The 57,671-nt window shown below is 34.8% G+C and carries 52 protein-coding genes, 1 tRNA gene and 1 riboswitch (1 of these 54 only partly in view); of the genes, 39 read left to right on the top strand and 14 right to left on the bottom strand.

Features of this window, described 5'->3' with window-relative positions; translation table 11 throughout:
- Positions 1-1,079, bottom strand: partial view of a TonB-dependent receptor gene (locus QY331_12465; GenBank protein ID WKZ68764.1) — the 5' portion only. The gene continues 838 nt to the left of window position 1, outside the view; the window shows 1,079 of its 1,917 coding nt (coding positions 1-1,079); the start codon lies at positions 1,077-1,079; its stop codon lies off the left edge, out of view.
- A 92-nt stretch (positions 1,080-1,171) separates the two neighbouring features.
- A riboswitch (cobalamin riboswitch) is annotated at positions 1,172-1,345 on the bottom strand.
- A gap of 295 nt (positions 1,346-1,640) precedes the next feature.
- Here QY331_12465 and QY331_12460 point away from each other — a divergent pair.
- The 9 genes from QY331_12460 to secG all read left to right on the top strand — a co-directional run bounded on the left by QY331_12460 (position 1,641) and on the right by secG (position 10,341).
- Entirely contained in the window at positions 1,641-2,309 is a 669-nt protein-coding gene (locus tag QY331_12460) for a succinate dehydrogenase cytochrome b subunit (protein WKZ68763.1), read from the top strand.
- Complete coding sequence (locus QY331_12455; GenBank protein ID WKZ68762.1) at positions 2,309-4,219, top strand: fumarate reductase/succinate dehydrogenase flavoprotein subunit; 1,911 nt, start codon at positions 2,309-2,311, stop codon at positions 4,217-4,219. The genes QY331_12460 and QY331_12455 overlap by 1 nt, the downstream gene beginning before the upstream one ends.
- Positions 4,219-4,989, top strand: coding sequence for a succinate dehydrogenase/fumarate reductase iron-sulfur subunit (locus QY331_12450; GenBank protein ID WKZ68761.1), 771 nt, complete (start codon positions 4,219-4,221; stop codon positions 4,987-4,989). The genes QY331_12455 and QY331_12450 overlap by 1 nt, the downstream gene beginning before the upstream one ends.
- A 109-nt stretch (positions 4,990-5,098) precedes the next feature.
- A complete protein-coding gene (locus tag QY331_12445) occupies positions 5,099-6,991 on the top strand; it encodes a hypothetical protein (GenBank protein WKZ68760.1) in 1,893 nt (630 codons plus the stop codon).
- Between the two features lie 2 nt (positions 6,992-6,993).
- A complete protein-coding gene (gene obgE, locus QY331_12440; GenBank protein WKZ68759.1) occupies positions 6,994-7,980 on the top strand; it encodes a GTPase ObgE in 987 nt (328 codons plus the stop codon).
- Positions 7,959-8,969: an iron ABC transporter permease gene (locus QY331_12435; protein ID WKZ68758.1), complete on the top strand. Its 1,011-nt coding sequence runs from the start codon at positions 7,959-7,961 to the stop codon at positions 8,967-8,969. Before obgE ends, QY331_12435 begins: the two co-directional genes overlap by 22 nt.
- 12 nt (positions 8,970-8,981) lie before the next feature.
- Positions 8,982-9,818 carry a M48 family metalloprotease gene (locus QY331_12430; protein WKZ68757.1) on the top strand — a complete coding sequence of 279 codons (837 nt, stop codon included), beginning with the start codon at positions 8,982-8,984 and terminating at the stop codon, positions 9,816-9,818.
- Between the two features lie 62 nt (positions 9,819-9,880).
- A tRNA-Met gene (locus tag QY331_12425) sits at positions 9,881-9,954 on the top strand.
- Between the two features lie 21 nt (positions 9,955-9,975).
- On the top strand, positions 9,976-10,341 hold the full coding sequence (secG, locus tag QY331_12420) for a preprotein translocase subunit SecG (protein WKZ68756.1): 366 nt from the start codon (positions 9,976-9,978) through the stop codon (positions 10,339-10,341).
- A gap of 27 nt (positions 10,342-10,368) precedes the next feature.
- Here secG and dacB read toward each other — a convergent pair whose 3' ends face one another.
- Positions 10,369-11,775 carry a D-alanyl-D-alanine carboxypeptidase/D-alanyl-D-alanine-endopeptidase gene (dacB, locus tag QY331_12415; GenBank protein WKZ68755.1) on the bottom strand — a complete coding sequence of 469 codons (1,407 nt, stop codon included), beginning with the start codon at positions 11,773-11,775 and terminating at the stop codon, positions 10,369-10,371.
- A 90-nt stretch (positions 11,776-11,865) separates the two neighbouring features.
- Here dacB and QY331_12410 point away from each other — a divergent pair, with 90 nt between their 5' ends.
- The gene (locus QY331_12410) at positions 11,866-12,699 is read left to right on the top strand and encodes an LOG family protein (GenBank protein ID WKZ68754.1); all 834 of its coding nucleotides are present in this window, start codon (positions 11,866-11,868) and stop codon (positions 12,697-12,699) included.
- A 36-nt stretch (positions 12,700-12,735) separates the two neighbouring features.
- Here the strand turns inward: QY331_12410 and rpsU are convergent, their stop codons facing one another.
- The 4 genes from rpsU to QY331_12390 all read right to left on the bottom strand — a co-directional run bounded on the left by rpsU (position 12,736) and on the right by QY331_12390 (position 15,316).
- Positions 12,736-12,930: a 30S ribosomal protein S21 gene (gene rpsU / locus QY331_12405; GenBank protein WKZ68753.1), complete on the bottom strand. Its 195-nt coding sequence runs from the start codon at positions 12,928-12,930 to the stop codon at positions 12,736-12,738.
- 88 nt (positions 12,931-13,018) lie between these two features.
- Positions 13,019-13,273, bottom strand: coding sequence for a hypothetical protein (locus QY331_12400; protein ID WKZ68752.1), 255 nt, complete (start codon positions 13,271-13,273; stop codon positions 13,019-13,021).
- Positions 13,274-13,281: 8 nt separating this feature from the next.
- Complete coding sequence (locus QY331_12395; GenBank protein WKZ68751.1) at positions 13,282-13,884, bottom strand: sigma-70 family RNA polymerase sigma factor; 603 nt, start codon at positions 13,882-13,884, stop codon at positions 13,282-13,284.
- Between the two features lie 49 nt (positions 13,885-13,933).
- Complete coding sequence (locus QY331_12390; GenBank protein WKZ68750.1) at positions 13,934-15,316, bottom strand: M14 family zinc carboxypeptidase; 1,383 nt, start codon at positions 15,314-15,316, stop codon at positions 13,934-13,936.
- A gap of 69 nt (positions 15,317-15,385) precedes the next feature.
- Here QY331_12390 and QY331_12385 point away from each other — a divergent pair, with 69 nt between their 5' ends.
- Positions 15,386-15,880 carry a DUF456 domain-containing protein gene (locus QY331_12385; protein ID WKZ68749.1) on the top strand — a complete coding sequence of 165 codons (495 nt, stop codon included), beginning with the start codon at positions 15,386-15,388 and terminating at the stop codon, positions 15,878-15,880.
- A 51-nt stretch (positions 15,881-15,931) separates the two neighbouring features.
- Here the strand turns inward: QY331_12385 and QY331_12380 are convergent, their stop codons facing one another.
- Positions 15,932-17,326 (bottom strand): aminopeptidase P family protein, encoded by a 1,395-nt coding sequence (locus QY331_12380; GenBank protein WKZ68748.1) that lies wholly within the window; start codon positions 17,324-17,326, stop codon positions 15,932-15,934.
- A 178-nt stretch (positions 17,327-17,504) separates the two neighbouring features.
- Here QY331_12380 and QY331_12375 point away from each other — a divergent pair, with 178 nt between their 5' ends.
- The 6 genes from QY331_12375 (at position 17,505) to QY331_12350 (ending at position 26,508) form a co-directional block, all read left to right on the top strand.
- Positions 17,505-19,082, top strand: a complete 1,578-nt coding sequence (locus QY331_12375) for a T9SS type A sorting domain-containing protein (GenBank protein ID WKZ68747.1) — start codon at positions 17,505-17,507, stop codon at positions 19,080-19,082.
- 55 nt (positions 19,083-19,137) lie between these two features.
- The gene (locus tag QY331_12370; GenBank protein WKZ68746.1) at positions 19,138-19,626 is read left to right on the top strand and encodes a hypothetical protein; all 489 of its coding nucleotides are present in this window, start codon (positions 19,138-19,140) and stop codon (positions 19,624-19,626) included.
- 43 nt (positions 19,627-19,669) lie between these two features.
- Complete coding sequence (locus tag QY331_12365) at positions 19,670-22,342, top strand: S8 family serine peptidase (protein WKZ68745.1); 2,673 nt, start codon at positions 19,670-19,672, stop codon at positions 22,340-22,342.
- Between the two features lie 77 nt (positions 22,343-22,419).
- Entirely contained in the window at positions 22,420-23,205 is a 786-nt protein-coding gene (locus QY331_12360) for a LuxR C-terminal-related transcriptional regulator (GenBank protein WKZ68744.1), read from the top strand.
- A gap of 128 nt (positions 23,206-23,333) precedes the next feature.
- Positions 23,334-23,807 carry a UPF0158 family protein gene (locus QY331_12355; protein WKZ68743.1) on the top strand — a complete coding sequence of 158 codons (474 nt, stop codon included), beginning with the start codon at positions 23,334-23,336 and terminating at the stop codon, positions 23,805-23,807.
- Positions 23,808-23,853: 46 nt separating this feature from the next.
- A complete protein-coding gene (locus QY331_12350) occupies positions 23,854-26,508 on the top strand; it encodes a YCF48-related protein (protein WKZ68742.1) in 2,655 nt (884 codons plus the stop codon).
- 39 nt (positions 26,509-26,547) lie between these two features.
- Here QY331_12350 and QY331_12345 read toward each other — a convergent pair whose 3' ends face one another.
- Both QY331_12345 and sulP read right to left on the bottom strand, forming a co-directional pair.
- Complete coding sequence (locus QY331_12345; protein ID WKZ68741.1) at positions 26,548-27,591, bottom strand: deoxyhypusine synthase; 1,044 nt, start codon at positions 27,589-27,591, stop codon at positions 26,548-26,550.
- Positions 27,592-27,689: 98 nt separating this feature from the next.
- Positions 27,690-29,399 (bottom strand): sulfate permease, encoded by a 1,710-nt coding sequence (sulP, locus tag QY331_12340; protein WKZ68740.1) that lies wholly within the window; start codon positions 29,397-29,399, stop codon positions 27,690-27,692.
- Between the two features lie 217 nt (positions 29,400-29,616).
- Between sulP and QY331_12335 the strand changes: the two genes are divergently transcribed.
- Entirely contained in the window at positions 29,617-30,906 is a 1,290-nt protein-coding gene (locus tag QY331_12335; protein WKZ68739.1) for a hypothetical protein, read from the top strand.
- Positions 30,907-30,921: 15 nt separating this feature from the next.
- On the opposite strand, the gene QY331_12330 is transcribed toward QY331_12335, so the two are convergent.
- Complete coding sequence (locus QY331_12330; GenBank protein WKZ68738.1) at positions 30,922-31,638, bottom strand: GNAT family protein; 717 nt, start codon at positions 31,636-31,638, stop codon at positions 30,922-30,924.
- Positions 31,639-31,859: 221 nt separating this feature from the next.
- Between QY331_12330 and QY331_12325 the strand changes: the two genes are divergently transcribed.
- On the top strand, positions 31,860-33,464 hold the full coding sequence (locus QY331_12325; protein WKZ68737.1) for an ABC-F family ATP-binding cassette domain-containing protein: 1,605 nt from the start codon (positions 31,860-31,862) through the stop codon (positions 33,462-33,464).
- 238 nt (positions 33,465-33,702) lie between these two features.
- On the top strand, positions 33,703-34,782 hold the full coding sequence (locus QY331_12320; protein WKZ68736.1) for a Fic/DOC family N-terminal domain-containing protein: 1,080 nt from the start codon (positions 33,703-33,705) through the stop codon (positions 34,780-34,782).
- A 65-nt stretch (positions 34,783-34,847) separates the two neighbouring features.
- Here QY331_12320 and QY331_12315 read toward each other — a convergent pair whose 3' ends face one another.
- Positions 34,848-35,885, bottom strand: a complete 1,038-nt coding sequence (locus QY331_12315; GenBank protein ID WKZ68735.1) for an NAD-dependent epimerase/dehydratase family protein — start codon at positions 35,883-35,885, stop codon at positions 34,848-34,850.
- Between the two features lie 105 nt (positions 35,886-35,990).
- Between QY331_12315 and QY331_12310 the strand changes: the two genes are divergently transcribed.
- The 17 genes from QY331_12310 to QY331_12230 all read left to right on the top strand — a co-directional run bounded on the left by QY331_12310 (position 35,991) and on the right by QY331_12230 (position 52,180).
- Positions 35,991-36,620 carry a DUF4412 domain-containing protein gene (locus QY331_12310; protein WKZ68734.1) on the top strand — a complete coding sequence of 210 codons (630 nt, stop codon included), beginning with the start codon at positions 35,991-35,993 and terminating at the stop codon, positions 36,618-36,620.
- On the top strand, positions 36,617-37,648 hold the full coding sequence (locus QY331_12305; GenBank protein WKZ68733.1) for a hypothetical protein: 1,032 nt from the start codon (positions 36,617-36,619) through the stop codon (positions 37,646-37,648). The genes QY331_12310 and QY331_12305 overlap by 4 nt, the downstream gene beginning before the upstream one ends.
- Before the next feature lie 142 nt (positions 37,649-37,790).
- Positions 37,791-38,231, top strand: a complete 441-nt coding sequence (gene rplM, locus QY331_12300; protein ID WKZ68732.1) for a 50S ribosomal protein L13 — start codon at positions 37,791-37,793, stop codon at positions 38,229-38,231.
- 12 nt (positions 38,232-38,243) lie between these two features.
- Positions 38,244-38,630, top strand: coding sequence for a 30S ribosomal protein S9 (gene rpsI / locus QY331_12295; protein WKZ68731.1), 387 nt, complete (start codon positions 38,244-38,246; stop codon positions 38,628-38,630).
- Positions 38,631-38,746: 116 nt separating this feature from the next.
- Positions 38,747-39,697: a 30S ribosomal protein S2 gene (rpsB, locus tag QY331_12290; protein WKZ68730.1), complete on the top strand. Its 951-nt coding sequence runs from the start codon at positions 38,747-38,749 to the stop codon at positions 39,695-39,697.
- A gap of 13 nt (positions 39,698-39,710) precedes the next feature.
- Positions 39,711-40,580: a translation elongation factor Ts gene (gene tsf, locus QY331_12285; protein WKZ68729.1), complete on the top strand. Its 870-nt coding sequence runs from the start codon at positions 39,711-39,713 to the stop codon at positions 40,578-40,580.
- Positions 40,581-40,639: 59 nt separating this feature from the next.
- Positions 40,640-41,389, top strand: coding sequence for a UMP kinase (pyrH, locus tag QY331_12280; protein ID WKZ68728.1), 750 nt, complete (start codon positions 40,640-40,642; stop codon positions 41,387-41,389).
- Between the two features lie 12 nt (positions 41,390-41,401).
- Positions 41,402-41,956 (top strand): ribosome recycling factor, encoded by a 555-nt coding sequence (frr, locus tag QY331_12275; GenBank protein ID WKZ68727.1) that lies wholly within the window; start codon positions 41,402-41,404, stop codon positions 41,954-41,956.
- 124 nt (positions 41,957-42,080) lie between these two features.
- Positions 42,081-44,339: an NADP-dependent malic enzyme gene (locus tag QY331_12270; GenBank protein ID WKZ68726.1), complete on the top strand. Its 2,259-nt coding sequence runs from the start codon at positions 42,081-42,083 to the stop codon at positions 44,337-44,339.
- A 181-nt stretch (positions 44,340-44,520) separates the two neighbouring features.
- Positions 44,521-45,069 (top strand): L,D-transpeptidase, encoded by a 549-nt coding sequence (locus tag QY331_12265; protein ID WKZ68725.1) that lies wholly within the window; start codon positions 44,521-44,523, stop codon positions 45,067-45,069.
- Positions 45,070-45,073: 4 nt separating this feature from the next.
- Entirely contained in the window at positions 45,074-47,194 is a 2,121-nt protein-coding gene (locus QY331_12260; protein WKZ68724.1) for a BamA/TamA family outer membrane protein, read from the top strand.
- 67 nt (positions 47,195-47,261) lie between these two features.
- Positions 47,262-48,137 carry a YicC/YloC family endoribonuclease gene (locus QY331_12255; protein ID WKZ68723.1) on the top strand — a complete coding sequence of 292 codons (876 nt, stop codon included), beginning with the start codon at positions 47,262-47,264 and terminating at the stop codon, positions 48,135-48,137.
- A gap of 2 nt (positions 48,138-48,139) precedes the next feature.
- Complete coding sequence (gene gmk, locus QY331_12250; protein ID WKZ68722.1) at positions 48,140-48,712, top strand: guanylate kinase; 573 nt, start codon at positions 48,140-48,142, stop codon at positions 48,710-48,712.
- Between the two features lie 6 nt (positions 48,713-48,718).
- Complete coding sequence (locus tag QY331_12245) at positions 48,719-49,015, top strand: DNA-directed RNA polymerase subunit omega (protein ID WKZ68721.1); 297 nt, start codon at positions 48,719-48,721, stop codon at positions 49,013-49,015.
- Positions 49,016-49,140: 125 nt separating this feature from the next.
- Entirely contained in the window at positions 49,141-49,893 is a 753-nt protein-coding gene (locus QY331_12240) for a uracil-DNA glycosylase (GenBank protein ID WKZ68720.1), read from the top strand.
- Entirely contained in the window at positions 49,893-51,329 is a 1,437-nt protein-coding gene (gene dnaB / locus QY331_12235; GenBank protein WKZ68719.1) for a replicative DNA helicase, read from the top strand. The genes QY331_12240 and dnaB overlap by 1 nt, the downstream gene beginning before the upstream one ends.
- The gene (locus QY331_12230) at positions 51,326-52,180 is read left to right on the top strand and encodes a DUF1460 domain-containing protein (GenBank protein ID WKZ68718.1); all 855 of its coding nucleotides are present in this window, start codon (positions 51,326-51,328) and stop codon (positions 52,178-52,180) included. Before dnaB ends, QY331_12230 begins: the two co-directional genes overlap by 4 nt.
- 1 nt (position 52,181) lies before the next feature.
- On the opposite strand, the gene gatB is transcribed toward QY331_12230, so the two are convergent.
- Both gatB and QY331_12220 read right to left on the bottom strand, forming a co-directional pair.
- Entirely contained in the window at positions 52,182-53,618 is a 1,437-nt protein-coding gene (gene gatB / locus QY331_12225; GenBank protein WKZ68717.1) for an Asp-tRNA(Asn)/Glu-tRNA(Gln) amidotransferase subunit GatB, read from the bottom strand.
- Between the two features lie 87 nt (positions 53,619-53,705).
- The gene (locus QY331_12220) at positions 53,706-54,329 is read right to left on the bottom strand and encodes an outer membrane beta-barrel protein (protein WKZ68716.1); all 624 of its coding nucleotides are present in this window, start codon (positions 54,327-54,329) and stop codon (positions 53,706-53,708) included.
- 174 nt (positions 54,330-54,503) lie between these two features.
- On the opposite strand from QY331_12220, the gene bshB1 reads away from it, so the two are divergent.
- Together bshB1 and QY331_12210 are read left to right on the top strand one after the other, a co-directional pair.
- Positions 54,504-55,226: a bacillithiol biosynthesis deacetylase BshB1 gene (bshB1, locus tag QY331_12215; GenBank protein WKZ68715.1), complete on the top strand. Its 723-nt coding sequence runs from the start codon at positions 54,504-54,506 to the stop codon at positions 55,224-55,226.
- Between the two features lie 10 nt (positions 55,227-55,236).
- Positions 55,237-56,094 carry an NAD(P)-dependent oxidoreductase gene (locus tag QY331_12210; GenBank protein WKZ68714.1) on the top strand — a complete coding sequence of 286 codons (858 nt, stop codon included), beginning with the start codon at positions 55,237-55,239 and terminating at the stop codon, positions 56,092-56,094.
- On the opposite strand, the gene QY331_12205 is transcribed toward QY331_12210, so the two are convergent.
- The gene (locus QY331_12205) at positions 56,095-57,633 is read right to left on the bottom strand and encodes an SLC13 family permease (protein ID WKZ68713.1); all 1,539 of its coding nucleotides are present in this window, start codon (positions 57,631-57,633) and stop codon (positions 56,095-56,097) included.
- Positions 57,634-57,671 lie beyond the last annotated feature (38 nt).

Below are 57,671 nucleotides of genomic sequence, written 5' to 3'. Positions count from 1 at the left end.
AAAGGTCCCCATTCACTCATAGAAAAATATTCTGTGTTGGCTTTTTCTGACTCGGTTTCTAATCCTATTGTTACGATGTTGTAAGGGATGAATGTAAGATTATTAAGCCATTCAAATTTGGTTCTAGTTGCATTTGTAAAATTTGTAGCCGAACCGGGATTATTATTATCCGGTTCGTCGATTGATTTGCTTATTCTTCTAAGAACCGAACCGCTAAATTTTTGTTTCCATTTGTTATCGAATAAACCATAATTAACCGCAGCATTAAAAATATTTTCTTCAATATCATAAGTGTAGTTTGGGTCATCTCCGAATTGTGTTCCGTGATCCAAATCAGTTGAAGAATTTGTATGTCGATAATTCAAGCTAAATTTCAAATTATCAAAAACTTGTGCCGAAAGAAAAGATGAGAATGAATTGTTCGAATATCCGTCCTTCTCTTTATTGCCGTATTTTTCATTAGCTGCGGATATCCCTTCAGTTGCGAGACGTGAAAAATTTATCGAGTAATTAAATAAACTGTAACTTCCGGTTAATTGTCCGCCGCCTCTGTAATAACTGTCAGAACCGCCTTCGGTCTGAAGAGATATTTTATTAATATCCCTCCCTTGTTCGGTAAAAATATTAATTATGCCCGCAAGAGCATCGGAACCGTAAAGAGTACTTTGGGGACCGCGTACAATTTCAATTCTTTCAATATTACCGGTTTGTAAATTTGATAAATCGAATGCATTACTTGGTGAACTCGGATCGTTTACTTCGACCCCATCTATTAATACTAATGTATGATTTGCGTTTGCACCTCTCATAAACAAACTATTCAGTTTTCCAAGTCCGCCTTGTTGTGCAATCGAAATTCCGGGAACTTGTCTCAACAAATGCAGTACAGTTGAATAATGTGTTTTTTGAATGTAAGAGTTGCCAATGACCGAATAAGAACTCGAAATATTTTGTATCTCTGTTGGAAATTTTGTGGCAGTTACCAAAATGTCATCGAGTTGTGTTTTTAGTGTATCGGTTTGTGCAAATAGTGAAAACGAAAAAAGTAATACGAACAAAAAAGAATGTAAATATTTCATTGAAGTTACCTCCTTATGAGATGTAACTTCGTGGGCGTGATGTAACGATTGAATTGAAAATTACGTTCATAACCTCACCCGCGAAGGTTAATTAGTGATTGAATGCTTACGGCAGGTCTCCTGGCTTAGGACATCATTCAGCGCCTTCCCATCCCTATTTTTCGGGACAGTGGCATTTTGCTGAAGACTTTTATAAGTCCTTTACAGTTGCGGGGCAGCACCGGAATTTAACCGGTTTCCCTAACACCGTAAGAATTAATTAAGAACTGCTCGTAACTTAAGGAAGAAATTTCTTGCGAGCAAGTTGTTTTTCATGTTAGAAATGCTATCGAATCATTTTTTATCTCCCAATTATATTTTATGCTGGATATTGTATCCGGAATTAACTTTTCTTTGAAATTAATTTCGATTAGCATTATTTTGCAATTAGATATTTGACTCCAACAATCGGAATTTTGTGACTCACCTAAGCAAGAAATATTTAGTAAATGCAGTTTCCCAAAGTATGTTATACCTTTTTTTAATAAATCCATTAACAGCAGATTCATAAGGAGGAGATTAATGGGCTGGCTCTCGGAAGCACTCAGTTCTTCTATTGGTAAAAAATTTATTATGGCCGTCACAGGAATTTGTTTAATCTTGTTTTTGATTATTCATCTTCTCAATAATTTATCAATGTATCTTGGCCCTGAATTTTACACCAATGTTGTAGCAGGTTTAGACGGTATCAAACCGCTTATTAGAGTTATTGAAGTTATTTTAGCCCTAATTTTTATTCTGCATATTTTTAACGGAATAAAACTGTGGTATGAAAACAAAAAAGCAAAACCAATTAATTATGCTGTAAATGCTTCTTCAAAAAATAGTAGTTTGTATTCCAGAACTATGGTCCAGACCGGATCAATTATTTTTATTTTCTTAGTAATACATCTGAACACCATGTGGTACTCATTTAATTTTGGTGAGGCACATGCAAATCAAAGTTACTATTATTTTGTTGCGGATACTTTTGCCAACAGCATCTTCTATTCGGTATTCTATATTTTGGTTATGATTTTGCTTGGATTTCATCTTAATCATGGTTTTCAAAGTGCATTCCAAACTTTTGGATGGAATCATAAAAAATATTTTCCACTGATAGAAAAAATCGGATTAATTTATGCAGCTGTTATGACAATAGGATTCGCTTCGATCCCAATTTATTTTTTATTTTTTTACGGAGGTAACTAATGGTTAAACTTGATTCGAAAATACCGGAAGGACATATCTCGGAAAAGTGGACTAACCATAAGTTCAATATGAAGTTGGTCAATCCCGCTAATAAAAGAAAGTTTGATGTGATTGTTGTGGGTACTGGTCTAGCCGGTGCAGCGGCAGCAGCAACTTTGGGAGAATTGGGATATAAAGTAAAAGCATTTACTTATCATGATTCCAGTAGACGTGCTCACTCCATCGCAGCCCAAGGTGGAATCAATGCTGCAAAAAATTATCAAAATGACGGCGACTCGGTTTATAGATTATTTTATGATACGGTAAAAGGCGGCGATTTTCGATCTCGCGAAGCAAACGTTCATAGATTAGCCGAAGTAAGTAATAATATTATTGATCAATGCGTTGCACAAGGAGTTCCATTCGCAAGAGAATACGGCGGTACTTTAGCAAACCGTTCATTTGGTGGAGCTCAAGTTTCCAGAACATTTTATGCTCGCGGTGAAACCGGACAGCAATTACTTCTCGGTGCCTACAGTTCACTAAATAAAGAAATCAAACGAGGTAACGTTCAAGTTTATCACAGAAAAGAAATGCTCGATGTTGTAATTGCGGATGGAAGAGCAGTAGGTATAACGGTACGTGATTTGGTTACCGGTAAAGTCGAAAGTTTTTCTGCGCAAGCAGTTATTCTTGCAACAGGCGGTTACTCAAATGTTTTCTTTCTTTCAACAAGTGCAATGAACTGCAACGCAACGGCAATTTGGCGTGTACACAAAAAAGGTGCAGTGTTTGCAAATCCATGTTTTACTCAAATTCATCCAACCGCATTGCCGGTTCACGGTGAAGGTCAATCCAAATTAGTTTTGATGAGCGAAAGTCTCAGAAACGATGGACGAATTTGGGTCCCGGCTAAACCCGGAGATCACAGACCGCCTGATCAAATTCCCGAAGAGGAAAGAGATTATTATCTCGAAAGAAGATATCCTTCATTCGGTAATTTAGCACCGAGAGATATTTCATCTCGAAGTGCAAAATATGTCTGCGATGAAGGAAAAGGAGTGAATGGAGGAAGAGCTGTTTATCTAGATTTTGCAGATGCAATTAAGAGAATTGGTGTTGACGCGGTTCGAGAAAAATACGGTAACTTGTTCGAAATGTATGAAAACATAACCGGTGAAAATCCATACAAGGTACCGATGCAGATTTACCCAGCTCCTCACTACACTATGGGCGGCTTATGGGTTGATTATAATTTGATGAGCAACATACCCGGATTGTTTGTTGCCGGTGAAGCCAATTTCTCCGATCACGGGGCAAACAGACTGGGAGCAAGTGCACTTATGCAAGGCTTAGCCGATGGATACTTCGTTATTCCTTACTCGATAGGCAATTATTTTGGATCCACAAAACCGGAGAAGGTTGATGTAAACCGACAGGAATTTAAGGAAGTCGAAAAGAGTGTTGAAGAAATGACAAACAAGCTGCTTTCAATTAACGGTTCGCAGACTGTAGATGAAATTCACAGAAAACTAGGTGATTTACTAATAGATAAAGTTGGTATGTCACGAGACGATGCCGGTTTGAAAAAAGTAATACAAGATATTAAAAATCTTCGTGAGGAATTCTGGAAGGATGTTAAGGTTACAGGAAAAGCGGAAGAACTTAACCAGAACTTAGAACGTGCTGGTAGAGTAGCTGACTTCCTCGAACTAGGCGAACTTATGGCTGTTGATGCACTTAACAGAGATGAATCTTGCGGTGCACATTTCCGTGAAGAACATCAAACAGAAGACGGCGAAGCCGTTCGTAACGACGAAGAATTTTCATACGTTGCAGCGTGGGAATATGTCGAAGCAGGTAAATGGAATCTTCACAAAGAAGACCTAAACTTTGAATATGTTGAATTAGCTACAAGGAGTTATAAGTAATGAGCGAAAAACACATTAATTTGACATTACATATATGGCGACAAGAATCTCCGAAGGTTAAAGGTCGTTTTGAAATATTTAAAGTTTCGGTTTCACCTCACTCTTCAATTCTTGAAATGCTTGATGAGTTAAACAATAAACTTGAAAAGGAAGGTAAGATTCCAATCGCATTTGAAAGTGACTGCCGCGAAGGTATATGTGGCACTTGTGGTTTGGTTATTAATGGACATCCGCATGGCGAAAAACCCAAAACAGCTACATGCCAAGTACATATGAGGACATTTAAAGACGGAGAAACAATTTACATTGAACCGTTCCGTGCGAAAGCATTTCCAATTATTAAAGATCTTGTCGTTGATCGATCAGGTTTTGATTTAATTCAGCAGGCAGGTGGTTATACTTCATTTAATACAGGGAGTGCCCCCGATGCAAATGCAATTTTAATTCCTAAAGAGATTGCATCATTAGCATTGGATGCAGCAGAGTGCATTGGTTGCGGTGCTTGTGTTGCGGCTTGTAAGAATGCTTCCGCAATGTTATTTGTTGGTGCAAAAGTTTCGCAATTTTCGCTCTTACCGCAAGGTCAACCTGAAAGATACGAGCGAGTTCAAAATATGGTTGCCGCTATGGATGAAGCGGGTTTTGGTTCTTGCACAAATACCTATGCGTGTGAAGCTGAATGTCCAAAAGGAATTTCTGTAATTAATATAGCCAGAATGAATAGAGATTATCTTGTTTCTAAAATAAAATCAAAAGAAGTTGAAGCATAGTTTTAGTTAAGAAATCACAAAATTAAAATCCCGGTTAATTTAATCGGGATTTTTTCTTTTAGTTTTACTATAATATATCTTTGATCTATCCATAAAACTAAAGATTGCCATGCTTGAACGCGAAGTAAAATTTATTTACGATTTTAATTCTAATAAAGTAAAGAAACTTGGTTCAACTGCTACTTTTTCTGAATTACTTCCACTAGGAATTCATCCGGCAATTCTACAATATATATCAGCCGAAATTGAATATAGAATTTTTGAGGATAGACAAACTCTTTTAAAGCATTCTATGTTCGATTATTCCGGACCACAGATTTCAAAGCATTTTCACAAGATTGCCGATGAAATAAAGAAAGAGAAGAAATTTTCAACGGACTTTTTAAGTAAAGTTATACTTCACGCAACTTCATTCAATGTTAATTACTTGATTAGACCAAACTGGTCGCTTAAAAAATTAATTTTTGATAATGCTGAGTCCACAAGTGTTGCCGAGATCAATCAAATTCTTAACTACGCTTATTTTTATAAACATCTTATAAAAGTAATTAGAAATTATTTTGATAAGAAAAAATTAATCACACTTGGTAAAGACGAATTTAGCAATTTGCTTGTAAAATTCGATAATGTAAGTTTGCAATCTTATGGAAATGATATCCTTGAATCAGCAGTTAAATCAATGTCTTCGTTTTTTAATATCGGTTCAATGAATCAAAAAGCAATACCTCTGCAAGCGATAGCGGTTTTTCTAAAGGAAAAAAATCTTGAATCTCACATAGATTTATTACAAAATAAACTGGCGGGGGAAACAAAGAATAAAATTGATGCGAATGATTTAAGAAATATTTTACTTGGCTTGGCTATTCCGAAAACAGAAATTATTGAAATCGAGAGGAAAGATGAGATTAAAGTAGAGAAAGTTCAAGAACAACAAACTGAAGAAGTATTCGAAACTAAAGAGGAAGAAATTCAACCCGAAGAACATGATGAAGAGATTGAGGAAAGAGAAGAATTTACTGAATCACATGATGATTTAATTGAACGGAAGACTTTTGAAGATGATGTAGAAATTAAACTCAGATCGAACAAAGAAAAAGAAGTCTCTAATTTCGAAGAAGAGGAAGTTGAGTTGGATGATCAAATTCAAGATGATGAAATCTTAGAAGAAGAAAATCAAAGTGAAGAAATCAGCGAATTAGCAGAAGCAGATGATCCTGCAGAGTATCTATTGGATCAAGCTGAAGAAAATACAGAGGTGATATTATCAGTTGACGATTATGAAGATAACGATAGGGATGATAATGTAATTCCTGAGGTAATCTCTGAAAACGAAGAGGAACCCAATGAACATGATATTTTAGAATACACGGATGAAGAGGAAAAATCCGAGTTTGTAGAAGATGAAGAGCAGAAAGATGATAACGAACTTGAAGAAGATGAACCGGATCTCATAATTGAGGAGCCGAAATCATACGATATGCCTGCTGAAGTAGATGATGATTATAGCTTTCCAATTAGCGATACTGAAATCAAAGATGAAGCTGATGAAGAATATATTACCGATGAAGATTTACCCGAGGAAGAATTAGAAGATAGTGAAGATGAACTTGAGGTTGATATAGAAAATGAAACGGATGAAGATGAAGTTGGGTCAGATGAAGAAATTGCTCAACAAAACTTATTTGACGATACACTTATTCCTAAAAAAGATTCAGGTATAGAGGACGAATTTATAAAAGATTTCGGTACACAAAGTTTTTCAAAAAGAATTGATATTGCCGATCTTTTAGAAAATAGAAATATGACAAGAATAATTGAAGTAATATTTGATTACGATATGGAGGAATTCGCAAATGCAATAGAAAGAATTTGTGATTCTTCAAGCAGACAAGAAGCATTCGGTACCTTGCAAGAAATTTTTGAAGTTAACCAAGTTAATCCTTCCTCTAAAGAAGCACAGACATTTAGAGATATCATTTCAGAATACTTTGATCAGAATTAAACATGTTTATAGATACAGCGAAAATATTTGTAAAATCCGGTAAAGGCGGCAACGGAGCAGTCGCGTTTCGTCGCGAAAAATTTGTACCCAAAGGTGGACCTTCCGGTGGAAATGGCGGTAAAGGCGGCGATGTAATCTTTATTGCCGATAGGAATCTTCATACTTTACTTGACTTCAAGTATAAAAAGAAATGTATTGCCGAAGACGGTGCACCCGGTGGCAGCGCACTAAAAGATGGGAAAAATGGACAAGATATAATTGTCAAAGTGCCTGTTGGAACATTAATAAAAGATGATCAGACGGATGAAGTTCTAGCCGATTTAACTGAAGATCAGCAAACTGTAATTATTGCATTCGGCGGTAAAGGTGGTAAAGGTAACAGCAACTTTGCAACATCAACAAATCAAGCGCCGCGTAAAGCCGAAAGCGGTAAGCCCGGAGAAGAATTTTATGTTGAACTTGAGCTTAAACTGATTGCAGATGTTGGTTTAGTGGGTTTCCCGAATGCCGGTAAATCAACTTTTATTTCTTCAGTTTCTGCTGCTAAACCTAAAATTGCGGATTATCCTTTCACTACTTTGGAGCCGAACCTCGGAATTGTTAAACATAAGGATTTTAACACATTTGTAGTAGCAGATATTCCGGGAATAATTGAAGGCGCGCATCAAGGAAAAGGTCTTGGGCATAAATTCTTACAGCATATCGAGAGAACAAAAATTCTTTTGATATTAATTGATATTGCTGCAGAAGATTATCACAAAGAATATGAAATTCTGCTAAATGAGTTGAATGAGTATTCTGAAGTTTTAAGTGAGAAGAAAAAAATTGTTGCGATTTCAAAATGTGATCTGCTTGGTGACGAAGAAATCAAAGAATTGAGTAAAATCAAATTTCCCGAAGCCGATAAAAAAGTTTTCTTTATCTCATCAGTTTCCGGAAAGGGAATTCCAAAATTATTGGATTACCTATGGCATCAGATCAACAGTTAACTCCCGCCAAATTTTTATTAATCATTGGCTCACTAAAAATTCTATTACTCTTATCGATTTTTTTAGGACTATCGATAGGTTCTGTTGATGTTTCATTCGATCAATTAATTCGTTCATTCTTTGGTGGTGATGTTGATCAAGGAATTAAAAGCATCATTATTGATATAAGATTACCTCGAGTTCTGTTAGCGGTTACTGTAGGCGGTGGATTAGCTATTTCCGGTGCGGTTTTTCAAGCATTGTTGATGAATCCACTTGCAGAACCATATATCTTGGGAATATCCAGCGGAGGTACATTTGGAGCAATTTTATCATTAGTTCTCGGCTTGGCTTTTTTCTATACTCAAATTTTTGCATTCGCCGGAGCTATGCTCGTCGTATTTTTAGTTTTTTATTTAGGTCAACGTTTTGGTGAACTTGAACCAAATATATTATTGTTAACAGGTGTTGTAATAGGTGCATTTTTCTCCGCGTTAATTTTGTTAATGCTGACAATTCTGGAAGACTCGCTACGTACTGCAGTATTTTGGTTGATCGGAAATTTGAGTTTTAGCGGAATGAATGAGGTGCTGATTGTACTTCCAATTGTATTGATTGGATCGGTTGTTCTGTTTTTTTTCTCTCAGAAATACAATACACTGGCATTGGGTTCAAAGACAGCCCAGCAATTGGGCATAAACGCACCGTTTGTTAAAAATTTTTCATATATAATTGCTAGTATAATTGTAGGAGCCGCTGTGTCCGTTAGTGGAATAATTGGATTTGTAGGGTTACTTGTTCCACATATTGTGCGACTGATTTTTGGAATTGATAATCGAATTGTTATTCCGGCATCTTTCTTATTAGGGGCATCTTATTTAATTCTTGCTGATCTTTTTGCTAGAAGTCTGATGGCTCCATCAGAACTTCCGGTAGGTGCTATAACTGCTCTAATCGGAGCACCTGTTTTCATATATTTGCTTAGAAAAAGATTTAGTTTATTTAATTGAGAAGAGGAAAAAATGAGAAAATATTTTTCAAAAAAATATAGCGTCTTGTGGCTGTTGATATTTTTAGTGGCATGTGGTACCGGAGTGAATCTTTTTTCCGATCAGGATGAAGTTGCTTTAGGTCAACAATTTGATTCCGAGATAAAAGCTAATCCTAAAGAATATCCTATCTACAATAAAAATCCTCAGGTAAAAAAGTATATAAAGGAAAGAATATTTGATCATGTTTTACAATCTCCGGAAGTACAAAAAGAGACAGTTTACAATTACCAATTGGAAATAATTGAAAACGATTCAACACTAAATGCTTTTGCGGTGCCGGGTGGTTATGTTTACCTTTATACTGGATTAATAAATTATCTGGATTCGGAAGCTGCTTTAGCCGGAGTTATCGCACATGAAATTGCGCATGTTGAAAGAAGACATGCTACACAAAGAATTACGAACGCATATGGTCTGCAATTATTAGCAAATTTAGCTTTGGGTAACAATCCCTCACAAATTAGTGTAATCGTGGCAAATCTATTTTCCGGATTAACATTACTTGCAAACAGCCGATCAGCAGAAGATGAATCTGATAAATATGCTGTGATTTATCTGCAATCGACAAGATATTATCCCGGCGGAGTAAAATTCTTTTTCGAAAAATTAAGAGATGACGGAAAAGTGTCATCCGGTGGTGGGGGAATAGCTACGTTTCTCTCAACTCATCCGGATCCGGTCGATAGAATCAATACAACAGAGCAAAGATTGAAGGAAAGTGGATTGGAAATCCGCTCTTATACCGATAATGAGCACCCGGGAATATTCAGAGAGGAATATCAGAAGAATATCAAAACGAAGATTTAAGGAAAATCAAATACTTGAAGTTTCCGACTCATAGTAATATATTTACAATCTGTGTTTTTTGAGGCGGGGTAGCTCAGTAGGTTAGAGCAGTGGAATCATAATCCACGTGTCGGGGGTTCGAATCCCTCCCCCGCTACAGAAACGATTAGGAGAAAAAATGTACACTTTATTAGTAGTTTTATCGGTAATTATTGCAGCGATGCTGATAATTATTGTTTTACTTCAATCCGGTAAGGGTGAAGGTTTATCCGGTGCAATTGGCGGCGGTGTTGGAAATATGGGTCAAATGTTCGGTACTAGAAGAACGGCTGACTTTTTAAGTAAAGCAACTTGGTGGTTGGGTGGTTCAATGCTTGTGCTTGCAATTTTGATCAATTTATTTTTCTTACCGTCTTCAGTTGATCAGCAAAGAGAAAGTATTATTCAAAGTTCACAACAACAATCGGTTCCTACAACTCCGGCTTTACCTCCTCCAACAGCTCCATCAACCGAAACTCAACAAGAACAACCGGATAATCAATAAAAATTAATCCCGCTTAGGCGGGATTTTTTATAAACTCTCCGCCAAATAAGAAATAATTCTATCCTGAAGTGATTTGTAGTAATTTCCACCTTTTGACTTAAAGTTAATAATTATGCTTATGATTAAATCACGGTTCGATTTTGTTGTTAAATATCCGGACAAAGAAGATACGCCATTCAATGAACCGGTTTTACCTCTAAAGTTTAAGTAGGCGTTTGATTCATACATTCGATTTTCCAAAGTTCCGTCTCTTCCGGAAATTGCTAACGAGTTAAAGTAGAAATCAAAATTGTTGATGTCTAGGTACATGAACTCAAGCAAACTTACAATCGATGCTGTTGATGTTTTATTGAATCTTGAGATCCCCGAACCATCAACCAATACAGTGCCTTCATTATAAATATCATTTTCATCTAGGAATGACAGAATTGCTTGTGTAGCATAAAATGAATTACCCTGTTTGTTGCTAAATTCCGCACCAATGATTTTGAATAAATTTTCTGCAAGATAATTATCGCTTCTTTTGTTAACTCGATCAACCAAAATTGCAAAGGAATTTCTTGATGTAGCTAATTCAATTACCGATAATGGTGTAGCACCGGAAACTGCACTTCCTAAAACTTCAATACCTTTGTTTTGCAAACGTGTTTTAAAAACATTTGCAATTAATTCAGATGGTGAATCCGGATGAACTATGTAACCGTAAGTACTTTTTCTTTTTCTAACACTTCCTTCAATTTTAATATTAATGTTGTTCAATTCGGTTCGATATGAAATTCTTGGATAAACTCGAGCGGAAGAAACTTTTGAATAATTAATCACATTATAAAAATTTCCATTTGGCTCAATAGTAAAAGTAGGAGTTCTCCCATTTGGTAAGTTTGAATTAAAATTAATAATCACAGAATTTCTGTTTAAGCTTAATCCGGAAATAGGCGGCAATTTTACATTAGCTCGTTCATCGGTAATCCAATCATCTCTAGTATAGGTATTATCGAAGTAAGAATCATCCGCAATAATGTCACCGGTAATCTTATTTATTCCCATCAAAAGTAATTGGTCAACCAGGGAATCTAGATTTTCTGTTGTTAATAATGCATCACCAAAACCTTTCAGATAAATGTTGCCATTAATAACACTATCCTCCAATTCAACATCGTTTGTATAAACCTTTGTCAAAAGATATTCTTGATTGGGTAAAAGATGTAATGCCGCGGCAGTTGTGTATAGCTTAACATTTGAAGCCGGTATTAGGTTGTTGTAAATATCCTTTGAGTAAATTGTATCCATCGAAATTGGATCGTAAATAAAAACAGAAATTGCTTCTTTTTGGTCATTGGCAAGAATTGCATCTATTTTATTTTTTATCTCATCATTCGCTTGAATTAAGCTGCTAAAAGCTAGAAATAAAGCAGATATGTAATGTTTAATCATAGTAGAGTTATTATCCAAAATTATTGAAGTGGAAAAATACATTATAAACCTTATTTTTGTAACTCTTTTCACAATGCAGGTTTAGAAATTATGGTACAGAAAAAAAACAGTGTTGAAAAAGCTTATAAGAATTTAGAATTCTTGAATTCAGCCGATGCTCGAACAGTAAGAATTTTAGCTGAGTATTATGAACCTAAGTCTAGATTAGCAAGAAATAGCATTGCCGATACTATAGTTTTTTTTGGTTCGGCAAGAATTAAATCAAAAAAGGAAGCCGAGAAAGAATTACGACTAATTAAAAAATCAGCTTCAAATAAAACTTCAAAAGTTTACGAAAGAAAATTGAAAGCTGCCGAAAGAAATTTAGCGATGTCACATTATTATGAAGATGCCGTTGAATTATCAAGAAGATTAACCGAGTGGTCATTAAACTTACCGACAGATGAGCACCGATTTATTATTTGCAGCGGCGGCGGACCGGGTATTATGGAAGCCTCAAACAAAGGTGCATCTTTAGCTGGCGGACCAACAATCGGGTTAAACATCAGTCTTCCGTTCGAGCAATTTATAAACAAATATGTTGAACCCGAATTAGCGTTTGAGTTCCATTACTTTTTTATGCGAAAGTTTTGGTTGATCTATCTTGCAAAGGCACTTATTATTTTCCCGGGTGGTTTTGGAACACTTGACGAGTTGATGGAAACTATAACTCTAATTCAAACTGAGAAGCTTCAGAAAAAATTGGAAGTTGTAGTTTATGATGAAATATTCTGGAAGAAGATAATTAATTTTGAAGCCTTAGTTGAAATGGGAACAATTAGTGAAGGTGATTTAGAATTGTTTTCTTTCTGTAACACGGTTGATGAAGCATTTGAACGAATCACAACTCATCTAACAAAAAATTATTTAAATAACTCACATTAGGTAAAATAAAAAACCCGTCAATTGACGGGTTTTTTATTAATTGTCGTTCATACGTTCTTTGTGAGCTCTGCGTCTTGCTTTGATCTTTTCCATTCGTTTTTCGATGGACGGCTTCACGAAAAATGTTCTCTTCTTGTATTCTTTTAATACTCCGGAGCGTTCATATTTTTTCTTAAAGCGTTTAAGAGCTCTATCGATATTTTCGTTTTCAGAAACGTTAATACCAACCACGTAAATCACCTACCTTTTGGTTTATTTTAATTACAGACTTCAAATATATCGGGTTTTAGAATGGAAATCAAATTAATTGTTAGGATTTTTAGTCGTAAGCCTTGTTGGTGTCGAAATCAAACTTGTCGCCAATCGATTTTTTTATGCTATTAATTAGATAATTCGGGGCTGAGTTATTTGCAAACCTGTTACAAAGTAAATGTTTTACTTGATATTGAATTTCATATTCTTCCCGTAAGTCCGGATTTTCATCAATCCGCTTCTTAAGTAAAGATGCTTGAACCGCATCAAGTTCATTATCGACTAATGCCGTTATTTGCTCACATATTTCTGATTCTTTCATTGCCACTTCTAATGTTTATCCTTGTCTTGTAAATAACCTTTATCTTTGCCGTAGGAATAAAGAGTTGTAAATAGCATTTTTCTCGCTCTGTGTAATCTGGATCGAACTGTACCAACCGGACAATCAACAAAGTCAGCTATCTCTTCGTACGAAAAACCTTCTATATCGCTTAGAATAACTACAGTTCTAAAATCTTCGGGGAGCTCGGAGATTGCTTTAGTTACTTCATCATCGAGCAGACTGCTAAATACATCTTGTTCAACATGCTGCGTTTTTACATCTGAAGCTTTGATATTTTCATAAAAATTTTGAATATCGTCATAGTCAACTTTATTTGGTTCGCGAGAATCCTTTCTATAATCATTAATAAAGGTATTCTTCATTATCCTAAACAACCAAGCTTTAGAATTAGTGCCCTTTTCGAATTTATCAAAGAACCGAAACGCGCGTAAAAAAGTTTCTTGAACTAAATCGTCGGCTTCATCGGAATCGGCAGTCATTTTTAATGCAAAATTATATAGTGCATCAAGATGGGGAAGAGCTTCCGTTTCAAAATCACGGTATTTTTGCTGAAGTTCTTGCTCGGTATTTGTATTTTGACTTAAGTTCATTCAAAAGACTATTTAGTCTAATAAATATAGTGAAATTTTAATTTTGATTTTAATGGAAATTCAGCCCATTACCTTCAAAGTTAAGCGGTTTTGTTAAATCAATTAAATATCCGTTTATGATAGCAAATTTTATTTCATTATTTGTTGTCAAATAAAAGTTGGCAAATCCATCAACTTGTAGTTCGGTATTTGGTTGTGTCTTAGAATAGAAATTAATCGGGATTTCAGTAAAATCAGATTTACTCAATTCCTTCTTAAATAAAACGCCATTTTTTAATAAATCGATTAGACCTAATTTATTAGTTTGTTCAACTTTAGGGTGATGCAAGAATAAATTACTCACGTCGATTTCATCATAACCATAGAACGTTGATAAGTCACCTATATCAGCAATTATTCCTTTATAGTACACCTTATTCTCGGTAGAATCCAAAAATGGTTCTCTTTTTACAGCAATATCAATTTTATGAACACTATTATTTTTCTTTACATTGACGTTGCGTAGGATTAAATCGAAAAGTAATTCTTTATTCTCAGGTATGTTGAAATAATTGTTTTCATCGTAATTTGACAAACTATTCTCAGAAATAGCACGTAAACTTTTTATTAATGAATTAAAGAAAAGCTTTCTTACAAATTCACGATCGGGATCGGAAGCCCAACCACCGGCTTCTATTAATATTGTCGGGATTCCATCTTTAGTAAAATTATCTCCGAAAGCCCTTGGCTCAAATTCATCACTATATCTTGCAATATGTCCGGGAATTATTTGACTCAGTTCATCATATAGTGAAACTATTAGCTGCATTGCTTTTTTTCTTGTGTCATTAATATCGGCATTGTAATTAAAGGGAGGGGAGAGTAATGAAATAGTCGATGACTTATAGTTTATTCCTGCAGAATATCCCGAACTCTGATCGTGAAGATTAAATGCAAAATCCGGTTTAACTTCATTTTTTATTTCGTAAAGTAATTTTCCTTCCGGCGACTGTTGAGCAATTGCATCACGATTGATATCAATCTGTTGTGCATTTCTTCGAGTAAATATTTCTGCTCCGTCCGGATTTAACATCGGAATTATATAGAGCGAAATATTTTCTAAGATTCTTTCTCTTAAGGAATTTGTGTCATCATTTGCCTCAAAAAAGTTTATTAAATCCAAAATAGCTCTGGTCGAAGTTGACTCATCGCCATGCATTTGTGACCAAAAAAGTACTTTAGTTTTCCCATTTCCAATTTTTATAAGATCAATTATCCTTCCTTCGTAAGATTTGCCAATTATTTTTAATTCATATCGGTCGTTGCTTCTGATCTTATTTAAAAATTCTGAAATTTTATTTCGATTAACATACTTACCAATTACTGATTTCTCTTTGTAATTATCATAGTTAAACATTATTGAAGAAATTTCTAGATTGTGTCGTGTTTGCATGTACTTTTCTCTTTTTCATTACTCGACTTAATTTAATAAATTTATCACTGTAAAAGCGAAAGATGAGTTATGGAATTTTGGGAAATAGTTATAATATTTGTTGGAACAATACTTTCGATCGCTGGATTAATAGGTTGTATCTTACCTGTGGTTCCAGGTCCGCCACTTAATTATCTGGCAATTTTATTGATCCATTTTACGGACCTAGCAAATTTTTCAACTCGGTTTTTAATTGTTTATTTTCTTTTGAATATTGCTGTAATTGTTTTTGATTTCATACTTCCGGTCTATGGTGCAAAACATTATGGTGCTTCGAGAAAGGGTATTTGGGGTTCTGTAATCGGTTTGATAATTGGTCTATTTTTCTTCCCGCCATTAGGTATAATTATTGGAACCTTGATCGGTGCAATTGTTGGTGAGTTAATCGCAGGAAAATCAGAATCGCAAGCACTTAAAGCCGGATTTGCAACATTTATTGCAAGTCTTATAATGGTCGTCGCCAAGTTCGTTCTATCGGGAATAATGACGTTTTACTTTGTCAAGGGAATAGTTGATAATTTCTAATTTGTGAATAGAAATTCCCGCAATCTTAAAGATTGCGGGAAACAAAAAAAATTAGTCCTCAAAGCAAACTTTTTCTACATCTTCAATCGATTTAGGAATTAATTTTTTGCCTAAAACTCTGCAACCTGAATCGGTAACAACAATATCGTCTTCAATTCTGATACCGCCAAAGCCTTTATACTCTTCAACTTTTTCATAATTAATAAAGTTGGAAAGTTTATTTTCAGATTTCCACATATCGATTAATTCCGGAATAAAATAAATTCCAGGTTCCACAGTTAACACGTAACCGGGTTGTAAATCTTTCGCGAAACGTAAATAAGCTAATCCGAATTGATCGCTTCTTTTGGTAGATTTATCATAACCGACAAGATTTTCACCTAAACCTTCAAGATCATGCACATCCAAGCCCATTGCATGACCAAGACCATGTGGAAAGAACAACGCATGTGCGCCATTAGCAACAGCTTCTTTTGGATCACCTTTCATCAAACCAAGATCGCGTAAACCTGATGCAATTACTTCTGCGGCTGCAAGATGAACTTCTCTAAATCTAATTCCGGGCTTTATAGATTCGATCGCTTTAAGTTGTGAATCGAGAACTACATTATAAACTTCGTTTTGTTTACTTGTATATTTTCCGTTTACGGGAAAAGTTCTTGTTATATCGCTAGCGTAATGAAGAAGCGATTCGGCTCCCGAATCAATTAACAATAAATCGCCATCCTTCATTGTATTATTATAATGATGATTATGCAGTGTTTCACCATGAATTGAACAAATAACCGGAAATGAAACTCCACATCCCATAGAATTTGCAATACCATTTAATCTACCATAAACTTCACGTTCTTTTATTCCTGGATTCGCCAATTTCATTGCAGTCGTGTTCATCTCGTAACTTATGTCAAGAGCATATTCTATTTCGTTAATTTCCGCATCACTTTTAACCGAGCGTTGTTCAATAACTGATCTAGTAAATATCTCAGATCTATTGTTGTCTATTTCAAAACTTTTTATGCCGAGTAATTTTTCAAATCTCATTTTGTTTTGAAATCTATACTGCGGTAAAAAGTGGATTGTTTTTCCGCTCGACTTTGATTTGGCTAAATAATCTTCAAGATTTGCAATAGGTAAAGTTTCATTCACTCCAACAGCTTTCGCTCCATCTGCAATTTTTGATTGAGGACCCATCCAAACAATATCGTCAATCGTATAATCATAACCGAATAAAATGTCTTTGTCATTATCAATATCAATAACACCAAAGAGTCCTGCCCTATCTAATCCAAAATAGTATAAAAATGTACTATCTTGTCGGTAAGTATAAGTATTAGCCGGATAATTCATCGGTGCTTCTTCATTTCCGGGGATTAAAAGCAATCCTGAACCAACTTTCTCTTTTAGCGATTTTCTTCTCTCGATATAGGTCTGTGTGCTGAACATTACATCTCCGTTTTTTGCTTTACAAAATAGTGTTTTTATAGGAAAATATTTTTTATATTCATTTCAGAGTTGAGGGTCTTATTAAGGTGATCAAATTGCTTACCTTTCTTCCGGATGTTTTTAGTTGCACATATATAGAATAAACTTATAACTAACCTTGGTTATTTCCGGAGGGATCATGAACCAATCTAAATTCTCTTCTTATCTTTTTAGTATTGCTCTCTTTTTGCTTCTTGCAAATTCATTTGTTGCTCAATCAGTAAATTGGATTTCGACTTGGGAACCTGATAAAACAGTTTTTTATCACTCTTCGGTTTCTGATCCTAACGGTAATATTTATACCTCAGCATATACATGGGATGAAGGAACACAATTTAGCGCCATCGAAATAATAAAAGTATCGAGTAGTGGAAGCGTTGTTTGGGAGAAAAGTATAAAACTTTCCACCGGTTTTTTTAATGATACTAAAATGTTCTACGCTAACTTGAATGATAAATTATATGTATGGCATGACAAAAAAGTTACTGTTTTTTCATCTTCAGGTGATTCACTAACTAGTTTTACAGTTAACTATGGTGTTAATGATAGAATTTTTGTTGATGATGAAGAAAATGTATTTGTGACATTTACTTGTACAGAACATGAAGGTGGTGCACAGGGCTTTGGAGCCGCAAAATTCAGCCCCGCCGGGTTGTTGATTTGGGATTCAGTTTTGAGAGAAGTCTCTAATGGCAGAATAATGAACAGCGAAATGGATTCACATAAAAATATTTATTTGATGGGTAATGAGTATACGCAGACAGGTACTAAGGGAGTTGTTATTAAACTGAATGAAAACGGTTTTCAACACTGGCAAAATGAACACACGGGTTATGATGAACTAAATGACATGACTCTTGGGACAGATAATTCTGTTTACATAACAGGCATGTCGAATTCAGAAGTTTGGATGTTGAGCCGCTATGATTCAACAGGAGTATTAAGTTGGAACAGATTCAATACTAATCCCCAAAGTACACATGAGGGAATTTCATTAAAGCAAACTCCTTCCGGTATTTTATTGGCAGCTTCAGATCAAGTTCCGCCTATTGGAAATGTATTGCTATTATACCATTACAGTTCCACGGGCGATTTACTATTAACATATGAACCATCTTCACCGGCAATTTCATTTTACTACGATGGTTATGGCGATCCAAATGGAATATACATGCACTATGATGGAAATATTTATGTTTCCACAAATGTTATGATTAATAATCTTAATCATTATGCTCTTACTAAAGTAAATAGCTCAGGAGAATTGATTGGTTATTCATATATTGAAGCACAGCAAGGATATTTTTATTCATCTTTAAGAGAAGCATTTCATAAAGCCGGAAGCATAACACAAGTCATAAGTGAACCCAATCCGGATGGAAACGGTGGAAGGATTAAGTATATAAACTTTCCAACAACCATTACCTCGGTTGAAGATGAAGAAACAGTTCAGAAAGAATTTTCATTATCGCAGAACTATCCTAATCCTTTTAATCCAACAACCACTATTAATTTTTCAATTCCCGAATATCAATTCATAACGCTAAAAGTGTATGACATTATTGGCAGAGAAGTGAAGAGTTTGGTAAATGAAACTAAATCGCCAGGAACTTATGAAATAGAATTTGATGGCTCAGATTTGTCAAGTGGGACTTATTATTACAAATTAACTATGGGTAGTCATTTTGAAATTCGCAAGATGGTTTTATTAAAATAAATCGTTTTGGATATATATTTTTTAATTGCAATTTCATTTTTATAACGAGGGATTAATGAAAATTATCTACGTTTTAATAATTGCATTAATTTGTTTTTCATGTAATTCAGAACAAACTCAAGAGAATGATTTGGTTAAAAAAAATCATTCAACATTAATTCCGGTAGATGAATATTTATATTTTGCCGAAGATTGCAGTCATAAAATATTAAGCAGCAAACTTATCGAACAGATGAGCGCAAAGATGTATCTCTTTAGAAATGATTTACTAACAGAGGAAGAGGTTATTCAAAAAGTTATTTTCTACCTTGAAAGAGAACCTAGTACGGATCAGAAATCCGAATTGGAAAAATATTCGGCAAAAATTGATTGGTCTTCTTGGTCACCACCGTCCTCAAATCATCTGCTTGGTTTTGTTCTAGCGGAAGTTTCAGTCCCGGATTTCGAAAAAAATCTCTGTCTTGAGTTTATTAAAAAAGTTGATTCCGGAGAAATAGAATTGCATCCTGATATTCTCATGAAATTAAACGAATTGAATAAGTAATATTTAGTCAAGTATTTTGACTAAACTTAATTGGAGGCCGCAAATGAAAAAACAACTATTCATTATAGTTTTTTCTCTATTCTACTTGCTCATCCCAGCGCAGATCATAGATCAAGTTGAATTTTCAAAATCAAATTCTGAACGAATTTTGTTACAGCAGGAGAATTACATTCAACTAACCGAAGCACAACAAAGTAAAATATTGAGTGGTAAACTCATTGAAAAGATAAGTGCGAAGAAATATCAGCTTTCAAAAGGAGAAATCACTCAAAGCCAAAGTTTTACAAAAGTAGTTTTGTATTTTGATTCAATACCAACGGAATTACAAAAGGAAATTCTTTATGCGGAAGGACTCGATTGTTATTGGGAATTATGGACTCCTCCTTCGGAAAATCATCCTTATGGATTTATCGTTGCCGCAATGCCTGTTAATAAATTTGAAAACACAATCTCATTTGATTTTATTAAAAAGATTGATACCGCAGAACATGAATCTATCCCTCATAATAATAATGGTAATCAAAGCATAGGCGCACCACAAGTTTGGAACTTGGGTTATGATGGTTCCGGTGTTACGGTTGGTGTGCTGGATTCAGGACTTGATTCTTATTATATGGGAAGCGATTTACCTAGCTCATATACGGCAATGGATTATTGGGATTATCCGAATATAGATCCCGATGTTGAGAACATTACATCAGGGCACGGCACACATGTTGTCGGATCAGTTTTGGGAAGAGGAACTTTATCTGCTGGTCATTCACATGTAAATAACGGGCAAGGTCCATTTACCGGTGTCGCACCCGGAGCTGATTTAGTATTCTTAAAAATTGGTGGTGATGCATCTTCATCAGCTTCAAGTGCTGCTGAAATTGCCGCAATGGATGCCGCAGTTAGTGTTTATAATGTTGATGTTCTTTCCATGAGTTACGGTGGATGGAATACTTTTCATGACGGAAGCGAAGCAATTGAACAAAAAGCTGATTGGGTTTATGACCAAGGAGTACCATTTTTTATTTCGGCTGGAAACTCTGCCGCACAAGGAAGACATTATTCCGGTACCGTAAACGCTAACAGTTCAACTAATTTTATACAAGTTAATTTTGCCGATCCCGGTGATGCTGACGCGACTCTTTGGTTTAATCTTGTTTGGTATGATGGTTTGGGAACGAGAAATAATTTATCACTTGAATATTATGATGCTTCGTTTAATAAATTGAATGATGTGGTTCAAGATCAAAATCCATTTGAAAGTCTGAGAGGAACAGAATCAAGATATTCGCATTATAATTTTTACATAAGACAAGCAGGCACATATTATTTGAAAGTCGTAAATAACTCATCAAGCAATCAATTCTTTCATATTTATGATGACTGGGGTTCCTATACAACGTTTCAAAATCCCGATCAAGATTACACAATTGGAAGTCCGGCAAGTGCTGATTATGCATACGCAGTTGGAGCTTACGTATCAAGAGAAATGTGGACGGATGTTAATGGGAGTTCATGGTATTACTCCGGTAATACTTTAAATGGAATAGCTAATTTCTCAAGCCGAGGTCCGAGAGTTGATGGTCACCAAAAACCAAATATTACTGCCCCAGGGCATGTTGTTCTCTCTCTTAGAGATACTGATGTTTATACCAGCATTTCGACTTCTTGGATTGATAATGATGGAGTTGCCGGTGGAGATGCAAACTATTATAAGATGCAAGGCACAAGCATGGCATGTCCAATGGCAGCGGGAGCGGCAGCGTTATTACTTCAGAAAAATCCATCATTAACGCCATCACAAATTTATTCTGCTTTTACAAACAACACCAATACAACAGGTCTCTCATCACTACCAAACTCAATTTTTGGATACGGCAGATTGGATATTTATGAAGCAGTCACTAATACAGGAGGCGGCGGTGGAGGAACAGAAGAGCGAATTGTTATTGATGAAAAATTTGAAACAACTACTTTTCCACCCCAAGGCTGGACCAGAATTCAGCTGCAGGCGGTAAATACGTGGAATGCCGGTAATGTTGTAGATTATAATTTTAATACTATTGATCCTACAAGCACTTACTCGGCTATTTGTCAGTGGATGGCAGCAGATCAAGATGAGTGGTTAATCACTCCAAGTTTTGCTTTAGCTTCCGGTGATGCAACAATAGAATTTTACTCCGGCTACAGCACAGCATGGTTAAGTGCAGCAACTTTAAAACTTCACATTTCTACAAATGGCGGATCGAGTTGGACAAAAATTTGGGAAGCTGTTAATGACGGTCAATCATGGGGCTGGAGATACCAAAATGTAAGTATAACACAATATGCAAATAATTCTAATATAAAATTAGCTTGGCAATATGTTGGTAATGATGGGGATATTGTTGCAATAGACAATATTAAATTAACCGGCTTTGTAACTGTCACAGACATAAAAGAAGAAGATGAAAAAATCCCGGTTAATTATTCACTTTCTCAAAACTATCCAAATCCGTTTAATCCGAGTACAAAAATTAATTATGCAATTCCGGCGAGCAGTAAAGTGAATCTTGTAGTTTATGATGTATTAGGAAGAACTGTAAAAGTATTAGTTAATGAATTTCAGAATGCGGGAACATATTCTATTGATTTTAATGCTGAAAGTTTATCAAGCGGTGTGTATTTTTATCGTATACGTGCAGATCAGTTTTCTGAAACAAAGAAACTGATTTTGCTCAGGTAGTAGCGATAAGCAATAGAAAGGGGCTTCGTGCCCCTTTCATTAAATCAATACAATTTTTCTTAAAGTAAGATGAAAAAATGAATGATGAAATTCAACTTATGCATGAAGTGTGGAGTAAAGTTCAAAATGAACAGAGCTCATCAACTGAATTAGCACAAATCAACTTTGATGAAATTCTTAGTTCCATATTCTCTTCAGGCCCTTGCTATTCCTATATAATAGATTTCAATAATATGAGCCTCTCACACTTAAGTAAAAGTTTTGAACTTATTCATGGAATTAATCCAAATGAGATTAAGAATATAGATGATATTTTGAATCTAACACATCCAAACGATATCGAATTTGTGACCAAAGCCGAAGAGAAAGCGTTGAATTTTATAATCTCCGAAATCGGAGCTGACAAATTCACTAAATACAAAGGATCGTATAATTTTAGATTACAAGTTGCTGATGGAAGCTATGAGTTATTTAATCACCAAGCATTGGTCGTCAGCATGGATGAAAATTATAAATTCATCAAGTCACTTAATATACATACGAACATTAATCATCTTACAAAAACAAATAATTACAAATTTTCTTTGATTGGTTTAATGGATGAACCATCTTACCTAAATTTAGATATTGATACAACAAAACATGAAAATGCTGGTGATCATAGTCCGCCAATCGTCTTTACTAAGAGGGAAATAGAAATTATAAAACTTCTATCTGAAGGAAATAAAACAAAAACTATCGCGGAAAAACTTTTCATTTCACAAGCTACTGTTGAAACACATCGAAAAAATATCTTACATAAGTCGGGTTGCAAAAATTCGGTTGAATTGGTTTCTAAAAGTTTGGCTGAAGGCTGGATTTAAAACTATATTCTGTCCGCATATCCTTTTACTAATAAATTTAAATACCCATTTATGGGTATGTCCAATCCATAATTCTAACTCTATATTCTTTTGGAAGTATAACTGATTTTAAATTTTAGGACTTATTAATGAGAAGTATAAGTCTTGAAGATATTATTAATGAATTAGAACTTATCTCCGATGATGGTCTTTCTTTTCTTCATAAACTGTCAGGTGAATTAATTCACCTTAGTAGTCATGAACAAAAAAATCCTATCAAAGCCAAAACTGATTCAAGTAAAGAAGATTTTGCTGAAACCGATTATTTGAAACTCCCTACCAAAAAAGAAATTAACGAACATGAATTGATGCTAAACTTTCTCCGCAATAATCCAAACCAAGATATATACGAAGAAGTAGCAAAATTAGAGAATGAACATAATACCAATTACTGGCAGCTCAGAAATTTAATTCTGCACTTCAACATCGGTAACGAATGGTATAAATATAAAAGAGACGTATTCAAGAAAATCGCGATTGATTGGTGTAATAAAAACATTGAGAGTATGCCACAAAGCATTCTTCCAGAAATTCAGATTAGTACTAATATAAATTACTCTTAATCAGGAAATGAATTTAAATCATTTTAAATAAATACGTGAGGATGTTATGAAACAAATAATACTTCTTTTTGCGATTGGTTTTTTGCTCGTCAGTACAAGCACTAATGCACAATGGGAAAGATCATTATTATACCCAAATAGTGCGGGTGCTCATTCTGTTAAGTTCATTGATCAATATAATGGATTTGTTGCGGGAGCCACTGGGTCTGTCTTTAGGACAACCGATAAAGGGAAAACATGGATTAACTGCTCAATACCGACTGCCACAAATTTTTATTCTGTATCGGCAGTATCACAATTAAATTTTTGGGTTGGGGGGAGAGGGGGCGCAATCTATGGAACAAATGATGGTGGGTTGACTTGGAACGATTACTCGGTAAGTATTAATGGAGATATTAATTCTATATTTTTCATTGATGCTAGTTTCGGGTTTGCAGTAAGTAATTATGGTGATTTACTTAAAACCACCGACGGTGGTGCAAATTGGGTCACAAAATTTACATACACATATTTCGCTGATATCTTTTTTATAAATTCACAAGTCGGTTGGGCAGTAGCCGACGGAGTTTGGAAGACTAATGATGGGGGAGAGAACTGGACGAGAACTGTTTCATTATTTAATGGACTTACCAGTATCTACTTTCTCGATGAAAATGTTGGATATTTTACAGGTAGTTGGATCACTGGTATTGGTGGTGGAATTTTCAAAACAACCGATGGTGGTTCAACAATAAGTATTATTTATGATGGAACGATGAACTCAGTGAATTTTATTGACTACAACATTGGATGGGCCGTAGGGCCTTATTATAGTGTATTGAAAACTACAAATGCTGGAATTGATTGGGAAGACCATACTCCTGATTTTATTACTGACAATAAAAATACATTTAATATTTCCACCCCTTCAACTCCTACCGGTTATTTTACAGATGAAAATACTGGATATGTAACGGGTTCAGGGCTATTACAAACTTATGATGGCGGTAATTCCTGGCGACGTCAATCCTTTCAATTGAGTGGGTTAAATTCAGTTCATGCTCAAAATCAAAATACTTGTTGGGCAGTAGGAGGCCCAGGTATTCTTAAGACCGGAGATGACGGTGAATCATGGGCAATTACAACTCCAGAATCATTTCCTTTTAACATGACCCCTTCCTTTTATGACATTCATTTTGTCAATAGTACCCACGGCTGGGTATGCGGAGGAAATGGGTTTATATTTAAAACAACTAACGGTGGTGTTGACTGGGTTGAACAATCCAGTTATGAAAACAGACTACTAAGAACGATTTTCTTTACAGATCAAAATAATGGTTGGGCAGCAGGCACAGATATTTCATTTAATGATGCCTTGTTGAGTACTAACGATGGAGGTTTAAATTGGATTGACAGAGATATGGGTACAACCGATGATTTTAGTTCATTACTTTTTGTCAATCCAAATGTTGGTTGGCTTGCCTCAGATCTTAGATTATACAAAACGACCAGCGGTGGAGCTGATTGGATAGAGAATACATCAAATATTACACAGACAAAGTCAATTTTCTTTATAAATGAACATATTGGATGGGCAGCCGGATATAAATTATATAAAACAATTGATGGAGGTGCAAACTGGAATGAAACAGCTAGACCATTGCCAATAGGATGGCAAACTAATATAATTTACGAAATCTATTTTAGTGATGAATCCAAAGGATGGGCTGGTACAGCTGATGGAATTTATTACACAAGCGATGGCGGCAATAGTTGGGTAAAGCAAGGTGAATACTCATACACGTATTCCATTTCATTCACTGATCAAAATTATGGTTGGGCAATTGGTACCAGCGAGCAGATCGATGGTTATGGTTATTCAACAATCCTTAAGACAACAAACGGTGGTGGAGCAGGAGGCGGCGAACCTGAGCAAAGAGTAGTGCTAGACGAAAAATTTGACGGTGCACAATTCCCGCCAAATAGCTGGACAATAAATCAAACTCATCAAACAAATACATGGATAGCTGGAAACATAACAGATCACAACTTTAGTTCAATCGATCCGACAAACGTGAATTCAGCATACTGTCCATGGATAGCTGCGGATCAAGATGAATGGTTAATTACTCCCTCATTTGCATTAGCAACGGGTGCAGCAACTATTGAATTCTATTCCGGTTATAGTACTGCGTGGTTAAGTTCTGCAACATTAAAACTTCTTATCTCCATAGATGGAGGAACAAATTGGACTCAAATTTGGGAAGCTGATAACGATGGACAGCCATGGAGTTGGAGATATCAAAATGTTGACATAACACAGTATGCAAATAACCCGAATATGAAATTAGCATGGCAATATGTAGGCAATGATGGAGATGTTGCAGCAATCGATAATGTAAAACTAACCGGATTTGTAACTGTAACTGAAATTGAAGAAGATATTGAAAGAATTCCACTTCAATATGAACTATCACAAAACTATCCGAATCCATTTAATCCAAGTACAAAAATAAGTTATTCAATCCCAAACAGCGGAAAAGTTAAGTTAGTGATTTATGATGTTTTGGGAAGAGAAGTAAAAACATTAGTAAACCAAGAACAGCATGCCGGAACGTACACAGTAGATTTTAATGCAGATAGATTATCAAGCGGGGTTTATTTTTACAGATTGACATCGGGACAGTTTAGTGAAACTAGGAAACTGTTACTGCTCAGATAGCCGGAGGGCAAGAAAAAAGGGGCTTAACGCCCCTTTCTTTTAAACTGTTGTAGCTACTTTCTTAAACAAATTATTCAATTCCTTCTTACTTCTTCCTTTGTAAGCACCTTTATGGTAAGCATATCCGGCAATCAATGGCATTGCAAGAGTTGCTTCACTATAAACCATTTGCTCATAAGATTGAGATACCTTACCCCATGATGAAGCTTCTTTCAAAGTAGAACTTGATAGCGCGCCATCACGAACATCGGCTACTGTAATTTGAACTGCGTATTTGTGCATTGGAGCATCTTCGCTTAAAATATCTGCGGCTACAACAATATCTTGAGTAAAGTTTTTCGGAACTCCACCGCCAATCATAAATATGCCGGTTTCTTTACTTTCTAATTTTATCTTTGTGATTTCTAAGAAGTCTTTACCGGAATCGAATGATAAATGTTTTTCGGGATTTTTGTGCTGATGCATCACAATTCCAAATCCGGCTGAACAATCCGAAAATGCCGGAACGAAGATCGGTACATTATTTTTATAAGCTGCATAAACAACACTGTCATTAACTTTCGGTCCACCGTTATTTTCTAAATATTTACCGAATTCCCACAGTAATTCGCGTGATGAATAAGGTCGTGGTTCAAGACTATCAAATATTGCTGCTGTCGTATCATCACAAATTCTTAATTCATCTTCATCGATGTAAGTGTCGTAAATTCTGTCGATATGAAGATCGCGTAATTCATTATCATCGGAGAAAGGTGTTCCGATATAATGTTTGAATCCGAGTGCTTCAAAGAAATCTTGATCAACCATAATTGCACCGGTTGATACAATTGCATCAACCATATTATTTTCGATCATATCGAAGACAACCTTTTTTAAACCCGCACTGAATAAACTGCCCGCTAAGGTTAAGATTACTGTGTTGTCTTTATCCTCGAGCATCATTTCATAAATCTTTGCGGCACGATGTAAGTCTCTCGCACTAAAAGCCATTTCGCCCATAGAATCAACAAGTTTTACGACATTGTGTTCTTTGATATCGATATGCTTAATCACATCTTTTAAATAATCTTTTTTTGTTGCCATTTATATCTCCTTTTTTGTAATCATTATTGTCAATCAATATTAAAATAATTTTACCATCTTTCAAGAAAAAATGAAAATTAATCGTAAAAAAGTTGGACTTAATTCTGCTGCTCTCGTTTTACATCCGGCACGAAATTCTTCGGTCTGCCTAATTTTGGGAGACCTAACAATTCTCTCGATCGATCCAATGCATCGTCAATATTTCCAAATATATTATCTTCACCGATTTCGTCTATAAGTTTGTACTGTGTTAGGGCAAATAATGGTTGCGTATGTACACCGGATAAAACTAAATGAATTCCGTCTTTTTTATTATCGTTATATATTTGACTTAATAAGTTAAGTCCCGTTGCATCAATCGCCGGGACATTTCTCATTCTTAAAATCATAACTTTTGGAGGATTTTCTACGCGATGCATGATTTCCTTAAATTTTGAAGCGGCACCGAAAAAGAAAGGTCCGTTAATTTCGTAAACTTCTACACCTTCGGGAATTTCTTTTGTTTGAATAGAATTGGAATCCACAAATTCATCAACATCTCTTAATTCTCTTTTTACAACATCTACATTTGAAACTGCCGCCATTCTCTTCATAAACAAAATAACTGCTAGTATCATTCCAATTTCAATGGCAATTGTTAAATCAAAAATCACTGTTAAGAAAAAAGTTGTTAGCAATACAATCACATCGCTTCTCGGACTTTTTAATAATTTTCTAAATATATGATGTTCACTCATATTGTAGGCGACAATAATTAAAATTGCAGCAAGCGTTGCCATCGGAATTAACATTGCAAGATGGCCAAGAAAAACCATAATCAATAACAATGTTATTGCATGAACAATTCCGGCGATTGGAGTTCGTCCGCCGTTTTTAATATTTGTCGCGGTTCTTGCAATTGCGCCGGTAACGGGAATTCCACCAAACAAAGGTGAAACAATATTTGCGACTCCATTTGCTACAAGTTCCATATTAGATTTATGTTTTCCACCAATCATTCCATCTGCGACAACTGCTGATAATAGTGCTTCAATTGCGGCAAGTATTGCGATAGTCGTTGCGGGAAGTATTAAAGCTCTTATTGTTGCAAAATCAATTTCCGGAATTGATGGTGTGGGAATTGACGATGGGATTGAACCGAATCTTGATTCTATTGTTGCTACATCCAAATTAAAAAATTGCACAATGGATGTTGTTACAAGAATTGCAACTATTGATCCCGGAATTTTTTTTGAAATCTTTGACCAAAATATTATGATAATTAAAGCGAGAGAGCCGATCAATAATGTATTATAATTCATCGATGAAAAATTTCTAAAATATTCCGCCCACTTTTCAATAAAATCAGCTGGAACATTCTCGATATTTAATCCAAAAAAATCATTTACCTGACTTGAAAAAATTACTACAGCAATTCCGCTAGTAAAACCGACAATAACGGGATAGGGAATAAATTTAATCATCGAACCAAATTGAGCGAATCCCATAATCACAAGAATAACGCCGGCCATAATTGTTGCAATCATTAAACCATTAACTCCGTATTGCTGAACAATTCCATAAACGATTATGATGAAAGCGCCGGTTGGTCCGCCGATTTGTACGCGGCTTCCTCCAAGAAATGAAACTATAAATCCACCGATCACAGCCGTTATCAACCCTTTTTCAGGTGAAACACCGGATGCAATTCCAAATGCAATCGCCAATGGTAGAGCAACTATCCCAACTAAAATACCGGCAGTTATGTCTTTAAGAATTTGATCTTTGGTGAGTGAAGAAAATAAAACAAATAATTTTGGCTTGAACATATATCCTTCATAATGGATATGCTAAGAATTGAGTCGAATAAAAATTCTTTAAGCAACTTAAATAATTAATAGAACTTTTAAATAAATAAAATTGGGGACAAATCTATAAAATTGGTTTATCATTATAAAGAATTATTTACTTCGTAGAATGATCGTCACTTTCAGAATGGTCACACAAACGAAGTATTACTTCTCCAAAAAATAGGTTATTTTTGAAATGAATAAGCAATTGGAATTAAAATTTATGATCAATCTTTATGTTGTTGGAACAGGTTTAGAAAGCCTGGAACATCTGGAAAAAATGACTTTACATCTGGTTGAAGAATTAGTGAATCAAAATTCTTCAATTGATTTCCGAGGATATTTCAACTCGTCAAATTTATTGGACAAGCATTTTAACGATGTAAGGGAAAAGACAAATGCTGCGATTATTGTTAACACCTCGGGTGGTACGGAAGATTGTATAAAAACAATTACAACTTATAATAATACGCCTACTTTAATTTTGGCTGATCCGAAAGGAAATTCGTTTGCGTCTTCTTTAGAATCATATGCCTATCTAAAAGAAAATTATTCGGTTAAAATTGCTTATGGCAAGAATGACTTAGAGAAAATTAAAGCAGCAAAGTTATTTTGTAATGTGATTTCCGCGATTGATAAAATTAACCTTGCAAATTTTTGTCTTATCGGTGACCCATCGGATTGGTTATTGACTTCTAAAAAGTTTAATGATTTCGGAAAATTTAAAACAAAGTATACAAAACTCAGTGTGGATGAAATAGTTAAAAAAGTTAATGCAATCTCCGTTAACGATTATCAAGTAGTAAAAGAAAATTGGAAAGCTTCTTTTAAGGAAGTTTCAGTTGATGAAGAATCATTAGACGATTCTGCCAAAGTTTATCTGGCGTTAAAAGAAATTGCTAAAGAAAATAAAGCCGATGTACTTTCGGTGAGATGTTTTGATTTACTGCCTTATAATTACACAGCTTGTATGGGAATAAGTCTCTGCAATGATGAAGGTATAACTTCAGGCTGCGAAGGAGACATTCCGACAACTTTTACAATGATGGTTGCGCAATATTTAAGCGGACATGCGGTATGGATGGCAAACCCATCTTCAATCAATTACGAGAATAATGAAATAACATTTGCTCATTGTACTGTTCCGACTTCTTTTCTTGCTGATTTATCTTCATCCGGATTAACGACGCACATGGAATCAGATAAAAGTACCGCAATTAGAGGCCCGCTTAATTCCGGCGATGTTACTATCATGAGATTTTCCAGTTCATTTGATAAACTATTGGCCGTTCAAGGGAATATCATCCAAAGTGATATGAAAGTTGCGAATCTATGCAGAACTCAAGCATTAATAAAAATAAATGGCAACGTTGAAAAATGGATGGAAAATACTTTCGGCAACCATCATGTTATTACCTATGGGAATTTAATTCCTGTGTTAGAATATTTTTGCGACTTAACAGGTCTGGAGCTAGTAAAAATTTAAGCAGCTAATATTTTTTTACGATTCAACGACTAAACCCATTCTTAATAGATCATGGTACTTGCCGTCAATAAAACATTCGTTGCGTAATATTCCTTCTACTCGAAATCCGAGTTCCTCATTTAGCCGGATATTTCTAACATTTGTCTGAAGAGTATTTAAGTAAATTTTATGCAGCCCGAGATTTGAAATACCATATTGAATCCAAAGTTTAGTTGCTTCTTTTCCATATCCTTTACTGCGATGTGCCGGTTCACCAATAAGTTTTCGTAACTCGGCTTTATTTTGATCTTTATCATAATCTAAAAAAGCCAACAAACCGATTGGTGTATCATCTTTAAGAGTTATAATACCAAGAACATGTCTGTCATCTTCAATTAATCTATCAACATTGTAAACGCGTGAAGTTGCCCGAGTTAGGATAAAATATCTGCCAATCTCATCTTCCATCCATTGTTTGAGTTTTTCTGAATCTTCTTTCTTTATAAATTCTCTTATCTTGAGGTTGGTACTAGTAAGCGGAAGTTTTACTTTTGCTTTTATATTGTATCCGGTTTCTTTAGAAGAATTATTATTTACTTCGATGTTTAAAGCAGAATCTAAGAATAAATTTGCCAGCTTAATATAATCGCCACGTTGAAAACCGATTTCATTTGCTTCTTTAATGATACTTTTTGAAATCACTTCTATAGAAATGTCATTAACTAATTTTGCTTTCAATACTTTTTCGTTCATGGTAAGATGCCCAGTTATTCGGAATGTTTTACTTCCAAAGTTAATGAATATAACTTGCTAAGTATATAGAATTTTTATTGTGGTTTTTTATTATAAACAATTGTCAAGTTTTCTTAAAATTATTAAATTTGCCGATCACATCACATAAAACGAGGATAAAAACGTGAAAATATAACTCCATTTGACAGCAATATTTTGTAACCAAAATCAATGGAGTGATTATGTCACGTGTAATCCTTAAGAACATTTCTTATAAAATTCCTAACGGAACTAAAATTTTTGATGAACTTTCTTTTTCCTTCAATCCTGAATTAACCGGGTTAGTTGGTCAAAATGGCATTGGTAAATCCACACTTGCAAAAATTATTGAGAAAGAAATGATTCCGGAAAGCGGAAACGTTGAAGTTTTTGGAAAGGTAAAATATTTGCCTCAAAACTTTTCTGAGTTGAGCGGTAAAACCGTAGCAGATGTATTTTTAATAAAAGAAAAGTACGATGCACTTAAACGATTGGAAGAGGGAATCGGAAATAAAAACGATTTACTCATTCTCGATGACGATTGGGAACTCGAAAATAGAATCGACATCGTGAAAGAAAAAATGAATATTTCTCATATTGATCTGTCTAGGAAATACGATTCATTAAGCGGTGGAGAAAAAGTAAAATGTTTGTTTGCATCACTACTGTTGAGTAATCCGGATTTTATCATACTTGATGAACCAACAAACCATCTCGATTATGAGGGGCGAGAAATAGTTTATGATTTCGTAAGGAATTGGAAGAAGGGAATGATTGTTATTAGTCACGATAGAAGTCTATTGCGGTTGATGAATACAATTGTTGAATTAACTTCATTCGGATTAAAATCTTACGGCGGTAATTACGATTTCTATTTCGACCAGAAGGAACTTGAAGACCAAGCATTTAAAAGTCAATTAAGAAATGTGACATCCGAATTTAAGAAAGCAATAAAACAGAAAGAGGAAATAATACAGCGTCAACTAAAAAGAAATATTTCCGGGGAAAAGAAAGCCATTAAATCCAATATGCCGAAAATTTTGGCAAACCAATTAAAAGGATCCGGTGAAAAAACATTAAAGAAATTGAATGATATTCATAACGAAAAGATTAATGACATTGAAGGAAAACTTTCTGAAGTAAAATCAAAGCAACGTTCAAATTATAATATCAAGTTTGATCTGGAACAGAATGCAAAACAAAAACATTCTAATTTGGTAACAGCCGAAGTAATAAATTTTAGTTATGATGATAGCAAAACTTTGTGGAAAGAAAATATGTCCTTTACAATTTACGGCGGTGAACGAATTGTTCTAAAAGGTAAAAACGGAAGCGGTAAAACTACACTTCTGAAAATAATTCGTGGCGAATTAAACTCATCAATTGGACAACTGTCAATTCGAACAAACAAAATAGGAAGTTTGGATCAAGATGCTTCCATTTTAAATGACGAATTAACCTTACTGGAAAATATTAAAAATGCTTCGCAAGGGAAATTACCTGAATACGAATTGCGAATTAGACTCGGCAGATTTTTATTTTACAAAGATGATGTATTCAAAAAAGTAAACGTGCTTTCCGGCGGAGAAAAAATGCGTGCCGGATTAGCTTGTCTGCTTAGTTTTTATAACATACCCGATTTAATAATTCTTGACGAACCGACAAATAATCTCGATTTGGAAAGCATACAAGAACTGACAAATGGATTAAATCAATTTAACGGAGCAATTATTGTCGTTTCGCATGATAAAGATTTTTTGAGTGACATTGGTATAGAGAGAACTATTAATTTGGATGAATATTTATAAGCTAAGAGATTCCATCTTTCAAAAGATGGAATCTCTTGCAAGCCAATGTGTTTGTGTTGAAGATTTCGACATGTTTGAGGGATGTGTCGTAATTTAACGAAAATATCGACATGTATTTATAATGTGTCGATGTTGTGGACATGTTGGATGAACGTGTCGAAGAAATGAGAAAATTTCGACATATTGTTTGCATCTGAGCACAAAATAGCCTAATTTATCTCTAAAATTAGAGTCTTAAGTGTTTAATAGAGAAATTCCATATAACAATCTTCCGTTGCTTCCTCCAAAGATTGAATTGGAAACTAAGGAAATCCTGAAGGCTGCAATTTCAGCGAATAAGGCTCTTGCCGAATTAAAAGGCGTAGCGAAAACAATTCCCAATCAATCAATATTAATTAGTACTCTGCCTTTACAGGAAGCCCGTTCAAGCTCTGAGATAGAAAATGTTATTACGACCAACGATAAACTTTACGAAGCAATGGCTTCATCAGCAAATAATTTTGATCCGCAGACAAAAGAAGTTTTACGCTACCGTGAAGCTTTGTGGGAAGGTTATAAAGAACTGCAAACAAGAAAACTTCTAACGACAAATCTTTATATCAGAATTTATCAAAAAATTAAGGAGACAAATGCGGGTATTAGAGTAACACCGGGAACAAAAATTTCTAATTCAGAAGGAGAAGTAGTTTATACACCGCCTGAAGGAGAAGAGGTAATTCGAAATAAGTTGAGAAATCTGGAAGAGTTTATTCATGCAGATAACGAATTAGATGACTTAATTAAATTGGCTCTCATACACTATCAATTCGAGGCGATTCATCCGTTTAATGATGGAAATGGGAGAGTCGGTAGAATAATAAATGTACTTTACCTAATTCTGAAAGGTCAACTTGATTTGCCGATCTTATACTTGAGCAAATATATTATCGAAAATAAAAATGAATATTACAAACGACTAAGAAACGTTACCGAAAAAAATGAATGGCAGCCATGGGTTCTATACATTTTAGATGCAATCAAAGAAACTGCTGAATTTACCTCGGCTAAAATAGTGCAGATTAAAAAACTTGTTGATAGAACAACAGAAGAGGCAAAGAAAAAACTTCCTTCGCGTGTCTATTCTAAAGAATTGGTTGAATTAATTTTTGAAGAACCTTATTCTAAAACCGAGTTTGTTGTGAATGCTGGAATTGCTAAACGACAAACAGCAGCAGAATATTTGAAAGAACTTGAAAAAGTAGGATTGCTAAAGAGCAAAAAGGTCGGTAGAGAAGTGCTTTATTTAAATCATAACTTGCAGAAAATATTAGCTGACTGAGGTTTATAAATTGTCCAAATCCAAATCTAAAATTACCGAAAGAGAATTTTTAATTGGTGTATAAATTAAAACACCATCTTCGCTAATTTCAAAATACCCTGCTTCCACGGAACTCTATGTGAAACTCCCGATTGATTTTGAAAAGATTCCAAATTACCGAGATACCATTTGTAATTTCTGATTAACGCATCTTTGTTGGAGTATTTTGGTGAATAGCCAAGTACTGTTTCAGCCTTCTCGATTGAAACAAATGAATCTTTTGAAGCGGTTTCATAAACCCATTTGTAAAGGGGAGAAAGTTTTAACGATTCTAAAAATCTAAGTGTCCAGATAATCGGCATTTCGGGAAGACCCACAATCTTTTTACCGTGCCCTGCATAATCCAAAACAGCTTGATAATCTTCCCGCATCGTTGTAAACTCTTTTGCTCCGATATTAAAAGTGTCGTTAACTTTTTCCTCTGTCAGAGTAAGAGTTAAATAAATTGCATGACATAAATCTTCAACATCGAGTAATTGATATCTATTTTTACCATTTCCTATCATTGGAAAATGGTGACCGGTAAGTGCCCAATCATAAAGCAGAGCAAATACTCCTAATCGTTCCGGACCTATAAATGATTTCGGTCTGAGTATTGGAACGCACATTCCGTCTTTACGGTATTCTTCACAAATTTCTTCCGCTTTAACTTTAGCTTTTCCGTATGGACCAACGCCGTCAAGTTTATCTGTTTCATAAAGCGGGTGATGATCAGGTATTCCGTAGACCGCAGTTGACGAAATATGAATAAATCTTTTTACATTTTTCTGTTTTGAAATTTCGAGCAGTAATTTTGTGCCGTCAATTCCGGTTGTCATAATTTCTTTTTCTTCGTATAGAGGAAGTGCCATTGCAGAATGAATAATTATATCACAACCATCAATCGCATTTAAAACATCTTTTTCATTTCTAATATCACCGGTTACAATTTTAATTTTGTCTTGTACATCAGTGTAATCGAATTTTGCAACATCAAGTGAAACGACATCGTATTGTTTTTCAAGTAAATATCGAACTAAGTTAATTCCTAAAAATCCTGCACCGCCAGTAACCAGAACTTTCATATATCTCCGAATTTTAGTAATTAAAAATACAAAAGTGACGTACCAATTTTTCTAATCCATTACTTTTTTTTATTTTCAACTGTTATTTAATAAAGGAGGTTCGAAATGAGACTCACAAAAATTTTTTTCTTGTTTTTCTTAGGATCAATCATTTTATCTGCCCAAAGTTTTGAGGGCTTTGTCAAATACAAAATGACAAGTGATGGCGAATCGATGTTCATGAATTATTATAAAAAAGGTGAGAACGTCAGAATGGAGCCTGAAATGGAAGAAATGGCAGGTGCCGTTTTATTCAAAGAGGGTAAAACTTACATGTTGATGCCAACCCAGAATATGTACATGGAATTTGATATGGAAAAATTCGAAGATCTTGCGGAAGAAACCGAAAGCAATTTCAAAGAGCCGATTAAAACCGGAGAAACAAAAGATATACTTGGTTACTCTTGCGAAAAATGGATTTTTGAAGATGAAGAATTTACAACTGAAGTTTGGGCAGCTAAAGGATTGGGAGAATTTATTTTCATGTCGATACCGATGGGTGATCAAGAAATGCCGAGCTGGTATAAAGATTTATCGGCGGGTGGTTTTTTCCCAATGCACATAATTGCGAAAGACAAAAGCGGAAATGATGATGGATCGATGGAAGTTGTTGAAATTAAAGAGCAAAGTGTGCCAGCAAGTATGTTCGAGATACCAAGCAATTATCAAAAATTTAGCATGCCGGGCATGAATTGAAAATATTTTTTTCTCTTATACTTATTTTATTGTTAGTTTCTTGCAAAGAGACTGTTCATTTTCAAATTGAAGAACGAATTAATTTTCAAGAACTTGAGGAAGCATCTTTATTCGAAATAAAACTCGCAGGCAAAATTGCAGAAAGGGATTCCGAAATTTCGGGATTAGCCTGGTACGGGGATTATTTAATATTGCTTCCTCAGTTCCCTTATCTATTCGGCGATGGTTTAACCGGATCGATTTATTACATTCCGAAAGAAAGAATTCTTAGGACCATAAATTCAAAATCACAAATCCCGCTCACATCCTATAAAATTGAACTAGAGGCATTCGGTCTTGAAAAATTTAATCAGTGGGGTTCAGGTTATGAGGGAATAATATTTAATGGTGATGATGTTTATTTTGTCTTGGAAAGTTTCGGGACAGAAACTGAAAGTTACGTCGTAAAAGGCGAGATGAATTTTGCCGAAAAAAGAATAAAAGTAGATGCCAATACACTAATTAAAATTAATAATCCAAATTTACTTCCGAACTTATCAAATGAAGCAATTACTTTTTTTAATGATAACGTTTATGCTATTCATGAAATAAATGGTGAAAATATTTCATCAGCTTCAACATCCTCAAAATTCACTAGTAATTTAATTCTTCAGGAAAGTATTCATTTCCCTACAATAGAATATAGAATAACAGATGCAACTGAAGTTGAACCCGATAGCACTTTCTGGGCAATTAACTATCTTTGGCCCGGAGAAATAAATTTAATTAAACCGATTAATGATTCAATTTTCGTGAAATCGGGAGTTGGTATCACCCACAAAAATTCATTCTCTGTAGAAAGATTGATTCAATTTAAAATTACTTCAACTGGTATAAAACTGATGGATACTTCACCAATTTACATCGAATTAGAGTCAAGCAGATCAAGTAGAAATTGGGAAGGTCTCGTTAAATTAGATGAAATTGGCTTCTTAATCGTGACGGATAAGTTTCCAAGGACAATTCTGGGATTTGTAAAATATCCTTAAGATAAACCACAAATGCCCAACTTCTGTTAGAACTTGGGCTTTTAAAAGACTCAGCTTTTGATTGATCAAGAATCTTGACTTTCCAAAAGAATCCCAATATATTTACAAGCTCTATAAAAATCTCTTTAACGGAGGATTTGTCTTGAAACAGGAAAAGATTACAAGGTTTGTTAAAACAGAAGATGCTGATAGAAAGTGGTATGTAGTTGATGCTACAGATCAAGTGCTTGGTAGATTAGCTACTAAAGTTGCGAGCGTTATCAGAGGTAAAAACAAACCCTCATTTACACCAAATATGGATACCGGTGACTTCGTTGTTGTTATAAATGCCGATAAAGTAAGGATGACCGGAAAACGTGAATTATTAAAAACTTACTTTAGACACACCATGTATCCCGGTGGTGGCAGAGAAACGACTTTTGAGCAGATGAAAGCAAAACATCCCGAAAGAATAGTTGAATTTGCCGTAAAAGGTATGCTTCCTAAAACTAAATTAGGAAATAAATTAGGTAAAAAATTAAAAGTTTATGTGGGTTCAGATCATCCGCATAAAGCGCAAAAACCGGAAACATTAAGTTTATAAAAGGTAGATTGAATGGCAGATAAAATGTTTGTTGGACGAAGAAAAAATGCCGTTGCACGTGTATTCTTAAGAAGCGGTAACGGAAAAGTTACTATCAACAAAAGAGAATTCGAAAATTATTTCCCTCTAAAAGATAATCGTGATGATGTAATTCTCCCCTTTAAAGTCACTGAAACAGCTGGCAAGTACGATGTGTTTGTCAACGTTAATGGCGGCGGAGTTTCAGGTCAATCCGAAGCTATCAGGTTAGGAATTGCTAGAGCGCTTGAAAGTATTAATCCGGATTTTAGACCCGGACTAAAAGCTGAAGGTTTGCTGAGAAGAGATCCACGTATGGTTGAACGTAAAAAATACGGTCGTCCAAAAGCTCGTAAGAGATTCCAATTCTCTAAGAGATAATTTTTATTTATTAATTAACATTATTCATATTCTCGGATCTGCCCCCTGTGTCCCTACCCAAAAAATGGGATTAAAAGGCGGAGATGAAGAGGATAGAAGAAAAACAGGAGTATAAAATGGCTAAGATTGAGCTAACCAAACTTATTGAAGCTGGTGCGCATTTCGGGCACCTTACCCGTCGCTGGAACCCTAAAATGAAACCCTATATTTTCATGGAAAAGAAGGGGATTCATATAATCGATTTAAAGAAAACACAACATCAAATTGATAACGCCTCCAAAGCTGCTTATGAAATAGCTTCTCAGGGTAAGAGTTTTCTTTTTGTCGGCACCAAAAAACAAGCTAAAGGTGTTATTGCCGAACAAGCGAAAAGATCCGGCAGTAACTGGGTAAGTGAAAGATGGCTTGGTGGAATGTTGACAAACTACTCAACTATCAGAAAGAGTATTAAGAGACTTCAAAATATTGATAAAATGGAAACCGATGGTACATTTGAAAAAATTACCAAAAAAGAAGGTCTTCAATTAACACGTGAGCGTGACAAATTAAGAAAAGTACTTGATGGTGTTGAAAACATGGCAAAAATGCCAGGTGCTATGTTCATTGTCGATATCAAGAAAGAATCAATCGCAATCAATGAAGCACTTCGTTTGAATATTCCAATATTTGCAATTGTTGATACAAACTGTGATCCAAGTCCAATTGATTATATCATTCCAGCAAACGATGATGCTGTTAGCACAATTGAATTGATTACAAAAGAACTTTCCGACGCAATAATTGAAGGGAGCCAAAAAGCTAAAGAATTAAGAGCAGAAGAAGCTGCTGAAAGAGAAAGACAGAGAAAAGAAACAGAAGAAACTGAAGATAAGAAGAAAGGTAAAAAAGGCAAGATTAGAAAAGTAAACTTAGAAACGAAAGAAGAAAAGAAAATTGATAAGAAAGATGTTCCAAGCAAAGAAGAAAAAGCAGAAGTAAAGGACGAGCCGAAAGCTGAAACAAAAGAAGAAACAAAAGCAGAAACAAAACCGGAAACTTCAGAAGAAAATGAAACTGAGAAAAAATAAAGGATAAATAGAAATGTCAATATCAGCTGCACAAGTTAAAGAATTAAGGGATAAAACCGGCGCAGGAATGATGGACTGTAAAAAAGCCCTCACTGAAGCGAATGGTGATTTCCAAAAGGCAATTGAAGTGCTTCGTAAAAAAGGTGCATCCGTTGCTGCAAAAAGAGCTGAACGTTCTGCTAATGAAGGTTTGGTTCTTACAAAAATATCGGATGATGGTAAAAAAGGAATCATTTTAGAAGTTAATTGTGAAACGGATTTCGTTGCTAAAAGTGATGATTTTGTTGCCTTCGCAAACTTAGTTATGAAAGCTGTTGAAGCAAATAATCCTCAAAACGTAGAGGAACTTCTTGGTTTAACGCATGACGGGAAAAATATTCAGGATGAATTAAGCAGTATTATTGGTAAAATTGGTGAAAAAATCGAAATCTCACGCTTTTCAGTTGAGTCAGGAAATGCAAGCGTTCTAGTAGATTATGTTCATCATGGTTCAAAGCTTGGTGTTTTAGTAAAAGCTGATAATGTGAAAGATGAAGGCAGAGATGAACTAGCCGGAATATTAAAAGATGTTGCGATGCAAATCGCTGCAATGAAACCTGATTATATAGCACCTGAAAATGTTCCTGCTGAAGTGATAGAAAAAGAAAAGGAAATTTATAAAGAGATTGCAAAGAAAGAAGGCAAACCGGAAAATATCTTGGAGAAAATTGCCGAAGGTAAATTGAAAAAGTATTACGAAGAAAATACTCTTCTTGAACAAGCTTACATTAAAGACAATGCAAAATCTATTGGTGATCTTCTAAAAGAGTATAATAAAAAATATTCTTCTGAAGCAAAGATTTCATTGTTTCACCGGTTCCATCTCAGTGATGAGAATAAATAATTCATTTCAAAAAGGTCTTATTTCTTAATAAGACCTTTTTTTTTATATTTCTAGGGCTTATGAAAGAAAAATTAAAATACAATCGCATACTGCTAAAACTTAGCGGTGAATCTTTGATGGGGAAAAAAGGGCATGGTATTGATCCCGAAGTTCTAAATTTCTTTTCCCGTGAAATCAAAAAAATTAGAGATCTCGATGTAAAAGTCGGTATCGTAATCGGTGGTGGGAATATTTATCGTGGTTTGAATGCTGCAGATCAAGGAATTGATAGAGTTACCGGTGATCAGATGGGAATGCTTGCAACAATGATCAATTCACTTGCACTTCAAAATGCTTTAGAGAATCACGGCATGTACACTCGACTTATGAGTGCAATTAAAATGGAAGAAATTGCAGAACCTTATATTAGAAGACGTGCAATTCGTCATCTTGAAAAAGGAAGAATTGTAATTTTCGGTGCGGGTACCGGGCATCCATATTTTAGCACTGATACGGCAGCATCATTGCGTGCAGTTGAAATCGAGGCGGATGCAATAATTAAAGGTACAAGAGTAGATGGAGTCTTTGATTCTGATCCCGAAAAAAATCCTTCTGCCACTCAGTTTGATAACATTTCTTACATTGATGTTTTAAAGAAAAATTTACGAGTAATGGATCTTACGGCAATAAGTCTATGTCAGGAAAATAGTTTGCCTATTATTGTGTTTAATATGGATAAAGAAGACAATTTATTAAAGCTTGTTCTTGGCGAAAATGTTGGTACAGTCGTAAGTAATAACCAACTTGAAATAGAAACAACAAAAAATTAATTAGAGGCATTTATGAATAATAATGTGAAAGATGCTAAACACAGAATGGATGTAACCATCGAAAACTTCAGACAAGAAATTGCAAAAGTTAGAACCGGTAAAGCCACAACTGCTTTACTTGATGGTGTGAAAGTCGATTACTACGGTACAATGACACCAATTAATCAAGTTGGAAATCTTTCTGTTTTAGATCCTCATACGTTATCAATTACTCCATGGGATAAAGGAATGGTACAAGCTATTGAAAAAGCAATATTAACTGCTGATCTTGGGTTAAATCCGGCAAGTGATGGAACAAATATCAGAATACCTATTCCTGCTCTAAATGAAGAGAGAAGAAAAGAACTTGTGAAACTTGTAAAAAAATATGGTGAAGAAAGCAAAATCGCAGTAAGAAATGTTCGTCGTGATGCCAATGACCATTTAAAGAAAGAGGAAAAAGAGAAACTGATTTCCGAAGATGAATTAAAAAGATTTGAAGCCGAAGTTCAGAAAATTACAGATGAACATATCAAGAGAATTGATGAGATAATTGAACATAAAGAAAAAGAAATCATGGCTGTTTAAGCAAAATTTGAAACTACTAAGAAGCCGTCCACTGAGACGGCTTTTTTGTTAATTAAAACTTTCCTAATTTAGCAAGACAAAGTTATCCTAATTATCTGGTTTTAAATATAATAGAGGATTAAAAATGAGTTACACAAAAGAAGAAGCTCTCAAGTATCACAGCGAGGGAAGAAAAGGTAAGATTGAAGTTATAGCAACCAAACCTTGCTTTACATCTAGAGAGTTATCGCTAGCATACTCACCCGGTGTAGCGGAACCGTGTAGAGAGATCGAAAAGCATGATGACGATGTTTACATGTACACTGCAAAAGGTAACCTTGTAGCAGTAGTATCAAACGGTACGGCCGTTCTTGGCTTAGGCGATATTGGTCCGCATGCAGGTAAACCTGTCATGGAAGGAAAGGGAGTACTATTCAAAAGATTTGCTGATATCGATGTTTTCGATATTGAATTGAAAACTAAAGATCCCAAAGAACTTATCAAAGCAGTTCAACTTCTTGAACCTACTTTTGGTGGAATCAATCTCGAAGACATCAAAGCACCTGAGTGCTTTGAGATTGAAGAAGAATTAAAGAAAACGATGAACATACCCGTTTTCCATGATGATCAGCACGGAACGGCCATAATTTCTTGTGCCGCCTTAATTAACGCAGCTGAAATTGCCGGTAAAAAATTAGAAAATATGCGAGTTGTAGTTTCCGGTGCCGGTGCTTCAGCCGTTGCTTGCTGTAATATTTATATTCGTGCCGGTATTAAAAGAGAAAACATAGCAATGTTTGATTCGAAAGGTCATATTCATAAAGGAAGAAATGATCTTAACAAATACAAAGATGCATTTGCGACAGAAAAAGCTTACTCATCACTTACTGATGCGATGACCGGAGCTGATGTATTTATTGGTCTTTCAAAAGGTGGAGTTGTTAGTAAAGACATGCTAAAAGTTATGGCTGATACTCCTATAGTTTTTGCAATGGCAAATCCTGATCCGGAAATTAATTATGAAGATGCTATTGATGCTCGTAAAGATGTAATAATGGCAACCGGAAGAAGCGATTATCCAAATCAAGTTAATAACGTTCTCGGATTCCCATTTATTTTCCGTGGTGCATTGGATGTTAGAGCGACGGCAATTAACGAAGAAATGAAATTTGCTGCTGTTCAAGCTTTAGCAAATCTTGCAAAAGAAAATGTTCCTGAAGTTGTATTAAGTGCGTACGGCGGACAAGATTTTTCATTTGGTTCAGAGTATATAATTCCTAAACCATTCGATCCTCGAGTTCTCTGGACAGTTGCGCCAGCAGTTGCAAAAGCCGCAATTGATACGGGTGTGGCTCGTATTAAAATTGATGATTGGAACGCATATAAGGAAGAACTTAAAGAGCGGTTAGGATTTTCGAAAGAAATAATTAGACTAATGGTTCATAAAGCTCAGAAAAATCCTAAAAAAGTTGTCTATCCAGAAGGTGAAGAAGAGAAGATGATTCGTGCTGCCAATTCAGTATTTAAAGAGCATATTGGAAAGCCGATTCTGATTGGACGAGAAGATTTTATAAAAAATAAAATCAAAGAACTTGAATACAATGTTGAAGATTTTGAAATCCATGATCCACGTACTTGCGATAAATGCGATCATTACGCAATGGAATTCTATAATAAACGCCATCGTAAAGGAACAACATTAGCCGGTGCTAAAAAATTACTAAAGCAACCAAATTATTACGCTGCGATGATGGTTCAAACCGGTGATGCCGAAGCGATGGTCGGCGGCTTAACTTCTCACTATCCCGAAACAATTCGACCAGCACTTCAGTGTGTTGGAGTAAAAGATGGTCTTGGTGTTGTGGCTGGGTTATATATTGTAATTGTCAAATCAAAAGTATATTTCTTTGCAGATACTACTGTAAATATCGATCCAACTTCTGAACAACTTGCCGAAATTGCAATCATGTCCGCTGATACGGTCAAAGAATTTGAAATTGATCCGAAGGTTGCAATGCTTTCATTTAGCAATTTTGGTAGTGCTCCCTATCCTCAATCCCAAAAAGTTCGAAAAGCTGTTGAGATAATTAAATCACGAAGACCTGACTTAATGGTAGATGGTGAAATGCAAGCTGATACAGCAGTTGTACCATCAATTATTGATGAAGAATTCCCATTTGCAAATCTTAAGGGTGGAGCTAATTTATTAATCTTCCCTGATCTTAATAGTGGGAATATTGCCTACAAGCTTATGGCAAGATTAACAGATTCAACTGTTATCGGTCCAATTCTCATGGGAATTAGAAAACCTATTCATGTTCTGCAAAGAGGTGCAACTGTTGATGATATTATCAACATGACAGCCATTGCAGTAGTTGGTGCAAAAACAGTAAGTAAAAAATAATATATTCGGGGCAGTTCAAGCTGCCCCATTTCCCCTTCTTCTTTAATAACAAGATTCTCTTTCTTTTCTTATATTACCAAATTAATAATTAAGCAATATTCGGCTTACAATGCTTCGTAATCTTATTTATTTTAGTATTAGCATTATTGTTTTTTTTTGTGGAATGATCCTATACGGTTTAATGCTTAATATAAGAGAAGTGACTCTCGAAGAAGCCATGCAACAAAAAGGAATTGCTAAGCTTAGTGATGTTCAATTAGTTATTTCAAGATATAATTATACTATGAATTTATTTTCGGATACTACTTTAGTAAAATCATATAAGGTAGTTTTTGGACAGGGCAGCGGCAAAGTAAAAACTTCTGTGTTCGATAATGTTACACCTTTGGGGACATATAATGTGTGTAGAATGGATGACAATCACGAATTTTATAAGAAGATCTTTTTGAATTACCCTACAGAAAGAGATGCAGCTGAAGCACTTAAGAATGGTACTATAACAAAAGTTGAATATCAGCTTATTGTCTCAAATGATGGAGATTGCCCCCCTTCGGAAACTAGATTAGGAGCAAGTATTGGTATTCACGGAATCGGAGAGTATAATTTTATTTTTAAAAACTTACCTTTTGCTTTTAACTGGACTAATGGCTCAATAGCCGTAAGTAATGAAAATATTGACGAATTATTTGAAGTTGTATCACTAAACACCGTTGTTGAAATAAGAGATTAAAATTTTGCCAAAATATTTTTTTGCTATTCTTTTATCAATATCAATTACTGCATTTTCACAAACCGAAGAGCAGTTTGAACTTACCGAAATTGAGTTTATCGGCAATAAAAATATTTCGGAAGATGCACTTCGAAATGTAATTTTCTCAAAGGAATCACCTGGATGGCTTTCCCAATTTTTAAATAGTTTTTCAGGTTTTGGCGAGGAAGCAACTTATTTTGATTCACTTCAAATTTTTAATGATCTAAAACAGCTTCAGAATTTTTATTATGATAACGGCTATTTTCAAGCTGGTTTTTCTTACAAGTATCAACTCGATACAGCGAATAATACCGCTAAATTAATCTATGAAATAAACGAAAATGATCCCGCATTTTTTAGAAAACTTGAAGTCACCGGGCTGGAAAACATTGCTTGGCAAATTGCAGATGAAGTAAATGAATTAATAAAAATAGATACCTCAGAAATTTATTCTGCAGCAGAAGTCTCTCGTATCAGATCTCAAATTATGAGACTGGCCCTGGATTTCGGACATATGTTAATAACTTCTGATCCTCCTGAAATTAGAGTCGATACATTAGTCGATAAAGTTGATGTTTACATGAACTTTGATACCGGCGATAGATACCGAGTAAGTGAAGTTAGAATCAACAAAAGTGGCCCCGGTGCTGATGAAGTTTCGGATGAACTCTTGGACAGAATTGCTAACATTGATTCTAATGATTACTATAGCTTTTATGAACTTCAACGCTCACAAGTAAGACTTTACAGAACTAATTTATTTTCCTCGGTTCTTATTTCCGGAGTTGTGGCTGATACTAATAAAAATTATGTACCGATTGCCATTAATGCAGATGTCGGACTTATGAATGAACTTTCTCCCGAACTAGTAATTAATAATGAAGATAATGCATTCAATTTAGGTGTGGGGCTGTCGTATTCTCGGAAAAATTTTCTTGGTGATGCTCGTAAACTTACTCTGAGTGTTTCAACCGCAGCACAAGATATTTCACAATTAATTTCTAATCCATCTCTAAGCGATACAAATATTTATGGATACGTCGATCTTCGTGGAATAATCGAACAACCATTTTTATTTGGGAGAAGTATAAACACAAAACTTGAAACATATTATACACTTCAAAAAAGAAGAAGTGAATATAATGCAACTTTACTCGGTGGCAAACTCAGTTTTGATATTGAACTTCCAAGATTTACGTATATAACTTCGTTAATACTAGGATTAAACGTCGAGCGTTCGAGTTATGTTTTCTCATATGATTATACCTACGATGTTCTCTTTAAATATTATCGAAATCAGGCTCCGGAGCTTCCCGTTGAATTTGTTGACAGTTTAATTACACAATTTTTAACACCGGATTCTGATCTAACAAGTCAAAAGACCATATCCATTCTTAACGCGGATATAAGTGTAAATAAAGCAAATAGTTTGCTTTTCCCTACACGCGGATATACATTATCATTGTTGCTTGAGGATGGAAATTCGCTTAGTTATTTAGCAAATAAAATTGCAGGAGACGCTTTCGAGAATCCTCTCTACTTTAAAGCTCTATTTACCGGTACATTTTATTTCCCAATTTATGACTCGCCCGAAGATGCTTTTGGAATGAAATTTAGATTGGGTACTATACAAACTTATCAAGGTGATCAATTTGAAATTCCTTTCAATCAAAGATTTTATGCAGGTGGAAGCAATTCAAATCGTGGATGGAAAACAAGAGAATTAGTGCCGCCCCAAAACCAAGGTGAACTAAGTGCTAATCCCACTCCGGATGAGTTGGAATCAGTACTTTTGCGAAACCTTATACCTGGTGGATTCTTTATAATGGAAGGTTCGATTGAGACAAGAAACAGAATCACAGGCAAATTGGGCTCAGCACTATTTTTAGACTACGGTAATGTTTGGAATCATCCGTCGGATTTTCGATTGGATAATATTGCAGTGGCCGCAGGTTTCGGTCTTCGCTACTATTCCGATTTTGCTCCTTTCAGAATTGATTTTGGGTTTAAAGTTTATGACCCGGATGACCCACGTTCTTTCTTCAAAAAATCGCTTTTCTCAGAGACCTTCGAGTTTCATTTCGGAATCGGGGAAGCGTTTTAGTTCATTCTTTCTTTGAATCCCACTCTTATTTTGATTAAATTTAAAGTCATCTTTTTTAAGGAAAAATATGCTTAATAGCATGACCGGCTTTGGTAAATCCACCATTCAAAAAAATGGTTTTTCTGTTGAAACTGAGATTAAAAGTGTAAACAGCCGATATCTTGATTTGTCTCTCAGATTACCTAAAGCTTTCTATCAATATGAATTAGATTTACGTGAGCAAGTAAAGAAAAGAATTTCTCGAGGAAAACTTTATGTTACGATAACGGCAAAACATGAAGGGATAGACGATCAGTTATCTGATATTGATTTAAATGGACTCAACGCTACGGTTAAACTACTCGAGAGAATAAAATCATCCGCAAATATTAAAGAAGAAATCAAACTTGAACATATTCTAAATTACCAAAGTTATTTTATGAACGATACGGAAGATGCTAAAGAAGAAGAATATAAATTGATTTCTCAATCGATTAATGAAGCCTTAGATTCTTTGGAAGAAATGCGCAAAAAAGAAGGTGCTGAACTTGCAATAGATTTTGAAAAAAGATTAAAGATTATTGAAGACAATATTTTTCAAATAGAGAAGTTAAGTTCGGAATCAATCAAACAATATTTTGAAAAGTTAAAAGATAGAGCTATAAAACTTGCATCGGATTTGATTGATAATCAAGATAGACTTATGCAAGAATTAGCTTTCCTTTCTGAAAAATATGATGTAACGGAAGAATGTGTTCGATTGCGAAGCCATATTAAAATGTACAGAGACGCGATTAATATGAATGAACCTTCGGGAAGGAGATTAAATTTCATTTCTCAAGAGATGAATCGCGAAGCAAACACAATTAATAGTAAATCTGTCTCCGCAGAAATTTCTGCTTGTGGAATTTCGATAAAAGAAGAATTAGAAAAAATTAGAGAACAACTCCAAAACATAGAGTAAAATTGAATAACACTGCTAAGCTTTTTGTCTTTTCTGCGCCGAGTGGGTCGGGTAAAACAACGATTGTTAGAAAATTATTACGTGAATTTAATGATTTGGTTTTTTCTATATCTGCAACAACCAGAAAAAGACGTGGTGTAGAGGTTAACGGGAAAGACTATTTTTTCATCTCAGAAGATGAATTCAAACAAAAAATAGAGAATAATGAATTCATTGAATGGGAAAAATTTTATGATTATTATTACGGCACTTTAAAAAGCTTTGTTGAAGAACACCTTCGTAATAATAAATCCGTTCTTCTCGAAGTTGATGTTAAAGGTGCTGTTAGAATTAAAAAGAAATACAAAAATGCCGTTCTTATATTTATTGCACCTCCGAGTAAAGAGATATTAAAGGAAAGGTTGATCAACAGAAAAACTGAATCCGATGAAGATTTACAAAAAAGAATTGAAAGAGCAGAAATGGAATTGGAGTATAAAGATAAATTTGATTACGTTGTAATCAACAACAAACTTGAAAGTGCAATAGATGAAGTAAAAGCAATAATTAAAAACGAAATTATTAATCAGGAGTAAAATAAAATGCCAATCAGACCAATTGAATTAAGCAAATTGGAAACCGAAACTGCCAATATTTATGAGGCAGTTATTGTCGCAGCAAAAAAAGCAAGAATAATAAACGATCAAACAAAATTGGAATTCAAAACACTTGTTGATACTATGAATCCCGGCAACGATGATGAATTTGAAGAAAAAGAAAATCCGGACCAATTAAAACTTTCATTAGAATTTGAAAGTAGAAATAAACCGCATCTTCAAGCATTGGAACAATTAACCAAAGGTGAAATTGAATTCCGTTATAAGGACGAAGAAGCTTAATTTTTGAGGGAGGCACTGCCTCCCTTTTTTTTTACAATTCAAAATTTTTCCTCCCGATTTCTTCAGCACCACATAATATTTTTATGTATTTTCGAAGTCCCGAAACGATAAAACGAAAACTGAAATTGGATATCAAAAAACTCATAATTGAAGCTATCAAAGATCAGCAAGAAGTCTTTGGCGATGAACTATTTGAGCATGTTGAGATAAAAGTAAAGGAAAAATATTTCGTTTCGGAACCACGGCAAGAAACTGTCGCAGAGAAAAAAGTGGAGCTTATGACTGATAAATTATTTCAAGAAGACTTTCAGAAATCAAAAAATTTAGAAGAACTATTTGATAAAATTCATAAATGCACTAAATGTCCGTTAAGCGAAACGAGAACAAATTTTGTCTTTGGAGTTGGAAATCCAACTGCTGATGTAATGTTGATCGGGGAAGCGCCCGGTGCAGAAGAGGATAAACAAGGTGAACCATTTGTCGGAAGAGCTGGTAAGTTGTTGACAGATATTTTAAAAGCAATAAATTTTACCAGAGAAGAAGTGTATATTGCTAATATTTTAAAATGTCGTCCGCCTAATAACCGCGACCCATTGCCTTCGGAAGTAGAAAAATGTAAACCACATTTAATGAAACAGATTGAACTGATCAAGCCAAAAGTGATTTTATGTCTTGGAAGGATCGCTGCGATTGAATTATTAAACAAAAAATTAACACTTTCAAAACTTCGTGAAGAAGTTCATGAACTGGATGGAATAAAAGTAATGGCAACATATCACCCGGCGGCTTTACTTAGAAACCCAAACTGGAAGAGAGGATGCTGGGAAGATGTGCAAAAATTTCGTAAGTTATATGACGATCTAACAGGTAAGAAATAATGTCAAAAGGTAACGGAAAAAATATTGATCTAGATAATTTAAAGAAGTATTCAAACCAACCACCGGCAGCTCTGGATGTGGAACGAATGGTTCTTGGCGCAATGTTGATTGACGGGGAAGCGGTTCCAAAAGCAATTGAAATTTTAAAGCCGGAATATTTCTACGATAAGAAACACACTCACATTTTTAATTCTATAGTTTCATTGTATGACTCAAGTGAACCGGTTGACACCGTTACTCTTTACGAAGAATTAAAAAAAGATGGGAAAATTGAAGAGGTTGGCGGAGCAGCTTATTTAAGCAAGCTTTCGGAAGATATTTCTTCAGCAGCAAATATTGATTACCATGCACGCGTAATTTTAGAAAAATGGATTTTGCGTAAATTAATCTCAACCTCATTTGAAATAGCCACAGATGCTTTCCAAGGACAAGAAGATGTTTTCGACCTTCTAGATCAAGCAGAAGCAAAGATATTCAGTATTTCCGAAGCAAGTACTAAGGAAACCTATAAAACGATGGAAGTTGCTGTTCGTGAAGCATTGGAATTAATTGAAGCAATACACAATAAAAATATTTCTACTTTTTCTGTCCCTTCAGGTTTTTATGAATTGGATGACATGTTGGGCGGCTTTCAAAAATCGGATTTAATTATTATTGCTGCAAGACCATCTATGGGAAAAACTGCTTTTGCACTTTCGATTGCACGCAATGCCGCAATTGAACACAAAGTTCCGATCGCACTTTTTAGTCTTGAAATGTCAACTATCCAGTTAGCAACCAGACTAATTTCAGCGGAAGCTCGTATTAACGCTCACAGTGTAAGAACGGGAAAATTCAGAGCCGAAGAAGGTGCAAAGATTAGCCGAACTGTTCACAAATTAAGTAAAGCACCGATTTACATTGATGATACTCCTGCATTAAATGTTTTAGAATTGCGCGCCAAAGCTCGACGACTTAAAACCGAAAAGAAAATTGGAATGATAATGATAGATTATCTTCAATTAATGAGTTCAAGTTTTAGAGCTGAAAGCCGTGAACGTGAAATCTCAATCATATCAAGATCGTTGAAAGCACTCGCTAAAGAATTAGAAATTCCGGTAATTGCATTATCGCAGTTAAACCGAGCAGTCGAACAATCATCGGATAAACGACCAATGCTTTCACACTTACGTGAATCCGGTTCAATTGAGCAAGATGCAGACGTTGTACTTTTCCTATATCGTCCCGAAGTTTACTTTGAGGAAAAAGAAGGCATGGAAGATATTGCCGGTGTTGCCGAAGTTATTATAGGCAAACAACGTAACGGACCTATTGGTGAAGTAAAACTACAATTTATAAAAGACTATGCTCGTTTTGAAAATAGGGAATTGTTTCAAACTCAAATTCCGGAAGGCGCTGCAACGCCTCAATTACCCGAAGGGGATTTCCCGATATGATAAGGAAATTTCTTTTTCTAATCCTTATTGTTCTGAGTACCTCAGCTCAAGCAGTTTTTACTAATAATGATATTGAAATCTGCAAAACAAAATTCAATTTAGCTTTTGAGAAAGATCTGTTTGAAAAGCCTATTAATGAAGTAATTATTGAAATCGGAAAAAGCTTTTTAGGCTTGGATTATGAAGCACATACTCTTGAAAAAGGAGTCAATGAAAAATTAGTAGTTCATCTTTCCGGGTTAGATTGCTACACATTTCTTGAAGCTTCACTCGTCTTTGCTAGATGTGTTAAACTTGGTGATACTACATTTGGCTGTTTTCAAAAGGAATTAGAGAATATAAGATATCGTAATGGACAATTGGATGAGTATCCGTCAAGACTACATTATTTTTCCGATTGGATTTTTGATATGAACAAAAGAGGAATTGCAAAAGATATCACGCAAGATATAGGAGGAATTCCTTATCAAAACAATGTAAATTTTATGAGCACTCATCCGGACTCATACATGCAATTGAATGCAAATCCAGCATTCACTGAAGAAATTGAGAAGATAGAAAAAGAAATTTCTGCTCGTGATTATTTTTATATACCGGAAGACAAAATTAAATTAATTGAAGAAAATATTGAGTCCGGTGATATTCTTGGCATCACAACAAATATAAAAGGACTTGATATTTCACACACAGGAATTGCCATTAGATTGGATGATGGACGAATTCATTTATTACATGCACCTAATGTTGGGAAGCAAATTGAAATATCCGAAAAACCTCTCGCCGAATATATTCAATCAATTAAGCAACAGACCGGGATAATGGTTGTAAGACCGTTGGAAATCAGAAAATAAATTAACCTTTCAATTTTTGTATCAATATTTCGTTTACTACTTGAGGATTTGCTTTTCCTTTAGTTTCACGCATAATTTGTCCAACTAAAAATCCCAATACTTTTTCTTTCCCGTTTCTGTATTCTTCAACTTGTTTTTCATTTGAAGCAATAATTTCGTCAATAACTTTTTCTATTTGCGACGAATCCGAAATTTGAACAAGATTTTTTTCTTTAACAATTATCTGTGGTTCTTTATTGTCCTTTAACATCTCTGCAAAAACTTCTCTACCGATTGTTGTACTGACAGTTTTATTGTTAATCAAGTTTATCAGTTTGCCAATGTTCTCCGGACTTACAATAAATTCAGTAATAAGTATTTTATTTTCATTAATTACTTTTAGAATATCTCCCATAACCCAGTTACTTGCTGATTTGTAGTCGTCGGTTACTCTCAAGACATTTTCGTAATAATCAGCTAACTCTTTTGAACTAGTCAAAATTTCGGCATCGTATTCCGGAATTTTATAATCATTAATAAACCGCTGCTTACGAATTTTAGGAAGTTCCGGCATTTGATTTGCAATTTTATTTTTCCATTCTTCACTAACAATTACTGGTAACAGATCAGGATCGGGAAAGTATCTGTAATCATGTGATTCTTCTTTACTTCTCATGGGGAAGACTTCATTAAGATCGGCATTCCATAATAATGTTTCTTGCGTAATGATCCCGCCTTCTTCAATAATTTCTATCTGGCGATTAATTTCAAAATCGATTGCTCTTTCAACATTGCGGAAGGAGTTCATATTTTTGACTTCAGTTTTAGTACCTAATTTTTCTTCACCTTTCATTCTAACAGAAACATTCGCATCGCATCTTAGGGAACCTTCTTCCATATTTCCATCACATATACCGAGATAAGTGATTATTTGCTTGAGTGAAGTAAGATATTCATAAGCTTCTCTAGCCGAAGAAATGTCGGGTTCCGTGACTATTTCAATTAACGGCGTTCCGCATCTATTTAAATCAACTAAGGTTCCCGAACCTTGGTCGTGAATTGATTTGCCGGCATCTTCCTCGAGATGAATTCTTTTTATACGAATAATTTTTTCTTTTTTATCTTCGTCAGAAATTTCAATAAATCCATCCTCGCATATTGGTTCTTCGAACTGTGAAATCTGATACCCCTTTGGTAGATCTGGATAGAAATAATTTTTTCTTGCAAAAACTGAGCTATTGTTTATTCTGCAGTTAACGGCTAATCCCATTAACACGCTAAATTCGATTGCTTGTTTATTGGTCACAGGAAGCGTACCGGGATGACCAAGACAAACCGGACAAACATTTGTATTTGGAGGCAAACCAAATTTTGTTGAGCATCTGCAGAATAATTTTGTATTTGTCAGCAGTTGAGCATGGACTTCTAATCCAATTACTGCCTCATATTTTTGATTCATAAGTTTCGATGATTTTTGAAATGATAAATATAATGAAACGTTGTGATAATCGTGAGATAGAAGAGGGGAACATGTCCCCTCTAATTTTTATTTGAATAGAATTCTAACACCTGCAATTATCGCATAATTGTTTGCAGTAATAGGATCGATATCATCGTCATCAACACCTTCGATGTCTAATTTCCTCGATACAATATGAAATGGAATTTCACCAAAGATTGCTAAAGTTTTTCCGAGTTTAATATCAATGCCGACAGAACCGTAAAATCCAAATGCAGTTTTAAAATCCATTTCATCTTCAGGAGCCATTGCTTCGAATGCTTTTTCAGGTTCCCACTTTAACTTACCCATATAAGCACCGCCGCCCGCTTTAACATATGGTTGAATTGCTTCGTTGCCAATATTAATTCTTAGAAAACCCCCTAGAAACAATTGGGTAACAGAAATATCACCAACCTTTCTACCGGATTCCTCGTATTCAAACTTGAATGGTACAGCCGAATAACTAGCTTCAGCCCCAAACTGCAGCATTCCATCACCTAATGTGATCTGAACACCTATAGGTACATAACCTGCTTGAGCATCCGGATCGATCGTAAAATCTTCAAAACTAAACGCGGATCGTCCGAAACCAATGTAACCACCTACGCTTGATTGAGCATGAACAGCTAATGCAGAAACAAGCAGCATTAAAATTGTAATTTTTTTCACTGCTCCCTCCTTGATAAGTTAAATAAGACAATAATGTCTCCACAGCTAAAATAATCTTTTCCATGAAATCTCAAAGTGATTTGTTTACATCAAAAGACTTCTCATCTCAAATTTTACTTTGTAATTTTTTATAAAGATATTTATAAACACTTATTGATAAGTAAAGGAAATATTATGCAACTAGATGTTCTTGTTTTTGCATCTCACCCCGATGATGCTGAACTTGCTATGGGTGGAACAATCGCAAAATTTTCGAAAGATGGTCTTAAAGTTGGAATTGTTGATCTTTCCAAAGGTGAATTAGGCACAAGAGGAAGTGAAGAAATTAGAAAAGAAGAATCAAAAAAGGCTTCTGAAATATTAGGGTTAACCGTGCGTGAAAATCTTGGACTGCCAGACGGTAAACTAAAATTAAACGACGAGTTTGTTCTTGAAGTTGTAAAGCAAATTAGATACTACAAACCAAAAATTATTTTTGCACCATATTTTAATGATCGTCATCCCGATCATATTGGAACTAGTAGAATCGTCAAAGAAGCTTTCTTTTTCAGCGGGTTAACAAAAATTCAAACTCAACATGCCGGAAACATGCAAAATCCATTTAGACCAAAAAAAATATTTTACTATATGCAGTACTACGAATTCACTCCGTCATTTATAAACGATATAAGTGAGACATTCGAAACCAAAATGAAATCGATGAAAGCTTACGGAACACAATTTTTTAATGAAGAAGATAAATCCGGAGAACCCCAGACATTTATAAGTCAAATGAACTTTATAAAATTTATTGAAGCACGAGCAAAATATTTTGGGTTTAAGATAGGAAAGGATTATGGTGAACCTTTTTATTCCGAAGAAGAAATAGAGTTAGATTTATCATCATTGGCAAAATAAAAGGATAGAAATGAATATTGGATTAATAGGTACCGGCTTAATGGGAAAACCTATGGCCATAAAAATTAAACAAGCCAGATTTAATATTGCTATATATAATAGAACCAAAGAAAAAGCGAAGGCTTTACAAAACGAGGGAATTTATTCGTTTAATTCAGTTAAAGAATTAATTGAAGCAACAGATGTGATTTTATTAGTCGTATCTGATTACAATGCTATTACAAATGTTTTGTTTACTGAGGATTTATCCTTTGAAAACAAAACAATAATTCAAATGAGCACAATCTCACCTAATGAAAGTATTTTGTTACAAAATAGAATTACTAAACTTAAGGGGCATTATTTTGAAGCCCCGGTATTGGGTAGCACACCGCAAATAGATGAAAGAAAATTAATTGTATTGATTGGCGGACAAGAGGAAGACGAAAAAAAATATTCAAAATTGTTTAGTTCCTTCAGCAATAAAATAGTTTTTATTGGTGAGGTTGGGAAAGCGTCTGCTATTAAACTTGCTTTGAATCAACTTATAGCTAGCGAAACTGCAGCGTTTTCAATGAGTCTCGGTTATTTGAGAGAAAGAAATGTTGACGTTGAAAAGTTTATGGATATTTTAAGAGGTAGCGCATTGTATGCGCCAACTTTTGATAAGAAGTTACCGAATTATATGCAGCGTGATTTCAGTAACCCAAATTTTCCTTTAAAACATTTATTGAAAGATGTCAGGCTGATGATAAGTCAATTTAACGAAGGTGGAATAAATACTCTACTTTTGGAAGGTGTAGAAAAAGTAATTAGAGAAGGGCTTAAACAAAAATTAAGTGAGAAAGATTATTCATCGCTTTATAATGTAATTCATCCGCCAAAATAATTATTTTGCCCAGTGAGGCATAATTTCTAAATCAATATTAAATACTAATACACCGATAACTAGAACAACTGCGGCGACAACAATAACTCCAATAATATTTAAAGCAAACCCGGCTTTAACCATTTCATGAATTTTTACACGCTGACTTCCAAATATAATTGCATTCGGTGGAGTTGCAACCGGCAGCATAAATGCCATTGATGCTGAAAGTGTTGCCGTTATCATTAATAATAATGGATTAATTCCGATCGCAACTGAAACTGAAGCTAGAATTGGTAAAATCATTTCTGTAGTCGCAGTATTGGAAGTTAGTTCGGTTAAAAAATTTATGAATAGCGCTACAAGTATTATCAAGATGATAGGCGAGATATTTCCAAGTCCGGCAAATGATGAACCAATATATTCCGATAATCCGCTTGTAACAAAACCTTTTGCTAATGCAAATCCACCTCCGAATAACAATATAATCCCCCACGGGACTTTCTTAAATACAGAACCATCAAGAACAGTTTTTGATTTTGCAACGCTTTTTCTCGTTGGGAAAATGAATAGTATAATTGACATCCCAATTGCAATAGTACCGTCATTTATATAACCGGGATTCCCAAATAAATTCGACCACCCGGGAATTACTGTTATTCCCAATTGAAGATCGCTTCTAAAAACCCAAAGAAGTGCAGTAATAGCAAAAACAAACGCAACAACTTTTTCTTCAAATTGCATTCTGCCAATTTGCTTTTGCTCCTTTTTAATTATGTTTGTATCTATAACTAAATCCTTAGAGAACTTGAAGTAAATTTTTGTCAACATTATCCAAGCAACAGTAAGCATAATAATAGTAATCGGTAAGCCAAGCATCATCCAATCACCGAAAGAAATTTCCGGCGCTTCCGGGAAAACAATTTTTAGAATTCGAGTGAATGATAAATTTGGCGGCGTTCCTATAATTGTGGCAATACCACCAATCGAACACGAATAACCGATTCCCAACATTAAAGCAACCGAAAATTTGTGTGTTCGCTCGACATCGAATTCTTCTTCTAACTGAATTAAAATAGATAAACCAATTGGCAGCATCATTACTGCAGTTGCGGTATTCGAAATCCACATTGAAAGGAATGCAGAAGCTATCATAAATCCAAGTATTATATAATTGGGCTTGCCCCCGAACAAACGAATGATCTTTAGTGCAATCCGTTTGTGCAGATTCCATTTTTCCATTGCCAATGCAATTAAGAAACCACCTAGAAAAAGAAAGATTGTTGAATTGATATATGAAGTAGCTGTTTCTTCACCATTTAAAACTCCAAGTAATGGGAAAAGTGCAATCGGAATCAGTGCAGTTGCAGCCAATGGAATTGCTTCGGTAATCCACCAGACAGCCATTAATATCGCAATTGAAGCCATTGGTGACAAAAGTGTATTTGAAGAATCAAATTCAATAAAGAGATAAGCAAGTAATGAAGCTACTAATCCGGTAACCAAACCAAAATTTTGAGTGAAAGTCCTAGATGAATTCTCTTGTTCGAAATCAGACATAATAACCTAGGAATTAATAATTGTTTGATAACTTCCTA

The organism is Melioribacteraceae bacterium (assembly GCA_030584085.1).
GTDB lineage: Bacteria > Bacteroidota > Ignavibacteria > Ignavibacteriales > Melioribacteraceae > SURF-28.
The sequence above is the reverse complement of the archived record's forward strand: the minus strand, read 5'-3'. Positions and strand labels throughout refer to the sequence as shown.

Bases quoted from the DNA above. Each gene is read 5' to 3' on its own strand.
- QY331_12460 (WKZ68763.1), top strand. From the start codon at position 1,641: ATGGGCTGGCTCTCGGAAGCACTCAGTTCTTCTATTGGTAAAAAATTT.
- QY331_12455 (WKZ68762.1), top strand. From the start codon at position 2,309: ATGGTTAAACTTGATTCGAAAATACCGGAAGGACATATCTCGGAAAAG.
- QY331_12450 (WKZ68761.1), top strand. From the start codon at position 4,219: ATGAGCGAAAAACACATTAATTTGACATTACATATATGGCGACAAGAA.
- QY331_12445 (WKZ68760.1), top strand. From the start codon at position 5,099: ATGCTTGAACGCGAAGTAAAATTTATTTACGATTTTAATTCTAATAAA.
- obgE (WKZ68759.1), top strand. From the start codon at position 6,994: ATGTTTATAGATACAGCGAAAATATTTGTAAAATCCGGTAAAGGCGGC.
- QY331_12435 (WKZ68758.1), top strand. From the start codon at position 7,959: ATGGCATCAGATCAACAGTTAACTCCCGCCAAATTTTTATTAATCATT.
- QY331_12430 (WKZ68757.1), top strand. From the start codon at position 8,982: ATGAGAAAATATTTTTCAAAAAAATATAGCGTCTTGTGGCTGTTGATA.
- secG (WKZ68756.1), top strand. From the start codon at position 9,976: ATGTACACTTTATTAGTAGTTTTATCGGTAATTATTGCAGCGATGCTG.
- dacB (WKZ68755.1), bottom strand. From the start codon at position 11,775: ATGATTAAACATTACATATCTGCTTTATTTCTAGCTTTTAGCAGCTTA.
- QY331_12410 (WKZ68754.1), top strand. From the start codon at position 11,866: ATGGTACAGAAAAAAAACAGTGTTGAAAAAGCTTATAAGAATTTAGAA.
- QY331_12400 (WKZ68752.1), bottom strand. From the start codon at position 13,273: ATGAAAGAATCAGAAATATGTGAGCAAATAACGGCATTAGTCGATAAT.
- QY331_12395 (WKZ68751.1), bottom strand. From the start codon at position 13,884: ATGAACTTAAGTCAAAATACAAATACCGAGCAAGAACTTCAGCAAAAA.
- QY331_12390 (WKZ68750.1), bottom strand. From the start codon at position 15,316: ATGCAAACACGACACAATCTAGAAATTTCTTCAATAATGTTTAACTAT.
- QY331_12385 (WKZ68749.1), top strand. From the start codon at position 15,386: ATGGAATTTTGGGAAATAGTTATAATATTTGTTGGAACAATACTTTCG.
- QY331_12380 (WKZ68748.1), bottom strand. From the start codon at position 17,326: ATGTTCAGCACACAGACCTATATCGAGAGAAGAAAATCGCTAAAAGAG.
- QY331_12375 (WKZ68747.1), top strand. From the start codon at position 17,505: ATGAACCAATCTAAATTCTCTTCTTATCTTTTTAGTATTGCTCTCTTT.
- QY331_12370 (WKZ68746.1), top strand. From the start codon at position 19,138: ATGAAAATTATCTACGTTTTAATAATTGCATTAATTTGTTTTTCATGT.
- QY331_12365 (WKZ68745.1), top strand. From the start codon at position 19,670: ATGAAAAAACAACTATTCATTATAGTTTTTTCTCTATTCTACTTGCTC.
- QY331_12360 (WKZ68744.1), top strand. From the start codon at position 22,420: ATGAATGATGAAATTCAACTTATGCATGAAGTGTGGAGTAAAGTTCAA.
- QY331_12355 (WKZ68743.1), top strand. From the start codon at position 23,334: ATGAGAAGTATAAGTCTTGAAGATATTATTAATGAATTAGAACTTATC.
- QY331_12350 (WKZ68742.1), top strand. From the start codon at position 23,854: ATGAAACAAATAATACTTCTTTTTGCGATTGGTTTTTTGCTCGTCAGT.
- QY331_12345 (WKZ68741.1), bottom strand. From the start codon at position 27,591: ATGGCAACAAAAAAAGATTATTTAAAAGATGTGATTAAGCATATCGAT.
- sulP (WKZ68740.1), bottom strand. From the start codon at position 29,399: ATGTTCAAGCCAAAATTATTTGTTTTATTTTCTTCACTCACCAAAGAT.
- QY331_12335 (WKZ68739.1), top strand. From the start codon at position 29,617: ATGAATAAGCAATTGGAATTAAAATTTATGATCAATCTTTATGTTGTT.
- QY331_12330 (WKZ68738.1), bottom strand. From the start codon at position 31,638: ATGAACGAAAAAGTATTGAAAGCAAAATTAGTTAATGACATTTCTATA.
- QY331_12325 (WKZ68737.1), top strand. From the start codon at position 31,860: ATGTCACGTGTAATCCTTAAGAACATTTCTTATAAAATTCCTAACGGA.
- QY331_12315 (WKZ68735.1), bottom strand. From the start codon at position 35,885: ATGAAAGTTCTGGTTACTGGCGGTGCAGGATTTTTAGGAATTAACTTA.
- QY331_12310 (WKZ68734.1), top strand. From the start codon at position 35,991: ATGAGACTCACAAAAATTTTTTTCTTGTTTTTCTTAGGATCAATCATT.
- rpsI (WKZ68731.1), top strand. From the start codon at position 38,244: ATGGCAGATAAAATGTTTGTTGGACGAAGAAAAAATGCCGTTGCACGT.
- rpsB (WKZ68730.1), top strand. From the start codon at position 38,747: ATGGCTAAGATTGAGCTAACCAAACTTATTGAAGCTGGTGCGCATTTC.
- tsf (WKZ68729.1), top strand. From the start codon at position 39,711: ATGTCAATATCAGCTGCACAAGTTAAAGAATTAAGGGATAAAACCGGC.
- pyrH (WKZ68728.1), top strand. From the start codon at position 40,640: ATGAAAGAAAAATTAAAATACAATCGCATACTGCTAAAACTTAGCGGT.
- frr (WKZ68727.1), top strand. From the start codon at position 41,402: ATGAATAATAATGTGAAAGATGCTAAACACAGAATGGATGTAACCATC.
- QY331_12270 (WKZ68726.1), top strand. From the start codon at position 42,081: ATGAGTTACACAAAAGAAGAAGCTCTCAAGTATCACAGCGAGGGAAGA.
- QY331_12265 (WKZ68725.1), top strand. From the start codon at position 44,521: ATGCTTAATATAAGAGAAGTGACTCTCGAAGAAGCCATGCAACAAAAA.
- QY331_12255 (WKZ68723.1), top strand. From the start codon at position 47,262: ATGCTTAATAGCATGACCGGCTTTGGTAAATCCACCATTCAAAAAAAT.
- QY331_12245 (WKZ68721.1), top strand. From the start codon at position 48,719: ATGCCAATCAGACCAATTGAATTAAGCAAATTGGAAACCGAAACTGCC.
- dnaB (WKZ68719.1), top strand. From the start codon at position 49,893: ATGTCAAAAGGTAACGGAAAAAATATTGATCTAGATAATTTAAAGAAG.
- QY331_12230 (WKZ68718.1), top strand. From the start codon at position 51,326: ATGATAAGGAAATTTCTTTTTCTAATCCTTATTGTTCTGAGTACCTCA.
- gatB (WKZ68717.1), bottom strand. From the start codon at position 53,618: ATGAATCAAAAATATGAGGCAGTAATTGGATTAGAAGTCCATGCTCAA.
- bshB1 (WKZ68715.1), top strand. From the start codon at position 54,504: ATGCAACTAGATGTTCTTGTTTTTGCATCTCACCCCGATGATGCTGAA.
- QY331_12210 (WKZ68714.1), top strand. From the start codon at position 55,237: ATGAATATTGGATTAATAGGTACCGGCTTAATGGGAAAACCTATGGCC.
- QY331_12205 (WKZ68713.1), bottom strand. From the start codon at position 57,633: ATGTCTGATTTCGAACAAGAGAATTCATCTAGGACTTTCACTCAAAAT.